This window comes from Paenibacillus sp. V4I9, assembly GCF_030817295.1.
Lineage (GTDB): Bacteria > Bacillota > Bacilli > Paenibacillales > NBRC-103111 > Paenibacillus_E.
In genome coordinates this window covers 2247414-2305084 of sequence record NZ_JAUSZE010000001.1, presented here as the reverse complement: position 1 = coordinate 2305084, position 57671 = coordinate 2247414, and the positions used below count along the sequence as shown (strand labels likewise).

Annotated in this window: 51 protein-coding genes and 1 pseudogene (2 of these 52 cut by a window edge); 18 read left to right on the top strand and 34 right to left on the bottom strand. The window is 44.2% G+C overall.

All coding sequences use genetic code 11. The features are described 5' to 3' along the window. The 5 genes from QFZ81_RS10510 to QFZ81_RS10490 form a co-directional block, all read right to left on the bottom strand. Window positions 1–2566: the 5' portion of a beta-galactosidase gene (locus QFZ81_RS10510; protein ID WP_307602653.1), read on the bottom strand. The gene continues 227 nt to the left of window position 1, outside the view; 2566 of the gene's 2793 nt are visible here — the first part of the coding sequence; the start codon lies at window positions 2564–2566; the stop codon falls past the left edge of the window. A 274-nt stretch (window positions 2567–2840) separates the two neighbouring features. Beyond that, window positions 2841–4379, bottom strand: coding sequence for a response regulator (locus QFZ81_RS10505; RefSeq protein WP_307602651.1), 1539 nt, complete (start codon window positions 4377–4379; stop codon window positions 2841–2843). Further along, window positions 4357–6192: a sensor histidine kinase gene (locus QFZ81_RS10500; RefSeq protein WP_307444734.1), complete on the bottom strand. Its 1836-nt coding sequence runs from the start codon at window positions 6190–6192 to the stop codon at window positions 4357–4359. Before QFZ81_RS10500 ends, QFZ81_RS10505 begins: the two co-directional genes overlap by 23 nt. Before the next feature lie 18 nt (window positions 6193–6210). Beyond that, window positions 6211–7506, bottom strand: a complete 1296-nt coding sequence (locus QFZ81_RS10495; protein ID WP_307444736.1) for an ABC transporter substrate-binding protein — start codon at window positions 7504–7506, stop codon at window positions 6211–6213. A gap of 144 nt (window positions 7507–7650) precedes the next feature. Next, window positions 7651–7821 (bottom strand): hypothetical protein, encoded by a 171-nt coding sequence (locus QFZ81_RS10490; RefSeq protein ID WP_307444737.1) that lies wholly within the window; start codon window positions 7819–7821, stop codon window positions 7651–7653. A 281-nt stretch (window positions 7822–8102) separates the two neighbouring features. Here QFZ81_RS10490 and QFZ81_RS10485 point away from each other — a divergent pair, with 281 nt between their 5' ends. Then, the gene (locus tag QFZ81_RS10485) at window positions 8103–8753 is read left to right on the top strand and encodes a response regulator transcription factor (RefSeq protein WP_307444739.1); all 651 of its coding nucleotides are present in this window, start codon (window positions 8103–8105) and stop codon (window positions 8751–8753) included. 74 nt (window positions 8754–8827) lie between these two features. On the opposite strand, the gene QFZ81_RS10480 is transcribed toward QFZ81_RS10485, so the two are convergent. Together QFZ81_RS10480 and QFZ81_RS10475 are read right to left on the bottom strand one after the other, a co-directional pair. Further along, a complete protein-coding gene (locus QFZ81_RS10480; RefSeq protein WP_307444740.1) occupies window positions 8828–9109 on the bottom strand; it encodes a late competence development ComFB family protein in 282 nt (93 codons plus the stop codon). 118 nt (window positions 9110–9227) lie between these two features. After that, window positions 9228–11903: a family 78 glycoside hydrolase catalytic domain gene (locus QFZ81_RS10475; RefSeq protein WP_307602650.1), complete on the bottom strand. Its 2676-nt coding sequence runs from the start codon at window positions 11901–11903 to the stop codon at window positions 9228–9230. Between the two features lie 229 nt (window positions 11904–12132). Here QFZ81_RS10475 and QFZ81_RS10470 point away from each other — a divergent pair, with 229 nt between their 5' ends. Then, window positions 12133–12657, top strand: a complete 525-nt coding sequence (locus tag QFZ81_RS10470) for a metal-dependent hydrolase (RefSeq protein ID WP_307444743.1) — start codon at window positions 12133–12135, stop codon at window positions 12655–12657. Here QFZ81_RS10470 and QFZ81_RS10465 read toward each other — a convergent pair. Then, complete coding sequence (locus QFZ81_RS10465; RefSeq protein WP_307602643.1) at window positions 12654–13139, bottom strand: hypothetical protein; 486 nt, start codon at window positions 13137–13139, stop codon at window positions 12654–12656. The two genes, QFZ81_RS10470 and QFZ81_RS10465, sit on opposite strands and share 4 nt — an antisense overlap. 566 nt (window positions 13140–13705) lie before the next feature. Here QFZ81_RS10465 and QFZ81_RS37310 point away from each other — a divergent pair. Then, on the top strand, window positions 13706–14416 hold the full coding sequence (locus QFZ81_RS37310) for an aminotransferase-like domain-containing protein (protein ID WP_373463771.1): 711 nt from the start codon (window positions 13706–13708) through the stop codon (window positions 14414–14416). 111 nt (window positions 14417–14527) lie between these two features. On the opposite strand, the gene QFZ81_RS10455 is transcribed toward QFZ81_RS37310, so the two are convergent. Then, window positions 14528–16273, bottom strand: coding sequence for a sensor histidine kinase (locus QFZ81_RS10455; protein ID WP_307602639.1), 1746 nt, complete (start codon window positions 16271–16273; stop codon window positions 14528–14530). 346 nt (window positions 16274–16619) lie between these two features. Between QFZ81_RS10455 and QFZ81_RS10450 the strand changes: the two genes are divergently transcribed. Both QFZ81_RS10450 and greA read left to right on the top strand, forming a co-directional pair. Further along, on the top strand, window positions 16620–19877 hold the full coding sequence (locus QFZ81_RS10450; protein WP_307602637.1) for a DEAD/DEAH box helicase: 3258 nt from the start codon (window positions 16620–16622) through the stop codon (window positions 19875–19877). A 196-nt stretch (window positions 19878–20073) separates the two neighbouring features. Next, window positions 20074–20544 carry a transcription elongation factor GreA gene (gene greA, locus QFZ81_RS10445; protein WP_171647486.1) on the top strand — a complete coding sequence of 157 codons (471 nt, stop codon included), beginning with the start codon at window positions 20074–20076 and terminating at the stop codon, window positions 20542–20544. A gap of 93 nt (window positions 20545–20637) precedes the next feature. Here the strand turns inward: greA and murI are convergent, their stop codons facing one another. From murI to QFZ81_RS10390, 11 genes are all read right to left on the bottom strand, one after another. Further along, the gene (gene murI / locus QFZ81_RS10440) at window positions 20638–21411 is read right to left on the bottom strand and encodes a glutamate racemase (RefSeq protein WP_307444752.1); all 774 of its coding nucleotides are present in this window, start codon (window positions 21409–21411) and stop codon (window positions 20638–20640) included. A gap of 30 nt (window positions 21412–21441) precedes the next feature. After that, window positions 21442–22224 carry a Cof-type HAD-IIB family hydrolase gene (locus tag QFZ81_RS10435; RefSeq protein WP_307606871.1) on the bottom strand — a complete coding sequence of 261 codons (783 nt, stop codon included), beginning with the start codon at window positions 22222–22224 and terminating at the stop codon, window positions 21442–21444. A gap of 117 nt (window positions 22225–22341) precedes the next feature. Continuing rightward, window positions 22342–22872 carry an ATP-dependent Clp protease proteolytic subunit gene (locus QFZ81_RS10430; RefSeq protein WP_307444754.1) on the bottom strand — a complete coding sequence of 177 codons (531 nt, stop codon included), beginning with the start codon at window positions 22870–22872 and terminating at the stop codon, window positions 22342–22344. Window positions 22873–23043: 171 nt separating this feature from the next. Then, window positions 23044–25071 carry a methyl-accepting chemotaxis protein gene (locus QFZ81_RS10425; RefSeq protein ID WP_307602635.1) on the bottom strand — a complete coding sequence of 676 codons (2028 nt, stop codon included), beginning with the start codon at window positions 25069–25071 and terminating at the stop codon, window positions 23044–23046. Between the two features lie 216 nt (window positions 25072–25287). Continuing rightward, window positions 25288–26283 (bottom strand): ATP-binding protein, encoded by a 996-nt coding sequence (locus QFZ81_RS10420; protein WP_307602633.1) that lies wholly within the window; start codon window positions 26281–26283, stop codon window positions 25288–25290. Then, on the bottom strand, window positions 26276–27244 hold the full coding sequence (locus QFZ81_RS10415) for an MASE4 domain-containing protein (protein ID WP_307602631.1): 969 nt from the start codon (window positions 27242–27244) through the stop codon (window positions 26276–26278). Before QFZ81_RS10415 ends, QFZ81_RS10420 begins: the two co-directional genes overlap by 8 nt. 73 nt (window positions 27245–27317) lie before the next feature. Next, window positions 27318–27635, bottom strand: a complete 318-nt coding sequence (locus QFZ81_RS10410; RefSeq protein ID WP_307444759.1) for an MGMT family protein — start codon at window positions 27633–27635, stop codon at window positions 27318–27320. Continuing rightward, window positions 27632–28711 carry a lactonase family protein gene (locus QFZ81_RS10405; RefSeq protein WP_307602629.1) on the bottom strand — a complete coding sequence of 360 codons (1080 nt, stop codon included), beginning with the start codon at window positions 28709–28711 and terminating at the stop codon, window positions 27632–27634. The genes QFZ81_RS10410 and QFZ81_RS10405 overlap by 4 nt, the downstream gene beginning before the upstream one ends. A 77-nt stretch (window positions 28712–28788) precedes the next feature. After that, window positions 28789–29151, bottom strand: coding sequence for a hypothetical protein (locus tag QFZ81_RS10400; RefSeq protein WP_307602627.1), 363 nt, complete (start codon window positions 29149–29151; stop codon window positions 28789–28791). Between the two features lie 64 nt (window positions 29152–29215). Further along, complete coding sequence (gene pruA / locus QFZ81_RS10395; protein WP_307444768.1) at window positions 29216–30784, bottom strand: L-glutamate gamma-semialdehyde dehydrogenase; 1569 nt, start codon at window positions 30782–30784, stop codon at window positions 29216–29218. A 34-nt stretch (window positions 30785–30818) separates the two neighbouring features. Further along, window positions 30819–31733, bottom strand: a complete 915-nt coding sequence (locus QFZ81_RS10390) for a proline dehydrogenase family protein (RefSeq protein WP_307444770.1) — start codon at window positions 31731–31733, stop codon at window positions 30819–30821. A 226-nt stretch (window positions 31734–31959) separates the two neighbouring features. Here QFZ81_RS10390 and QFZ81_RS10385 point away from each other — a divergent pair, with 226 nt between their 5' ends. Both QFZ81_RS10385 and chrA read left to right on the top strand, forming a co-directional pair. Further along, window positions 31960–33681: a sigma-54 interaction domain-containing protein gene (locus tag QFZ81_RS10385; RefSeq protein WP_307602625.1), complete on the top strand. Its 1722-nt coding sequence runs from the start codon at window positions 31960–31962 to the stop codon at window positions 33679–33681. 218 nt (window positions 33682–33899) lie between these two features. Then, window positions 33900–35099: a chromate efflux transporter gene (gene chrA / locus QFZ81_RS10380; RefSeq protein WP_307444774.1), complete on the top strand. Its 1200-nt coding sequence runs from the start codon at window positions 33900–33902 to the stop codon at window positions 35097–35099. Window positions 35100–35249: 150 nt separating this feature from the next. Here chrA and QFZ81_RS10375 read toward each other — a convergent pair whose 3' ends face one another. The 3 genes from QFZ81_RS10375 to QFZ81_RS10365 all read right to left on the bottom strand — a co-directional run bounded on the left by QFZ81_RS10375 (window position 35250) and on the right by QFZ81_RS10365 (window position 37619). Further along, complete coding sequence (locus tag QFZ81_RS10375) at window positions 35250–36056, bottom strand: MBL fold metallo-hydrolase (protein ID WP_307444776.1); 807 nt, start codon at window positions 36054–36056, stop codon at window positions 35250–35252. Window positions 36057–36061: 5 nt separating this feature from the next. Continuing rightward, window positions 36062–36964 (bottom strand): SMP-30/gluconolactonase/LRE family protein, encoded by a 903-nt coding sequence (locus QFZ81_RS10370; RefSeq protein ID WP_307602623.1) that lies wholly within the window; start codon window positions 36962–36964, stop codon window positions 36062–36064. Between the two features lie 124 nt (window positions 36965–37088). Next, entirely contained in the window at window positions 37089–37619 is a 531-nt protein-coding gene (locus tag QFZ81_RS10365) for a phytanoyl-CoA dioxygenase family protein (RefSeq protein ID WP_307444780.1), read from the bottom strand. Here QFZ81_RS10365 and QFZ81_RS10360 point away from each other — a divergent pair. The 3 genes from QFZ81_RS10360 (at window position 37602) to QFZ81_RS10350 (ending at window position 40131) form a co-directional block, all read left to right on the top strand. Beyond that, window positions 37602–38051: a helix-turn-helix transcriptional regulator gene (locus QFZ81_RS10360; RefSeq protein WP_307444783.1), complete on the top strand. Its 450-nt coding sequence runs from the start codon at window positions 37602–37604 to the stop codon at window positions 38049–38051. The genes QFZ81_RS10365 and QFZ81_RS10360 overlap by 18 nt on opposite strands. A gap of 100 nt (window positions 38052–38151) precedes the next feature. Next, entirely contained in the window at window positions 38152–39303 is a 1152-nt protein-coding gene (locus QFZ81_RS10355) for an MFS transporter (protein ID WP_307602621.1), read from the top strand. A 48-nt stretch (window positions 39304–39351) separates the two neighbouring features. After that, window positions 39352–40131, top strand: a complete 780-nt coding sequence (locus QFZ81_RS10350) for a 3'-5' exonuclease (protein WP_307602619.1) — start codon at window positions 39352–39354, stop codon at window positions 40129–40131. A gap of 86 nt (window positions 40132–40217) precedes the next feature. Here QFZ81_RS10350 and QFZ81_RS10345 read toward each other — a convergent pair whose 3' ends face one another. From QFZ81_RS10345 to QFZ81_RS10325, 5 genes are all read right to left on the bottom strand, one after another. Further along, window positions 40218–40589, bottom strand: coding sequence for an IDEAL domain-containing protein (locus tag QFZ81_RS10345; protein ID WP_307444789.1), 372 nt, complete (start codon window positions 40587–40589; stop codon window positions 40218–40220). 455 nt (window positions 40590–41044) lie between these two features. Continuing rightward, the gene (locus tag QFZ81_RS10340) at window positions 41045–41194 is read right to left on the bottom strand and encodes a hypothetical protein (protein WP_307444790.1); all 150 of its coding nucleotides are present in this window, start codon (window positions 41192–41194) and stop codon (window positions 41045–41047) included. A 91-nt stretch (window positions 41195–41285) separates the two neighbouring features. Further along, the gene (locus tag QFZ81_RS10335; RefSeq protein ID WP_307606869.1) at window positions 41286–42071 is read right to left on the bottom strand and encodes an SDR family oxidoreductase; all 786 of its coding nucleotides are present in this window, start codon (window positions 42069–42071) and stop codon (window positions 41286–41288) included. 589 nt (window positions 42072–42660) lie between these two features. Continuing rightward, complete coding sequence (locus QFZ81_RS10330) at window positions 42661–44310, bottom strand: immunoglobulin-like domain-containing protein (protein WP_307444792.1); 1650 nt, start codon at window positions 44308–44310, stop codon at window positions 42661–42663. Window positions 44311–44533: 223 nt separating this feature from the next. Further along, window positions 44534–45364: an MBL fold metallo-hydrolase gene (locus tag QFZ81_RS10325; protein ID WP_307444794.1), complete on the bottom strand. Its 831-nt coding sequence runs from the start codon at window positions 45362–45364 to the stop codon at window positions 44534–44536. A gap of 233 nt (window positions 45365–45597) precedes the next feature. Between QFZ81_RS10325 and QFZ81_RS10320 the strand changes: the two genes are divergently transcribed. Beyond that, the gene (locus QFZ81_RS10320) at window positions 45598–46737 is read left to right on the top strand and encodes a PQQ-dependent sugar dehydrogenase (RefSeq protein WP_307444796.1); all 1140 of its coding nucleotides are present in this window, start codon (window positions 45598–45600) and stop codon (window positions 46735–46737) included. Window positions 46738–46756: 19 nt separating this feature from the next. Here QFZ81_RS10320 and QFZ81_RS10315 read toward each other — a convergent pair whose 3' ends face one another. Further along, window positions 46757–47716 (bottom strand): NAD-dependent epimerase/dehydratase family protein, encoded by a 960-nt coding sequence (locus QFZ81_RS10315; protein ID WP_307606868.1) that lies wholly within the window; start codon window positions 47714–47716, stop codon window positions 46757–46759. A 25-nt stretch (window positions 47717–47741) separates the two neighbouring features. On the opposite strand from QFZ81_RS10315, the gene QFZ81_RS10310 reads away from it, so the two are divergent. Next, the gene (locus QFZ81_RS10310; RefSeq protein WP_307444798.1) at window positions 47742–48065 is read left to right on the top strand and encodes a GerAB/ArcD/ProY family transporter; all 324 of its coding nucleotides are present in this window, start codon (window positions 47742–47744) and stop codon (window positions 48063–48065) included. Then, a pseudogene (locus QFZ81_RS37305) lies at window positions 48062–48837 on the top strand (GerAB/ArcD/ProY family transporter). The gene QFZ81_RS10310 and the pseudogene QFZ81_RS37305 overlap by 4 nt, the downstream one beginning before the upstream one ends. A 9-nt stretch (window positions 48838–48846) precedes the next feature. Here QFZ81_RS37305 and QFZ81_RS10300 read toward each other — a convergent pair. Continuing rightward, entirely contained in the window at window positions 48847–49236 is a 390-nt protein-coding gene (locus QFZ81_RS10300; RefSeq protein WP_307444802.1) for a ribosomal maturation YjgA family protein, read from the bottom strand. Between the two features lie 142 nt (window positions 49237–49378). On the opposite strand from QFZ81_RS10300, the gene QFZ81_RS10295 reads away from it, so the two are divergent. The 4 genes from QFZ81_RS10295 to QFZ81_RS10280 all read left to right on the top strand — a co-directional run bounded on the left by QFZ81_RS10295 (window position 49379) and on the right by QFZ81_RS10280 (window position 55114). Beyond that, the gene (locus QFZ81_RS10295) at window positions 49379–50941 is read left to right on the top strand and encodes an SWIM zinc finger family protein (protein WP_307444804.1); all 1563 of its coding nucleotides are present in this window, start codon (window positions 49379–49381) and stop codon (window positions 50939–50941) included. Next, complete coding sequence (locus QFZ81_RS10290) at window positions 50938–53868, top strand: DEAD/DEAH box helicase (protein WP_307602617.1); 2931 nt, start codon at window positions 50938–50940, stop codon at window positions 53866–53868. The genes QFZ81_RS10295 and QFZ81_RS10290 overlap by 4 nt, the downstream gene beginning before the upstream one ends. A gap of 192 nt (window positions 53869–54060) precedes the next feature. Beyond that, complete coding sequence (locus QFZ81_RS10285) at window positions 54061–54645, top strand: CBO0543 family protein (protein WP_307444808.1); 585 nt, start codon at window positions 54061–54063, stop codon at window positions 54643–54645. Continuing rightward, window positions 54632–55114 (top strand): CBO0543 family protein, encoded by a 483-nt coding sequence (locus QFZ81_RS10280; RefSeq protein ID WP_307444810.1) that lies wholly within the window; start codon window positions 54632–54634, stop codon window positions 55112–55114. Before QFZ81_RS10285 ends, QFZ81_RS10280 begins: the two co-directional genes overlap by 14 nt. Before the next feature lie 100 nt (window positions 55115–55214). On the opposite strand, the gene QFZ81_RS10275 is transcribed toward QFZ81_RS10280, so the two are convergent. The 3 genes from QFZ81_RS10275 to QFZ81_RS37300 are packed head-to-tail and all read right to left on the bottom strand — an operon-like array spanning window position 55215 to window position 56588. Beyond that, window positions 55215–55772 (bottom strand): SRPBCC family protein, encoded by a 558-nt coding sequence (locus tag QFZ81_RS10275; RefSeq protein ID WP_307444812.1) that lies wholly within the window; start codon window positions 55770–55772, stop codon window positions 55215–55217. Window positions 55773–55813: 41 nt separating this feature from the next. Next, window positions 55814–56275 (bottom strand): SRPBCC domain-containing protein, encoded by a 462-nt coding sequence (locus QFZ81_RS10270; RefSeq protein ID WP_307444815.1) that lies wholly within the window; start codon window positions 56273–56275, stop codon window positions 55814–55816. Continuing rightward, window positions 56241–56588, bottom strand: a complete 348-nt coding sequence (locus tag QFZ81_RS37300) for an ArsR/SmtB family transcription factor (RefSeq protein WP_373462664.1) — start codon at window positions 56586–56588, stop codon at window positions 56241–56243. The genes QFZ81_RS10270 and QFZ81_RS37300 overlap by 35 nt, the downstream gene beginning before the upstream one ends. Window positions 56589–56932: 344 nt before the next feature. On the opposite strand from QFZ81_RS37300, the gene QFZ81_RS10265 reads away from it, so the two are divergent. Next, window positions 56933–57319: a TfoX/Sxy family protein gene (locus QFZ81_RS10265; RefSeq protein ID WP_307444816.1), complete on the top strand. Its 387-nt coding sequence runs from the start codon at window positions 56933–56935 to the stop codon at window positions 57317–57319. A gap of 126 nt (window positions 57320–57445) precedes the next feature. Here QFZ81_RS10265 and QFZ81_RS10260 read toward each other — a convergent pair whose 3' ends face one another. Next, a protein-coding gene (locus QFZ81_RS10260) for a DUF3231 family protein (RefSeq protein ID WP_307444818.1) crosses the window boundary here: on the bottom strand, window positions 57446–57671 show its 3' end. The gene runs 803 nt beyond the window's last position; 226 of the gene's 1029 nt are visible here — the last part of the coding sequence; its start codon lies off the right edge, out of view; it ends in the stop codon at window positions 57446–57448.

The window sequence follows — 57671 nt, the reverse complement described above, 5'->3', positions numbered from 1 at the left end:
TCATATTGCTGCCTTTGACATAGACCCTCCAGCCTAATCCTTGGTTATCATCACGAAGGTCACCATACAGCCATGACAGGGTACCCAGTTTCAAGGAGATATCTCCTTCTACGGGGAGTGCCCCAACGCTTGAAGCTTTGGCATGCTGCAGTAAGCCATCCTCCTGACAAGAGGATAATGTCCACTGTTTAGCGGCGGTTCCTTCATATAGACGTATATTTCCGCTAAGGGAACCATACGTTTTATCCAGAAATAGCGTTAACGTTGCCGTATCTCCCGCCTTTACATAAGGCGTAAGATCAAGATAAGGATTGAGCGGATTCACTTGACCGAGTGCGTGCCCGTTCACGTAAGCATAGGCGTGAGAGAAATTACCAGGCGTGTACAGAATCCACGTATCCGCTTCTTTCGTCAGCTCTACTTGTTTGCGGTAGCATTGATGGGCGGGCTGCTCTGCGGAGAGCCATCCTCCAACACTCACAATCGGCCATTGTCGATCGTCATAGTCTGATACTGCGTAATCGTCCTTGTCTTCTCCGTATTGCATAAGCTTGAATCGCCAGTTTTGGTTTATTTCCCTAACCGACGTTACCCCAACAATGCCCGTTAGCCCTTTCAGAGCATTTAAGTGCAGACCCGGCAAATTCGTATCATGGAAATTGGTATGTCCCCAAATCTCGACACGAGCAACCAGATTTGGCTCTATACGTGCGCCGGAAGGAATCGGAAGGAAGTGACTTCCTCCACCCGGTGTTGCTGTACCAAGGTACGTTTCACCGGTATAGACGGAAACGACATCACTTGCCTGCTGAACGATAATACCTAGACAGGTGCTCTCCAGCGGTAGTGATAATTGCGAGGTGTACCAGGCGAAACCTCGGTAAACACCATGCTTCTCCAGATAATCGGCGGTATCTCCGATCGATAAGCATTCATCCCCAAGTGTATCCAAGGGATTCACTAAGCTTTGTGACCAGCTGAGTTCAACTTCGCGGCTTTCCGAGATTCGTTTTACCCATTCGCCAACATGCAGCCCGCCTTCATCATCCATATTTTCTAGCAGCAAAGCACGTGAACGACTCATCCCGATCAATTCGATAACGTGACCGCTTAACAAGTGAATCCGAGCTGTTCTCTCTTGCTCGCTCGATTGAAAAGATACCGTTACCTGATCTTCTGCTTCGGCATCGTGTAACCTCATCGTGCCAGCCTCCGTCTGCACCTCCGTGTTAAAGCAGAGACGAATTTCGCCTTCACCATCCGTATGAAACACGAACATTGTGTGCTGTTCAAGCTGCTTCACCAGCAGCAGTTCTGCAGTTGCATAGGCAAGTGTCCCTTCAGCGATGCCCCAAGTCTGCAAGGGCACTTGCACGGGAAGAATGGGGCAGCGGTTTGCTTTGGCGACAAGTGTCGTATAACGGGGTATGACCTCTTCTGCCCCGTGAAAGTAAGCGCCTTCATCTTGCTCGTTTACTTGGCATAGGAAGAGCAGCTCGCCACCTTGCTTTAACGCTAACCGATAAGGGGATGAGGCACTTCTCGTGAGCTCAGGCTTCGCCTCCGCCAAGGAAGCGCCATATGTTTGAATCACACGATGCAGCATTCTTCCTTCATAAGCTTCCTCTCGAATGTGTCCTTCAGGAGTTATCATCCCATGGAAATCATAATCCGAGGTAAGAAAAGAAAGAGGATTTCCCCAATTGTTAGCCGCATTAGTAAAGCCAAAATTCGTTCCTGAAGCCTGCAAGTAGGGACCGAGCAGCTTCGCTCCTGCCGATAACAATCTGCGAAGCAGGAAGTGTGAGCGATTCGTCTCCGTGACGAGTAAGGGCAGCCCCCGACGAGCCAATTCCTCTCTGTAGAAGAGCACCTTTTCTTCGAAAGCAGGGTCTTGGTCATTTGGATAGAAGTTACATGTTGGTACCACGCCTTCAGCAAAACCAGAAGCCTCATACAAGCCGCCTTGTCCAGCGCAAGCAATAAGCGGGACAGTTATCCCATGCTGCAAAGCTAAATCTCTTAGCGCCGAGATATACCCTTTGGGATCAGAGCAAGGATAGAAATCAAGCTCGTTGTCTAATTGGACAGCAATGATGGTGCCACCCTGACCCGCTTCATATTTCTTCAAGATGGGAAGAATCTGTTCATACCACCTGGCCACATGCCGCAAGAAGGCAGGATCGTTATCCCTTATGCGAAGATTTTCTTTCACGAAAAGATAAGCAGGGAGTGCTCCCCCATCCCATTCCGAGCAAATATACGGACCTGGCCGTGCAATCACCCATAGACCTGCATCTGCGACATCCTGTAAAAACTGAGCCACATCCTTCTCTCCGGCAAAATCCCAAGTTCCCTCCTCGGTCTCATGATGATTCCAAGGAAAGTACACATCAATAGCGTTATATCCAAAGGCTTTAACTTTATTTAGTCTCTCTTTCCATAAACCGCGTGGTAATCGAAAATAAAATAAGGAGGCACAAAGTATAATTTCTGATTTTCCATCTAACCGCAGTGCTTCCGACGATAATTGAATCACAGCTTCTTCACTTTTTGATAAATACAATGACTGACCTCCTTGATCTACCCTCATTCATTTATGAAACCCGTTTCATCCGCTAGGAATGTCTAGCAGCGTTCTTCATGAAGTTAGTATAAGTTGTTTTAAAAGCGCTTACATTGAAAGAAACATCAAGTTATATAACAAAACTACGAAGATGCAGCCTCACACAAAACAAAAAAAAGCTACGAATTTTATCCAAATTCGCAGCCCCTTGCATTCGATATAACACTGATTTCTTATATAATTCACAGAATTTACGATCATTCATCTTGAACAATTAGCCATTGCGCCTAAACTCCTTGACTGTTTTCCCTTCCAGCTCTTTAAATACTTTGCAAAAGTAGGAAGTTTCTTGAAATCCTGTTTTCTCAGCGACTTCATATACTTTCCATGCAGGGTCTTGAAGCAGCTGTTTCGCTTTCTGAATCCGGCATCGATTCATATATTCGACAATCCTCATCCCCGTCTCGCTTTTAAATAGATTAGATAGGTAATTCGCGCTCAAATGGAGAACATCTGCCAGCCTTGCCACCGTGATGTCTTCGGCATAGTGCTCTTCCATATAGGAGATTGCTCCTTGGATTTCCTTCCGCATCATCGTATGCTCTGCCTTATTCCCAGCGATTTGCTTATTCAAATTTAGAAATAACGGCTTCACTTGCTGCAGAGGCTGAAGAGCTTCTATCGCCTGACTAACCTGTTTATAATCATGTTCAAACTGTTCAGAGAACCTGTTCCTCTCCTTAGCCAATGTTTTCAGCTGCATCATTAACTCTGCCAGCAGATTGCGTAGCTCTGATATAGGCGGCTTCCTTTGAATGAGGCTTTGAACCAAAAGCTCAGTTTGCATTTCAACATCCGTCAATAGAGCACTTTTCATCGCTGCAACCAAAGGCTGAATCGTGATTCCAGCCAGTGTGTCAACCTTGTCATTAATCTGAAGGGACTTATAAGCATAGAGTTGACCCGTTCCTTCATAAATATATTGATCTAAGGCAGTTTCAGCTTGCTTATATAGCACTGCCCAATCCTTCAATCCATAGCCGATCGAGCTAATTCCCATTGTTACAGTGTCTACCTTTTTCATCCGAGTGTACAGCTGCGACGCTTGCCGGAGTGTCTCCTCCATACATTTGTGTTCACTCTTCTCATGCGGAAAATAGATAATAACCGCAGTTCTGCGCTCCGAAATCGGGATAACCATGTTTGAGTACGCTGTCTGTTCTTCCTTGGAACCATCCGTAAGGACTTTAAAGCTAGCATCGATCACAACGACTGCCGTGGGACCTCCATGAATGGGAAAATGAACGGCGCTCGCTTGATCTTCGATGTCCTCCGCTCGTTTCAACTCGCCTAAGAGAAGTTTACGCCCCAATAGGCAGCGCACCTCTTCAAAGCTGGCATCACGAATACTAGCTTGTTTTTTTCGCCTATGATCCTCCATAATCTTGCCACTCATTTGTTGTAATAGCTGTTGTAACGCATTAGGTTCGAGGTCATGCTTTAACAAATAATCCTCTGCCCCAAGCTTGAGGGCTTCCTTCACGAATCGGAAATCATCGAAAGAACTGAGTGCCACAATTTTGATGGATTCATCCTTTTGTTTTACCTGTTGGATAAGATCAATGCCGTTCATTTCGGGCATCGAAATGTCCGTCACAATGAGATCAACCTGCTGATGCTGCAGAAGATCAAGTGCATGCACGCCATTGAGAGCTTCGCATACAATTTGGAAACCATAATCTTCCCACCGAATGATCGTTTTAATTGCATACCGATATATCGCATTATCTTCAACGATCATGGCGTTCAACATGCTCATTCCTCCTTTGACGATGCGTTCTATGCGGAATTCGAACAATAGCTTTCGTACCTAATCCGGGTGCACTTTCGTAGCTAAGGCCATATTTCTCCCCATAATACAGCTGAATGCGTTCATTCACATTGTGAATCCCAATACTCGTCACTCCGGGAACCGATTCTTTACGTGTTGCTGTGTTCAATAGATTAAGCGCTTGTTTAGCTTCCATCCCTATTCCGTTATCTTCGACAATGAGTAGGAGCTGCTTCTCTTCTATGCGTGCATAAAGTACAATACGTCCACTCCCCTTGGACATTTCGATGCCGTGAAGAATCGCATTCTCGACAAGCGGCTGAAGAATGAAATAAGGCACCTCGCTTTCCATCAACCATTCATCCACTTCATAGTCCATGTGAAAGGCATCGCCATAACCAATTTTTTGAATATAAATATAGTTTTTTAATTGGTTAATCTCTTGCTCCAAGCTGTGAAATTCGCCAACACGTCGTACCGAGGATTTCAATAATTCAATAACTGAGGTGACCATTCGCTCAATCTCGGCTTGATGGTTCATGCGAGCGTACCATTTCACAGTGCCTAACGTGTTATAAAGGAAATGAGGATTAATCTGACTCATGAGGACGGTAAATTCAGCCTGTTGTTTGGCAATTTGCTCTTTATACACCGTGTTTATTAAATCATTAATCCGAGACAGCATAAAATTGAACCGTATCGATAAGCTCCCGATCTCATCTCGCCCAAGCGGAATAATTCGAACATCGAAATTGCCATCTTCGACTCGGCGCATCGTTTGCTCCAAGATTTTGATATTTCGTGTCGTAGAGTTCGAAAGTAATACAGCAATTCCGGTAGATATCAGAACGGCAAACAGCGAAACGAGAGCAATCACAAAAACTAACACGCGTGTATTGGACAGAAGCTCAGACATCGGAATAAAACAAAGCACCCGCCAGCCCAGCGTTGAGGTTCGTTCTTGGACGAATAAATGACTCCCTCCCCCAGCATTATCGACAATGGCCATAGAGGAATCATTCTCCATAAGCGTATAACTTAAGCTCCTTGAGATGAGATTATCCATGCCAGGAGTTCCGCCACCAGCTAGCAGTTCGTTCAAAGGATTGAGAATCGCAACATTATTTTGCTTAATGATTGAGCTATTGCTCCCCAGGGATAAGAAATAATCCGAATCGATACTGATTACAATCGTGCCAAGACTACGATCTATTTGACTCAGATCAACGAAATCTCTGATAAGGAACACTTCTTTTTGCTTTCTCAGAGAAGGCGACCAGCTGATGCTTAGTTCATGATTTTTCAAATAATCAGAAGATTTGCTTGTCATCACGGTTACTTCTTCATGATTTAGTGTATGATCCAAGCCTTTTTTATTTTCCCACCAGTACACCTGTCCCTTATGTGTTTGAATCATGATGGCATTCATATAGGGATTTCCATTTCCGTACTGAGCCAGCAGGAACTCCATACGGCTGCGGAAAGCTGGATAATTGTCACCAGTAACTTGTTCACCTTGTTCAGCAGCAATTTGCCGAATATTACTGTCACTAAGGACGTAAACGGAGGAAGTGAATGCTTCCTTCGCTCTAATTTCAATATTGTCGGAAACTTGATGAATGACCTGCATCGAAAGGTCTCTTGTATTCGATTCAATGAATTTCGTAGAGGCATAGATGGCAGCTCCACCAATCGCCGATGAAATGAACAAAATAAGAATCATATTAGATAGAAATATTTTCGTACGGATGCGAAAGTCCTTGACCCGATTTAAGTTCCACGGGGTGGCTGTCATACGCAGATCTCCTTGCTGTCATTTGGATGGTTTGCGAATCCGATCGAATGCTTGATCCAGCTCTTGAATACAGTTATCCACATTGTGGTTACGATCAATAACGAATTTCGTGAGTGCATTTACAAACACTTTTTGCAGATCCTGATTCACAAAATCTGTCGGCAGACTCGACCAGTCATACGTTTTGCCTGTTTGGATATAAGTTTCATCCAGCTCTACATAAGTGGGATCAAAGTCATTTGGCAAGCCTTTAATCACAGACAAAGCCTTCTTTTTCGTCTGAAAAATGGTCCCCATTTCCTTCGAGGCAAACAGTTCTAGCATTTGAAGCGCCGCTTCCTTATGAGGTGATTGGGGATTGACCACAATCCCTCCTGTTGATTTTAGTCCAAACTTGGCATCTTGGGGATTATTTGAATAAGGGAAAGCGAATAGTCCTAGATTACTCGCAGGATTCTTGGATTTAACACCGTCAACCGTCCACGTGCCATTAATAATCATGCCGGCTTTCCCCTCAGCTAGGAGCCCTTGGGCTTGGTTCCAATCGGTTTCGAACGGCTTGATGTTCACATAACGCAAGCGTTCTCCATATCGTTTCAAGATGTCTTTGAAGTGAATTTGATCCTCAGCGAACGAAGTTCGACCTGCTTCTATATCAGCAAACCAGTTGCGTCCAGCGGCATACTGATTAGCCAGAAGGTCCGCTGCAATGTCCCAAGTCAGAGTCCAACTATCCTTGTAGCCTGCTGCAATAGGAATAATTCCTGCCTGCTGCAGCGCCTCACAGGCAACCAAGAATTGCGGCCATGTTGTTGGCGGACTTTGGATGCCTGCGTGGGCGAAAGCTTCTTTATTGTAAATGACACCCGCTCCATTTACATCTATCGGAAGCGCCCATATTTTCCCATCGGCTGTCTTCACACCATTCAGGAACCTCTCGTCGATTTGCGATAAAAAGGGTTGACCCGTTAAGTCCATCGCATATCCTTTATGAATAAGATCCTGAGCAGCCTCCATATTATCCAGCATATAGATATCAGGCATGTTATTCGAAATCACGCGAGTGCGAAGCAAGCTCATATAATTGCCTCCATCCACGCCCGTTAACGTAAACGCATAAGAAGGATGTTGTTTAGTAAATAACTGTGTCCCCGCCTCCAGCCATTTCCGTGCACCCTCCTCATCGAAGTGATGTATCCACGAAAGCGTCTGCTCCTGGACCTGCTGTTTAGGAACGACCGTTACTGTCTTGGGTTGACAAGCAGTAAGCATCAGAGATACAGTCATGCCTAGGACTAACAAACGAATCTTCATTCATCCCCCTCATTCCTTGATAGCGTTTACAATAGTATAACGGACCTGGCCAATTAAAAAAACAGCCTATTTCCTCTTCAGAGAAAATTGACTGTTGTAGTTGTATATACAAGCGAATCATCGCTAATCGAATTCTAGTTATTCCTATCTTTCATTCGTTGAATTCCAACCGTCATTGGCTTCGATGATATCCATCATTTTCTTCATCGAAAGCTGGATTTGTTCAGCGGAGGGCAAGGTTAAGTTGCCATACGTTTGCTTCACAACATCCGTTAACACAGAATCAAACATGCAATCAAATTGCTCGTTTTTCAATATGAATTCCCTCCTTATTTACTTAATTTTGGAAGATTACCTATACTTATCATATATAGAAACGACTCCGATAACAGCGCAATATTTTCTTTCGCAAATCCACATTTTTTTCCATAAGTACGCATTTTTTTTTGCGTATAACGAAAAAAGGCGCAAAAATCAGATAAATAAAATCTAATTTGCAATCTTTTTGTGAAATTTGGTAAAATTAAGGAAAGAGATGAACAGCGGCGTGAATTCACCATTCGGATCCCCTTACCAAATCAGGAAGGAAGTATCAGATGATTAAGAAATCGAAGATTCTGATCGTAGATGATCATCCCTTAATGGCGGAAGCGACATCGAATACACTGAAGCAAATCGAGGGCATACAGATTGTAGGGATAGCTGGAACTGGCAAACGATGCTTGGAACTCGTAGATTTGCATGTACCGAATATTGTTTTTTTGGATTATAATCTTCCGGATCAATACGGCGATGAGATTGCCAAAATCATTAAGGGGAAATATCCCGCCATCCACCTTGTTATTTTTTCGGGCATAGAATTATCCCATCTTTACAATTATTTGATCGGACTTGAGGTTAGTGCTGTTATATCTAAGGAATCTAGCGGTACGCTTATTAAAAGCTTAGTTACTCTTTTGTTAGAGAATTTCACAATAATACCCGTTCCTGTTTTTCACAAAATGAGAGTGGACAGCGGTAATTTGCATCAGACTGATTCATTGGACGACGATGAAGTACATATGATGACCATGATTGTCCAAGGCCTAACCAATGAGCAAATGGCCGAGGAAGTGCATATGAGTAAGCGTACCGTAGATAATTATATACGCAAGATTTATGAGAAATTAGGCGTGAAATCAAGGGCGCAAGCCGTAGATAAGTTTAATCAATTCAAGCATATTTATGAAGTTAACCGGCGACCATGAATGGTTGATGCGATTATGATGAAAAAAAGACTGGCCTCTTCGTGAAGAGACCAGTCTTTTTCATGGCAATTCTCTTATGATTGGGATTCTTCTCGGTGATGTTGATGATGTTCCACAATATTCGCCGCTTCCATTAATTCTCGCATGACATCGGACTGCAGCTGTGGATTGATATATAGACCTTTCACAAATAACTGCCCCTTTTCACTAGAGGTATATCGCGGAGGGATTTTATTTAAAACCAAAGCAAGCACGTCTTCTTTGCAAGTATTGCAATCGCATTTCATTTCATAGTTTTTTTGAAACTCTTCAAACAAATTCATCACTATCGTTTCCATTGCATTGAAGACTGCCATTATGGGTACCCCTTCTTCATTCAACTATATCTCTATTATAACTCATTTCCTCCTAAATCAAAAAGTTATCAAAAAGAAGAGGCCACACGGATGCGTGCAGCCTCTTATATCCTCTTTCTTAACAAGTAATGGCGTATGTGCCTGATCCAAGTTTTAACCGCAGCTCTCCATCACTTTCCACTGCTGATAAGACTCCTGATGCGGACTGGGCTGCTTGACCATTAACGGATGCCAATGCTAATGTCGCCCCTCTCAAGGTTGCATGGCCTGTCGTATTCGAAGGTAGTTGGAACTCATAAACGACTCTGCCATCGGCCTCTTTCTTCCATTCACTGCGTATCTTACCGTAGCTGGAATAGAGCGATGCTTTCGCGTATTCAAGGCCGGAATCGGGTCGCGGACGGAAATGAATCCGTTTGTATCCGGGCTGCTGATCATCGGAATCGAGACCCGCCACTACGCGGTACAGCCAATCCCCAATGGACCCATACGCATAATGGTTATAGGAGTTCATATCATCACTCCAAAATGATCCATCCGGCTTGATGCCATCCCAGTGCTCCCAGATGGTGGTTGCTCCCTTGTGAATGGCGTACAGCCATGATGGATAATCTTCTTGTTGAACTAACTTAACGGCCAGATCATGGTAGCCATTTTCGGATAATACATGACACAGATACGGCGTACCTACGAAACCGGTCGTCAGGTGATTCTTCTGCTCCACGACATATTCCGCTAACGTCTTTGCTAATCGATCACGCGTACTTCCTTTCACGAGTCCGAACATCAGTGGGAGTATGTGTGCTGTCTGTGTATGCGCGGCCAAACGTCCGCTTGGTGTAAGAAATTCTTGTGTGAAAGCTTCAACAATACGCTCATAAAGCTCACTGTACGTAGCCACATCCTCGATGCGTCCCAGCACTTCCGCAGCTTTCACGAAGAGCGAAGTCGAATAGGCATAGTAGCATGTCGCGATTAAATCCCTAGGGGTCGCTCCTACATAGCTGCCTTCTTTGGCATCAAGCCCCAGCCAATCACCAAAGTGAAAGCCTGTATTCCACAGATACTCATTCTCTCCTTGGCTTCGCATGTACGTAATCCACGCTTTCATGCTGTCATACTGCTGCTCCAGAACACGCTTATCGCCATAAACTTGGTATATCGTCCATGGGCATATGACTGCTGCATCCCCCCATGCAGAGGAAGAGTGGTCATTCGAATCAAGTACGTCCGGGATTACGAATGGAACACCACCATTCTCATGCTGATCTGCTTTTAAGTCACGCAGCCATTTTGTGAAAAATAAAGCCACATCATAATTAAATGCTGCCGTGCGAATAAATACTTGCGCATCTCCGGTCCAACCCAGCCGCTCATCCCGCTGCGGGCAATCCGTCGGTACATCCAGGAAGTTGCCTCTTTGTCCCCATACAATATTTTGCTGAAGTTTATTCAGTAAGGGATGGGAACACTCAAAAGTGCCGCTAGCTGCCATGTCCGTATGAATAACATGTCCCGTGAATCGCTCTGCATCGAATGCTACATCCTTGGGCCAGCCTACCACTTTGACATATCGAAAGCCTTGAAACGAGAAATGGGGTTCATATTGTTCTTCCCCGCCACCTTTGCATATATAAGTAACCGTCTGCTTCGCATGACGCAAGTTCCCAATATAGAAGTTCCCTTCTTGATCCAACACCTCTGCATGCAGCAGCTGAAGACGAGTTCCAACGGGCAGCTCCAATCGCATGCGCACTTTTCCGACCATATTTTGCCCAAAATCAAGAACGGTTTCACCAGAAGGAGTTTCAATAACCGTTATCGGCTTCAAATGTTGGGTAATACGTGATGGCTCATTCTCTTGCATGACTAGGATGTCTTTGGAATGATCAAGAACCGTTACCGGGGACCAATTATCGTCCTGATACGTCGACATGCTCCACCCACTAAGCTCCAAGTTAGCATCATAGGTTTCTCCATGGTACAGCTCAGACATCCGAATCGGTCCTAATGAAGCGCGCCAAGAATCATCACTAACGATAATTTCTGAGGTTCCATCTATGTATTCAATATATAATTGAAGGAAAAGAGCTCTAACGTCACCAAAAATATTTCGTTGATTCTTCCAAGCCAAATTACCTTTGTACCAACCGTTTGCCAGCACGGCGCCAATGGTATGGTTTTCACCTTGCTGCAGCAGGCTAGTTACCTCATACGTCTGAACCTGCAGTCGGTGGCGGTAGCTGGTCCAGCCGGGTGTAAACTCCCAATCCCCCACACGAGTTCCGTTGACTTCAAGCTCATAAATGCCTAGACTCGTTGCATAAATAGTCGCTTTACGAATTCCCTTACGTGCTGAGAATGTCTTCCTCAAATAGAATGCTTCATCTGCGTTCGAATCAATGGAAGCTGCATCAGGTGTAATCCACTTTGCAGTCCAATCAGCTGAGCTTAGCTGCCCCATTTCCCAGAAAGCGATTTCACTCCAAGGCGATTGCAAACCAGACTGATCCCACACTTTGACACGATAAAAGTAACGGTTTCGCGGCAGCAGCTGTTGACCCTCAAAAACAACAAGCACAGATTGTTCCGATTGTATGTGACCGGAATCCCAAACCAAACGACTCGGTTCGAAAGAATTTTCATCCCTACTAACCTGGATGTGATAAGCTGATTGGATCGTATGATTGAAGTCCGAATCTAGTTGCCAAGTAAAGCGAGGCTGGGTCGTATCCAATCCAATCGGGTTGACGCGGTATTCGCATGTTAAGTTAGAAATATTGAGTGTCGTCATTCAAAACTCCTCCTACTTTTATCAAAATGTCTTTGTGTCCAATTCATAAAGTAAGCATCAATAAGTCCTATTGTAGAGCATCATATGACGCAATATGAAGGTGGATTCAGACAATCTTATAGGTAGAATACGACATGGAACATTTATTTTTTCGGCTTCCCCTCAATTTAGGAATCGCATGCGAATAGTATACAGTTATCGTCAATTCATGTAAGGGCAGGAGCTTAAGATGTTACAAAAAACACACAGTATTGCCGGATTCATTTCCGCGGAAATCGTTCTCACGTATCAAGATATTAGTTTCTTCACATGGGATGCCGCTGGGGCTCTTTTACTTGGATGTTTGGCAGGCACGTTAGCGGATGTCGATAAGCCAGGTTCTACCATGGCGAAGGTTCTTTTTCCTTTATCTGCTCTGCTGAGTCTGCTGAAGGTAAAGCATAGAACTGTCACCCATTCCATGCTTTTTCTACTACTCTTAGTCGTAATTGCAATGCCCTTATCTCCTTTATATTTCTGGGTATTCATCCTCTCTTACGCGTCGCACTCGTTTATCGATTTATTCAATGATAGAGGGGTTCAGCTCTTCTGGCCTATTCCCTTTAAGATTCGTCTACTCCCAAAATGGATAGCCATTGACACGGGTTCAGTGAGCGAGACCGTTTTCCGTTGGTTACTTCTGGCTTTGAGTCTAATCATCCCTTTTTGGACTTATGTACTACCGCAAATCTTGCGTCATAGCGCTTTGTTTTAATGTGTTGCAACAATATAATCCCCATTGGCATTGAGCAGAAATTGCGCATGATAAGCTCCTTGAGCGTCGGGCTCAGCTAAACTCTGAACGATCTCGCCAACTGCAGGAACACCTAAGAAGTCGTTCAAATCCTTCTTCATCGTCGATTGGAAAAGGATCTCGACTTCTTTTCCCCGATTTCTCGGAGAAATAACAGGATGGCTCAAAGGAATTGGATTATTCTCATCCAATAATTCAGAGTGCTGCAGCAGATGACTCGGAACTTCCAAATTGTCAGGAACGGAGACCAATAAAATCGTTTCTGTATCATTGGTTTTTACTTGCATAACCATTCCTGCCACATAAGCTGGACCTGGTTGAATTTCTTCCATCGACATCATACTTTTCTCAGGAGAAATGAATGCAAACAGCACAAACAGAGGAAATAAATGAATGAGACTCTTCTTGAACTCTTCCTTGTAGCGGCACTTTGACATATTCATTGTATGCTCCCCCTTTCGATTAAATTAAAATATCACGATTCATTACATTCGTTAGTTATCCTTACCCCGTTTATAAGTTTTTGAAAACTAAATGTAACGATTTTATGGAAAAAGAAAATAGATTGTCCAAAAGTCATTTTGGGATGTTATTCCTCTCTCCCCTTCCTGCAAAATACTATGCTATGGTGGTAACCAGAATTTACTGAGGGAACGTCAATGCGCTATTTGGACGAAAAACACCCAAAATCAGTTCCTCTCATTCGATTTCAAGCGCCATTTCCCAAAATAACGAATCGACGTTCTGCTTACTAGTGGCTGGGTGGTTTTTATCGGCAGAAAAAACAAAAAAATGAGAAGGCAATTAACCTTGCCACCTCATTTTTTTGTTTTTCTGCCCCTAAAAGACAGCCCCTTTGTTTGTTACCCCTGAGAGGTAATCTCAAAAATAGTATCAACGACAAGAGGCAGATTATCTCGTAATGAATTTGCTCCTAGAACCGATCGAGCATGAGCCCCCTTCTCGCCGAATACCTCCTGCATAAGATCAGAGAGCTGCCTCGAAACTAATTGGACAATCCGCACGAGTCGCTTTTGAAAAGAATGCCATTGCTCAGGTCGATGATATATTTACACAGAACGGGTATACGGTTGTCCCATTTCCGCTAAGTGAAAATGATCCGTCTATTGCTGAGATCATTCCCACAAATATAGACGCGGTATACGTTACTCCTTCCCACCGGCCCTCAGGAAACCCTTTATCCTATGCGATTAGGCAGGAACTGATTCACTGGGCATATCACAATCAAAGCCATATTATTGAAGATGATTATGATGGGGAATTCCGTCATGCTGGCAAAACTATTCCTTCCCTTCAAGGCCTTGATCAGCATGGTGTGGTCATTTATATCGGAACATTCTCCAAAGCTTTCACGCCTGCATTACGAATGAATTATATGGTGCTGCCTCATCAACTATTGCCTAATCTTCAATCTATGGAACGCACGCTCTCAAGCCCATCACGTATAGATCAACTCGCCATGGCTCTGTTCATGGAACGTGGACATTGGTACCGTCATATCAGGCGTATGCGCAATACGTATCGGAAAAAAAATGAGAAAATGCTCAAGCTAATACACGCTCATCTAGGCTCTCTTGTTCAAATAGAAGGCGAGGGAGCTGGACTGCACATTGAATTGACGGTCAATCGTTCATGTTCAGCAGAAAAGTTAAAAGACCTTGCCCTTGCTAAAGGGGTTCGTGTTTACAGCTCTCAATAAGATGAGATACCCAATAACAAAAAGCCCAAGATTTACTTGGGCTTTGGTAGTATAACCATAACGAATATGGAGATCGGGATTCAATTACTAAAAGCAGCTTGGATACGATGATTATTGCATCGGAACCGATATTTGGAAACAGATGCAGCCGTCTGCTACAGACACTTCGATGGTCCCTTTGTAATACTCGATTCGTTCTTTCACAACTGATAGACCAAGCCCCTGGTGCTCACCGTCACCTTTAGTGCTGTAGCCAATCGTGAACATTTTGTTATAATCATCAAGTTGGAACTCGGGATGAACCGGGTTGGTGACGGATATGGTTAAATGGTTTGACTCCGACCATCCGTTAACCATGACTTCACGTTCGTCTGGTGGGAATTTATTGACCTCATCAAATGCATTATCAATCAAGTTCCCAATAATTTTCACGATATCAACGGATTTCACACCTAATGACAAGCCTTCTAAGCCGGTAAAATGGTAATCGAAATCGATTTTGGTTCTCATGGCAAGCGCAATCTTTGCTTGGATAAGAGCCGCGATAGCTGGATGCCCGATTCGAATGATATCGTTCACTTCGTTGATTTCTTCAATTAATTCCTTCATGTATTTCATTTGGTCTTCTTTTTTCCCTTTAGACAGCAGAGCATACATGGTTTGTACATGGTTTAGAAAGTCATGCCGTTGACTGCGTATCGTAGCAAACATGAGATCCACGTTTTGAATGTACATTTCTTGTGTGGACTGGACAGCTGTTTCTCGGCTTTTCGTAATAAATCGGAAAACCAAATATATTAATACACAGCTAAAAATCGTAAATAGAACAATGAGAACTGTAAGCTGAACGAGCTGCTTGTTTAAAGTGCGTTGAATCGTTTGATAATCCGAGACGATGGTAATCACATAAGGAACTTCCCTTTGAACTTCGGTCATTTTTTTCTTAACAGGTACATACATGAACGTTTTCAGAATGGGCTTCCCATTCCAACTCTCCACAACGCTAACTGGTTTATTTTCCAGTATGGACTCCTTGTAATTATCCAAATCTTTCGAACTCGTTATGTTATATGTACCAAATAAAACCGGGCGGTCATAGACGGAAATGAATGGAACCCCACTACTGTCTTTATACTCAATCGGCTTTGTACCAAAAGTTACTCCGTTTAGTCCCGATATTTCCAAAATATCTGGATTCGAAGCGAGCGTTTTCTTCACGATCGTATCCGCGCCTACGATTTGCTTGAATTTCTGAATTTTATCCGCATTGACGAACACACATATTAAATAATTAGTGCTTCCATCATAAAAGTACCCAAACTTACTAACATTGCTTGAACCTGAAGCTGGAACATCATAGATACCCGACCAGAAATTAGGCAGCTTTTGCCCCTCAGCAATCGTAACTTGATGGTTATCCAGAAGCTGGTTAAAAGCCGTAAACCAATAACCGAATGATTTGGTACTTGTAATCTGAAGCTCTTTGGGCTCGGATGACTTACTTATCATAATATCATCACCATTTCGCTTCATCAGCGAGAAACCATCGACACCTGCTTGCCTGGCAAGCTGAACTAATTGTTCATTCGTAACTTTATCAATATCCGGATCTAGCTGACTCTTGGCGAAAAGCGCGACAGAACGAAGATTCTCACCGATTAAATCTTCTACAAAAAATGAACCTTCCTCTGATTGCTCAATGGATGTGCGGATTTGACTCGCAGTCGATTCCATGCGTTCAGATAACGCTTGCGTTAAGAGCGATTTCGTGAACCAATAATAAGAGGTGTTATTCGTTACAAGCAATAAAATAACAATAGCAAAGGTGACATAAATGACTTTGGTGTTGATTCTCATGAAGTTTCACACTTTCTTTTTAATGTAAACTCAATATTACAGCTTAGACGTGAAATAAAGTTCGTTTTTTTTTCGACACAAACCGAGGGAATATCCCTCTTTCAGTAGTATAGTTGGATACGAAAGCGTTGTCTATCTATTAATATACACACACTAAAACGTTTGGTAATATAGGGAAGAAATTTATAGAATTAAGATCATGCAGTCCATTCTCCTTTCGGAAATAGGCTGCATTTTTTTCTTGATTAGAATGCTTGTTTTTCCTGAGAACGAATGTTTGGTATAATGAATTCAACAAATAACAATTCCGGAACATATCTATTTTTCAAAAGGAAGGATCAAGGTAATGAGCTTTCAGTTGACAGATGGGGTCATTAAGTTGTTGTGTGGCCGGTTTTCTTATGAAAAAGGAGAAGCCTACTACCATGAAGGACAAGTGACTTTCCTAAATGAAAATCCTAAAATGCCATTCTATGAAGCAACAGTCGAAGGATATAACGGCACCTGCCTAGTGACCGTTGAAAATAATATAAACGGGGATGTTATTGCCCATTGTACCTGTCCTGCGTATGATCCGGACGATAAATACTGCGAACATATCGCTGCCGTACTGCTGAATATTCATGCAATTCAGCAAGTATCTCGAGTTGGCGGTACAACAACCCGACCTTCTGGAAATTCAGAGGGAGATCGTAGATTGACGAGCAATATCCTGGATTTGTTCGGGAACAAACCGCTGCGTCCAAGCCGTTCACAACCTCTTTTCGATACAAGAGAAGTTCTAGAACTGGAGTTTACCTGCAAACCATTCCAATACGGCTATCGGAAGCTCATGTTCGGGATTGAGATGAAGGTCGGCCCTAAACGACTGTATATCGTCCAAAGGTTAAGAGAATTTCTTGATCATATTGAGCGGAGAGAAGCCTATGTATTCTCAAAGCATTTTACCTACGACCCTAAGCTCCATAGTTTTCAAAAAGAAGATGATGCAGTCATTCGGCAGCTTATCGAAATCTATCACAATGAGCAGATGTACCATGAGACTTCAACTATATACTCCGTTCATGTCAATCATTTGAGTGGCGATCGGATGCTTCTGGTTCCTCCTTTCTCATGGAGAACCTTTCTTCCTGCGCTTAACCAGGCTAAGTCCGTTAAACTTGAGCAGAATGACCGTACATTCGATGGAATCCGTGTATCCGATGAACCCATCCCGCTCCTCTTTGAGTTCGACCAAACAGAGGCCGAAGGCTTCCAATTGGATGTCCAAGGTCTGGATAAGATTACAGTTATGGAATCGTATGGGGTTGTCCTTTCCGAAGGAAAGCTGATGCACATGCAAGCTGAACCGTGCAAGCGTCTTTCGGAGCTAAAGCAAATGCTCGAATACTCCAGCAAGCACCAAATTCAAATTCCGTCCGAGCAAATGGAACCTTTTATGGAAAAAGTGATTCCTGGCCTGATGAAGTTAGGCAGTGTCCATATCGCTGGGGCCATTTCCGACCGCATTATGCGAACGCCGTTAAAGGCTAAGTTGTATTTGGACCGAGTGAAAGATCGACTGCTTGCCGGTCTGGAGTTTCAATACGGCGATATTGTCATTAACCCGCTAGAAGGCAATGAGCAGAGGCGCGGAACCGACCGCATTCTAATGCGAGACGGAGATCAGGAGCGACGAATTCTGGAACTTATGGAGCAAAGTCCCTTCGCTAAGACGGAGGAGGGATATTTCATGGATAGTGAAGACGAGGAATACGAATTTCTGTACCACGTCGTTCCGCAGTTGGAGAAGCTGGTGACTGTTTATGCCACCTCTGCCGTGAAAACAAGACTTCTAACCGGACATGGCCCGCCGAAGGTCAAGGTTGATGTGGATGAACGAACGGATTGGCTGGAATTCAAATTCGATATGGAAGGTATTCCTGAATCGGAAATCCGCAATCTGTTGAAATCCCTTGGGGAGAAACGCAAATACCACCGGCTGCCGGATGGGGCGTTACTACCGCTCGAAAGCGTGGAGTTTCAGGAAATTGTTCGCATCATGAACGAAATGGGCATTACCAAGGAGGACGTGAAAGCAGCAGAGATCCGCCTCCCCTTAGTCCGCGGGCTCTATTTGATGGATTCCGAGAGGCAAGGAAATACCGTTAAGCTGGGCAGAACATTCCGCCAGTTGCTGGAAAACATGCGGAATCCGGATAATCTGGATTTCACGGTGCCGGCCAGTCTGGAACCTGTACTTCGGGATTACCAGAAGTATGGCTTCCAATGGTTGAAGACGCTGGCCCAGTACAATTTCGGCGGCATCTTGGCAGACGATATGGGCCTTGGAAAAACCATACAAAGCATCGCTTTTATTGTCTCTGTACTGCCCGAGATTAGAAAGCAGGCGCTGCCGGCGATAATCGTTGCTCCCGCTTCTCTCGTCTACAATTGGCTCAATGAGCTGAAGAAATTCGCGCCAGAGATTCGGGCCGTCATCGCAGATGGGAGCAGAGAAGAGCGCAGCAAGATTCTGAAACATGCGTCACATGTGGATGTCCTCATAACCTCATACCCGCTTTTGCGTAGGGATATCGACCTGTATATGAAGCCATCGTTCCATACGCTTATTTTGGATGAGGCCCAGGTGTTCAAGAACCACACCACACAGACGGCCCAGGCGGTGAAGGAGATTCAAGCCCAATACCGTTTTGCCCTTACTGGAACTCCAGTCGAGAACAGGCTTGAAGAACTATGGTCCATCTTTGACGCGGTGTTCCCTCAATTGTTCCGCGGGAGAAAAGCTTTCAATGACTTATCCCGTGAAAGTGTGGCCAAGCGGGTCCGGCCGTTTCTGCTGCGCAGGCTGAAGACCGACGTTCTGAAGGAACTGCCGGCGAAGATCGAGTCGTTACAAGCTTCCGAGCTGCTGCCGGAGCAGAAGAAGCTGTATGTCGCCTATTTGGCCGAACTACAACAAGAAACACTGAAGCATCTGAACAAAGACAGCTTTAATAAACATCGGATCAAAATTCTGGCCGGCTTGACCCGACTTCGCCAGTTGTGCTGCCACCCATCTCTGTTCGTCGAAGATTATGCCGGAAGCTCGGCCAAGTTCGAGCAGCTCATGCAGATTATCGAAGAATGCAGAAGTGCCGGCAAGCGGGTGCTGATATTCTCGCAATTTACAGCGATGCTGGGAATGATTGGACGAGACCTAGGTTATCAAGGAGTGCCGTATTTCTACTTAGACGGTAAAACCCCAACTGCAGAGCGTGTAGGGCTGTGCAACAAATTTAATGAAGGCGAGCGAGACCTGTTCCTCATCTCATTAAAAGCCGGCGGTACTGGACTAAACCTTACCGGTGCCGACACCGTTATCCTCTACGACTTATGGTGGAACCCTGCTGTGGAACAGCAAGCAGCCGACCGTGCACATCGTATCGGACAGAAGAAGGTCGTGCAGGTGATCCGTCTTGTTGCGCAAGGCACCGTTGAAGATAAAATGTACGAGCTCCAACAGAAAAAGAAGAACCTGATTGATGAAGTGATCCAGCCGGGCCAGGAGGCATTGTCCGTCTTGACGGAGCAAGAGATTCGGGAGATTTTGATGATAGGATGATTGAATGGCAAAAAGAAGGGCTATCCTCCAGATCATTGTAAGGCGAAGCCAGTCATAGCTATAAAGTTGCTTACATCAAGCCCAGCTTATGAAAAAAAGATCAAGTTAGACAGTTCTCCTTGTCTTACTTACTTTACTTGCCTCAGTTACTTTAGTAGTATATCTAGTATCGAATGAATGAGGAGCTGCAAAAAATATGTCCAATGATGAAATTATTCTAACTCCAGAAGGATTACGTAGTTTAGAATTAGAGCTTGAAGATCTCAAAACCGTCAAACGCAAAGAACTAGCCAGCCGTATTAAAACAGCAATTAGCTATGGTGATCTCAAGGAAAACAGTGAGTACCATTCCGCCAAAAATGACCAATCTTTCATGGAAACCAGAATATTGACGATTGAAAGAATGCTGAAGAAAGCTAAAGTTGTTAAGAATATCGGCACATCCAAAGTTCAAGTTGGCTCTACCGTTATTCTCAATGATGTGGAATTTGCTGAGAAAATTGAGTATAAAATCGTCGGTACTCAGGAAGCCGATGTGAATGAAAATAAAATTTCCTATGAAAGTCCACTTGGCGTTTCCCTCATGGGCAAATCAGTTGGTGATGTGATTAGTGTGAATGCACCAATGGGTGTCATTAGCTATGAGCTGCTTGAAATCAGAGCGTAACCTAACGCAATCCTTCTACTAAACATAATAAAAGGCATTGTCATGCAGCGGCGGCTGCACGGCAATGCCTTTTTGACTTGTTCTCAAACCTTACTATCCAATAGCTTGAATGATTTCCAAGGCCTTTTCCATCTTCTGAATATAGGCTGTCTCATTGCTGGAACACATGAATTTGATGTTGGATTGTCCCTCGCCAAGTAATTGGTTCCGGTCCCTGAGCAGCTGTATCAACCGATTCACAGTACCCGCGCTTCCATCAACAATTTGGATGTGACTTGGCAGCATCTTTCTTAGAACGCCCCTATAAAAAGGGTAATGCGTGCATCCTAAAACGACTGTCCCATACATCCTAAGGTCAAAGGGCTCCAGCTTGGCATGAAAATAATCAGTGATTTGTTGACCCTCCACATTTAATTGTTCACAGAATTCAACCAATTCCGGCAGCGGCACCGAATCCACCATACCCATATCATCCATACGAGAAACTAGCTCTCTATATTTCGATTGCTTGAGCGTTAAAGGCGTAGCGAAAACGAGCACTCTTTTACCTGATGAACGATTCATTTCGAGGGCTGGCTTTACCGCGGGTTCCATGCCGATAATCGGCATCTCATAGGTTTTTCTTAATTCTGCAATGGCTATACTAGTTGCTGTGTTGCAAGCAATGACGAGGGCTTTGACCTCTTCTTTGATAATCATGTCTACGGATTTTTTGACAAAAGCAAGAACCTCCTCCTTCGATTTCGTCCCGTATGGAACATGAAGGGTATCCGCAAAATACAGAAAATCTTCATGAGGCAGTTGCTTCATGGCTTCGTGTAAGACAGTAATACCGCCTATCCCTGAATCAAAAAAAGCTATTCTCATTATCTTCACCCTGTATGTATTGTTTCTTTTCTATAGCAATCCTGCCGTAATAAGTCCGTTTCGAATGCCATCTTCATCTACATGTGTCGTTACATGATCGGCATATGGTAGTAAGTCTTTGTGAGAGTTCCCCATCGCGATACCGAATCCGACATACGAAAGCATCTCCATATCATTTAAGCCGTCCCCAAAAGCTACAGCATCTTCCGGCTTCAATCCAACAAGCTCCAAAAGCGCGGCGATCCCTTGGGCTTTCGAACCACCTGCAGGTAATACGTCTATCGCATGCTGATGCCAGCGAATCAACTTAAATTCCGATTGCAGTTCCTCGTACAAATGCTCATCCGTGTCTTCAATATGCAAGAAGATTTGATAAATATCGTTGGTTTTCCAGAAATCCGGGTCATACGCCGGCAAATCAACCTTCAATGAGGAAATAGATCCTACAACAAAAGGATGGTCGTCATCAGTATCCGTGAAGTAGTTGTGCTCCCCTTCGAATACGAGGGAATGCTTATGCTTTGCCGCCAATTTAACCAGCGCTTCTATGCTGCTCTTGGCGATAATCCGTCTGTAGAGCGGTTCACCTCGATAAACGGCATAGCCGCCGTTCAAGCATACATAGGAATCGATCCCAAGCTGCTCAGCCAAGGGCTTGATGAAGTAGGGAGCTCGTCCTGTTGCGATAACCGGTTCGATCCCCTGCCGCTTTAATTGTTGAATTGCAATTATCGTACTTGCAGGAACTTGTTTTTCTTCGTTAACTAATGTGCCGTCAATATCAAAAAATACAATTTTATACACGGTATGGATCTCCTTTTCATTAGGGGGCAGCACGGCTGCTCCTCTTCTCTCTATCTCTCAATTAAACACCAAAAGCAAAGAAAAAACAAAGAAAAAGAGAATCCCTCAGGCTTCTCTCCGCCATACCTATACAATTTCATCAATAATCCCAAATGATAAGGCCTCATCTGGACTCAGATACCAATTACGTTGATGCTCCTGAACACGATGCAGCTCGTCTGTATGCAGCTTCGTTTTCGATAAGATGTACTCATCATAAATGTTTTGCAGCCTCTGCGTTTCATCCACACGATTTTTCAAGTGTTCCAAATGACCGTCGATATGTGTAGATACAGAATGATACATGAATGTACTAAGTCGGCCGGCGTACCTCTTATGACCACTAACAGCGATTAGTAAACTCATGCTAGCAGCAAGTCCATACACGTATGTATGTACCGGCGTCTTACTGTTATCAATCACATTGATCAATCCTAGACCATCATAGACACTCCCACCATTACTGTTAATAATTAAGTCGATAGGCAGTCGCTTGAAGTCTTTTTCTTTCTTATCTTTGTCATCATCATATTGATTAATTCTCATGATTTGCTCGACTATGGTTTTCACAGAGCTTTTATTAATGCCATCGAATAGATATAAGGTCCTGTCATTCATAGCATGCCTCCTGTCCGTATGGCCTACTTATACGTTAGTCTATTCTCGTTTTATAGACTTTGTAACTCTTTTCCCTTTCTTTTCTGGATTTTTGGGCAAAACAAAAAGGCCAACCAGTTTCTGGTTGACCTCTCTATACCCTTTGCCAAGCTTGTATAAACGTTTGAAATATTAACGAGTTTTAAATCTAGCAAGCGATTCTTGCAGTTCTTGCGCCATATTGCTTAAATCTTCTGCTGAGGCAGATATTTCCTCCATGGTCGCATGCTGCTTCTTCGACCCTTCAGAAATGCCTTGTCCGTGGTCATAAGAGGCTTTGGTCATGTGCACAATTTCGCTCATGGACGCCGTTACTTCCTGAGTTCCAGCCGACATTTCCTGAGATGCGGCCGAGACTTCCTGGATTTGGTCGGAAATTTCTTGGAATGTCGAGGTAACACGGTTAAAGACCTGACCTGCCGCATCAATAAGCTCAGAACCTTTCTCTACGTCCAGTACACCTTTATTCATTGCTTGTACGGCTCTTGACGTCGAAGACTGCACTTCCCGAATCAAACTCGAAATATCGGCTGCAGAGGATGATGACTGTTCCGCCAGCTTCTTGACTTCGTTCGCTACCACCGCAAACCCGCGTCCTTGTTCGCCAGCGCGTGCGGCCTCAATAGAAGCATTGAGGGATAGCAGTTGGGTTTGGTTTGTAATTTCAGTAATGACCGACACAATTTCACCGATTTTTTGTGAGTACGATTCAAGTGCTCTTATATCATCTGCCGATTTCCCGACGGAATCATTAATGAACTTCATCTGTTCGACAGCCTGATTGATCGCAACGCGTCCTTGCTGAACTTCCTGCAGCGAAGCATGCGATGCTTCTGTCACGACCGATGAAGACTCTGCAATCCGTTGTACCCCAATAGCCATTTCCCCCATCGCGGTAGATGTCTGCTCCGCACCTTGCAGTTGGCCTTTACTCGCATTGAACACTTCTTGAATCGATTGGGCGATTGTAGTTGAAATGTCGACCGATTCCGCAGCGCAAGCCGTAAGCTCTTCCGATGAAGCGCCTAGCTGTTCCGCGGTGTATCTAGCCTTTCCGACAATGTCTGAGAAAGAATCGAGCATATGATTCATGTTATCGGCAAGTTGTCCGAGCTCGTCACTTCGCTTGATAGCAAGACGTGGAGTTAGGTCGCCCTCAGCCATCTTCTTCACTGCTTCCGTAATCGCAATAACTGGTTTTGTTGTTTTCGTCGAGACAATCAGTGCGAAAGCCGCTACTACGATAGTCGTAATCACAGTCAGCCATATCGATACTTGATTTGCTGTTTTTACCGAGCTATATACTTCCGCATTGACTAAATTCGTAACCAAGCGCCAGCCTGTTGATGGGATTGTATCAAAGCTAATTTCTGTAGCTACCCCATCCTCGCCAGTAAATTGAAACGTTCCTTTCGCTTCTTTCAAAACAGTCTCTTTAAACTTAGCTGCTTCCGACGGCGTAAATACATCCTCCATTTTTTTGCCTACTTTAGCTGCATCAGGATGGGTTAAGAGCATTCCGGAAGGAGACATTAAGTAACCGTAGCCTGTCTCTCCTATTTTTATCGTCTTTGTGTAGACGGTAAGATTATCCGTTGTTAATGGACAGAATAATCCACCAATATAGTTTTGCTTATCATCAAGCAGCGGGACAAATACAATGATGACATTTTTACCCGAAGCTTTGCTGACGAGCAAATCACTGCTGACAGGCAGCTTCGTCTGCTTGGCTTGCTTAACGTAATCGCGTTCACCTATAGGAATCTTTTGACCAGCTGAAGTAAGCGCAGTATCGTCTTTATTTGCATAAACATACTGTTCAACTTCTTTGTTGGCTTGTTCAAATTTCTTAAGCGTCTTCATAATTTCCTGTTCATTGCCACTCTTGAATTCGTCGAACTTTTGCATTTCTTTCAAAATCGCTATGTGCCGCTGAATGGAATAGTCAATTGCTGATACATTGGCTTTAACGATACTCTCTTCCTTGGAGTGAACCTCACCTGTCACTACATTCTTCAAATAGTAAGAAGAAAAAATAATACTAAACAGCATCGGTACTAACGCAATAACAAGAAACATGGCCGTCATTCTTGCTTTAAACGACTTAAATGAAAACTTTCTTACCCATCCTTTTACATTTGCTGTTCTCTGTGGCTTCATTCCTTATGACTCCTCCAATTGATCATTAATCTTTCAAGGGAATTCGATGTGCTTTGACAAATTCCTCTATATTTCGACATTAACGAAATGAGAGCACCTCTTGCCTTAAGGTATTAAAATAGATGGGTAGAAGCAACATTCAGGTACTACTAGAATGAAAAAAACATGCCAATCCGCGAGGTTTTCACGGTTTGAACATGCTCTTTTTTTACCCGACTATTCGGCATCTATTTCAACTAACTGCACTATAAAGATTGAGCCTTTGCCCAACTCCGTATCAACTACCACTTTCCCATGATGTGCTTCAATGATCTCCTTGACAATTGATAACCCTAGACCCGTTCCTCCGATTTTCCTGCGATCCGAATTATCGACACGATAAAATCTCGTAAACAGTTTATCCAAGGAATCCGCCGGAATGCCAAGACCATAATCTTGTATCTTGATTAACACTTTTCCGTTATCGGTTTCAACATAAATATCAATTTTCGTCGCACCCGGCGAATACTTAATCGCATTGGAGATCAAATTATGGAACACTTGCTTTAAACGGTCTTCGTCCCCTTGGACAAATATTCGCTCGGTTGCTGCATGCAGCTCAGCTTCATGATTGTCTTTCCCCTGCCACTGCTCAACGATTTCGCGGAGTAATAGAACCGCATCCAGAGATTGGAAGTGAAACTCTTGCCGGCCCGAATCCAGGCGCTGCAAATCAAGAAAATCGTTAATCAAATTCGATAACCGTAAAGATTCCTTATGAATCGTCTCGATATATTTGGCGCGCTTCTCTTCCGTCACTGCACGTGTTGCCAGGATTTCAATAAAACCCACAATCGAGGATAGTGGCGTCCGAATTTCATGAGAAATAATGCTAACGAACTCATTTTTCAGCTCATCAATTCGCTCTTCTTCAGTACGATCTCTGAATCCGACTAGATGTCCCCTGAGTGACCCTTCCATTTCACCTGAAATAGGATTGACATAGCATTCGTAGTGCCTTGTTTCGCCTTTCAACGTCAATCTAGATACACGCTTACGAAAAGGCGGGATGGTTTGTCCGAAATAAGCGTCGATGAACTCATCAAAAGCAGCTTCTGAGGTTTTCATTCCTAGACAATAACTAGATATCCGTTCTCCGCTTTCGAGTTGACGTTCAAAAAAATGTTCCACTCGGCGATTCGTAAAGATAACCCGTCCTTCTGTATCACACATGGAGCACCTTATATTTATCTTTACTATCCTTCACCTGCTGGAAGAGCTCTGTCATACTCAGATACATTTTGGTAAACTCATAAATCATTCCCGCAAGCACAATATTTGCACATACAAAGCTGTTCCACCTAGCCACATACCATCCCACACTGAAGCGCCCGCCGCCACAAAGAATAATCGCCACATCAAGCATTGAAGCCAGTATGGCTACACATAGCCAGGTCGAAGTAACCGTACTCGCTTTGGATCTTTTGTAATAGACAATTAATGTAAGTAAAGTAATGAAGACAATTGGCAGCCCAAGACCATATAGAAACAAGGGTGTTAGCTTACCTTGAGACAACACAATTGGCAGTTCATTTTTGAAATGCGTCGTGATATAAGTCAATCCTGTGATTAGTATAACGACACCAAGCAAGGTGTACAGACCTAATCTCTTAGCCTTACCAGCACTATAATTAACATTCGCATATTTCGATTCAATCATCATATAGAGGGCAATCGCTAGGGGAAATCCTGCGTGCAAGAACACGTATAGCCAAGCCGAAGTTTGCGTTCCTGCATGGAACAAGCCATTTTCAGCGAAAACACGAGGGAACGTGAGGATATAGACCAAACTCATACCACCGGAAAACAGATACAATGCAAACAGGACCAGTACCGCCGGTGAGCGATTGATTTTGAATTGACTATAAATCACGTAAGCCGTAATTAATTCAAAACAAATAACCGTGGAAAAAATGGCCGGCTGATAGGCCTGCAGCTCAACCAACTGTATCCTTACAAACGGCACAGAAAGCAGTGAAATCAAAGCCACTATAGCCCCAATAATAAAAGCAAACCGCCGCTGTGAAGGATTTGAATGCATCGTTATTAAATTATATATCTTTGCTGATGAAGCTTGCTCTTGACTCATAACAACCTCCGTGAATTGATCTTCCTTTTTCACAAGATTCGACAAAGCTTAACTCCCTTCCTTCTTACAAAAAGCCTCACTTCTTCCAGTTGCAAGAAGTGAGGCTGCCTATGTAAACTCATGCTTCTTCTTTCATTTGAACCTGATAGTGCTCAAGGGAAATATACCGCTGATCCGTAATTATGACACCTTCAGCTTGCAGCAAAAAACTTTGCATATGGGATCCTTCATCATCCATGATGGCAATCTCTCCCTTTGCGTTAATGACTCTGTGCCAAGGAAGGCGATGCTTCTTGCTCATTGCATGCAAAATTCGTACGACTTGTCGAGCCGCCCTTGGGCTTCCAGCGAGCCTTGCAATCTGACCATAGGTCATGACTTTGCCCTCGGGGATACTCCGAATGATGTGAATAACTCGCTCCGTGAAAGGTGTCATTCTACACTAGCAAACTTGATACATACCGGTTTAGACACATTTAGTACACTTCCGGTTGGAACGAGCTTCCCGGATTGAGAGTCCCGTGAGAACGATACAATGTTATCCGAATCTTTGTTAGCTACGAGTAGAAATTGTCCATCCGGCGATATCGCAAAATTACGTGGATGCTTCCCTAACGTAGGCGCGTACTCCACCACTGTAAGCTTACCGGTTACTGGATCGATGGCGTACACGACAATGCTCTCGTGACCACGGTTAGATCCATATAAGAACTTTCCATCTGGAGAAACATGAATATCCGCGCAGGCATTTTCCCCTTCATAAGACTCCGGGAGTGTGGAAATCGTCTGGATTTCAGTCAGCTCTCCTCGTTCTTCCTCATAGCTGAATGCCGTAACTGTGGAGCCAAGTTCATTAATAACATAGCCAAAGGCATAGGACGGGTGGAACGCAAAATGCCGCGGACCTGAACCAGGGGCTACCTGCACTTCATTATGAGGAATAAGCCGTTTGGCAGGGATATCGAGCTTGTAAATCAGGATTTTATCCAAACCTAAATCACATACCCCGGCAAAACGATTCGTTCGATCTATGAAAACAGAATGAGCACGTGGTCTATCCTGCACCGATAGGACGCTTGCCCCCTGGTGCTGCTGGATATCAGCCGTTGTACCTAAACGGCCATCCGCTAACACAGGAGACAAACCTACCATACCCCCGTGATAACTGGCCACCATCACCACTTGGTTCGTATGATCCAATGTAATGTGGCACGTAGTTGAAGGTAGTGTGATCTCATTGTTCAGAAACGTTAATTCTCCTGTAGCTGAATTAATTTCATAAGAAGTTGCCGCTCCGCAGCGCTGCTGATTCACGTCAACACTCTCCGTTAACGCATATAATTTCCAATTGCTCGCATCCACAGTCAAGAAAGTCGGATTTTGCAAACCATTTACTTGATGAGTGACTTCCAAGCTTCCATTCTCTTCATCGTATTGGCAGGTGTATACCCCAGGATTATTCGAATCCGCATATGAACCTATAAAAGCTAACGTTTTTTTCTTCTTTTCCAAAAATGCCACTCCCATTCTTCTGTTATTGATATCAGCATTATCTCAAATCCTCTTCTAAGGAGCAACAAAACTTAAACTTACGTATGATATATCGGTTGAGGCGTGCTGCCGATCCCATAGAAAAACAAATGCACCATTTCCTCGATCAGCGTGTCTATATTCCCATGTATTTCGGCATAATCCAGCATAGTGTCAGCCTGGCTCGTCAACATTTGCATATACATCATGATGGTGGATGTAGAAAGCGCCCCGGTGATTTCCCCATTTTTCTTGCCGTCTTCAATAAGCTGGATCACAAGCGGAACACCCTTGGTCATATATTCCTCTTTGAGAAAGTGCGCCATTTCCGGATCGTCGTGCCAGATTTGCTTCATGACCTGAAGACTGAACGTTCTGCGACCGATCTTAAAGGCACATCGTACTCCCCTGTGTTTGCGCACCTCAGCTGTCGATCCTATAAAAAAAAGAAGGCCAGACTCATCGTCCGCCCTCTTCTTCTATTCATTATATTTTACGTGAAGTCAGCTTCGCTTGTGTGAGAAGCATGAGGTAGTCGTAACCGCCTGCTTTGGAATCCGTTCCTGACATATTGAAACCGCCGAAAGGATGTACACCCACCAATGCGCCTGTGCATTTGCGATTAATGTACAAGTTGCCGCAGTGAACAGTGTCTAATGCCTCAGAAATCCGCTCCTCATTCGTGGAGAAGTATGAGCCCGTTAAACCAAATTCCGTATCGTTGTACATCGCGATGGCTTCTTTCCAATCTTTCGCTTTAGCAATGGCCAAGACAGGTCCGAAAATCTCTTCCTGCATAACGCGCGCTTTGCCGCTTACATCACCGAACACAGTTGGCTGAATGTAGTAGCCATTCCCTTCAGCCTTATCGCCACCTGCAAGAAGCGTTCCTTCTGTTTTCCCAATTTCAATGTAATCTAAAATTTTATCATAGGAACCTTTATCAATGACAGGACCCGCTGCGAAATTGTGTTCAGGCAAGCCGCTTTGCAGCTGGTTCGTTAGAGTAACTACTTTATCTACAACTATGTCGTAAACTGATTCAACAATGATAGCACGTGAACCAGCCGAGCATTTCTGCCCTTGAAAACCGAAGGCTGAAGCCACTATCGCAGCTGCAGCCGCGTCAAGATCCGCTGTTTCGTCCACGACAATACCGTCTTTGCCGCCCATTTCCGCAATCACACGCTTGATCCAAATTTGACCAGGCGCCACGTCCGCGGCCAGCTTATTGATGCGCAAACCAATCTCCTTGGAGCCGGTAAAGCTAATGAAACGAGTCTTCGGATGTGTCGTTAAATAGTCTCCAACTTCCGCACCGCTTCCTGGAATGAAATTAATTACTCCAGCAGGAAGTCCAACTTCCTCCATAAGAGCCACGAATTTGTGAGCAATAACAGGCGTGGTTGAAGCTGGCTTCAGCAAAACGGTATTCCCAGAAACAACCGCCGCAATGGTCATACCTACACAAATCGCTAGTGGAAAATTCCATGGCGGGATAATAACGCCGACGCCTAAGGGGATATAACTAATTTGGTTGTTTTCACCGGGAATTTTAACTAATGGCTGCGTCTCGTTGATTTGGCTCAAACGAATCATTTCGCGCGCGTAGAACTCGATGAAGTCAATCGCTTCTGCGGTATCTACATCCGCTTCTACGTAGTTTTTACCTGACTCCAGAATCATCAACGCTGAGAATTCATGCTTACGATCACGCATTAGCGCAGCAGCTTTAAATAAATACTCCGCGCGCTCTCTTGCAGGAACCTTTTTCCAAGTTTCGAATGTTTCGAGGGCAACGTTCATCGCTTTTTCAGCAAGCTTCTGATCCGCTTTACTAACGTATCCAATGATTTCATCTACATTCCCTGGGTTAATCGATGTGATTTTAGCCTCTGTTACTACTTTCTCATTACCGATATATAGCGGGTATTCGCGCCCCAGCTCATTTTTCACTTTGGCAATAGCAGCTTGCATCGCCTTCACATTTTCCTCTAGACCAAAATTAGTAAATGGCTCATTAGCATACGCACTAACCTTCGTAAATGTATTCATCTTATTGCTCCTCTCCGAATGGAAAACTTGGGTGTTATTTAAACATATTTTTCAGAACAAACCAGACATTCGCTGGGCGCTCTGCTAACCTTCTCATGAAATATCCGAACCAATCTACACCGTAAGGGACATAGACACGAACCCGATATCCTTCTTTTACTAATTGCTTTTGCAAATCTTCACAAATCCCGTAAAGCATTTGGAATTCAAATTGTTCTATGGAGATACGATTTGAGCTTACAAATTCTTTCGTAAAATGAATAATCGCCTCATCATGACTTGCAATAGCTGTATAATGACCGTTCAGAAGATGTTTTTGAATGATTTTTTTGTAATTTTCATCTACCGCGCTTTTTTCTGGAAAAGCAACTTGCGGAGATTCCTTATAAGCACCTTTCACCAGGCGCAAATTGGCTCCGAATGCATGTAAATCATCGATATCCTGCATGGTCCGGAACAAATAAGCTTGAATGACGATTCCTACGTTGTCATATTCTTGTCGAAGCTCTCGATAAATATCGAGTGAGATTTGACAATGCGCATAATCCTCCATATCAATTCGCACGAAATTTCCATGCTGACGAGCGCGATCAAGAATTCGTTTCATGTTGTTTACACAAAGCTCTCTGCTGATATCTAGCCCAAGTGAAGTCATTTTAAGCGAAAGATTGGATTTGACGCCTGAACTAGCAATCGCATCTAGCGTTTGAATACACATGGCTGCTGATTCCAACGCTTCTTCTTCACTAAAGACGAACTCACCCAAATGATCCAGAGTCGCTACACGGCCATCTTGATTAAGCCCGCGCACAGCTTCGATGGATTGCTGGGTGGTCTCTCCTGCTACAAAACGCGCTGCACCAAAGCGTAAACCATACTTTTTGGCTAATCGATTAGCAGTTCGGCTTTTGCCTAATGATTGAAACATATTTTTCATGATGTGTTCCATCTGTTGTTCCTCCAAAGGAATTATACAATAGTGTAAAATTAATAATCTTATTATACACTTTAATTTAAAATTTGAACACTATTTGTTTATTTTCATATTTTTCTTATTGTTGAACAGTTTTTATTTCTATACCTTTATCATACTCACCAACTCGGCTTCCTGTGTTGAATGTCCCTCGCTTTCATGGTAAATTTAAACCAAATAAATGGTACAAATGAGGTCAATTATGTTCATTAATGAACACTTTCCATTGAACAGCTCTATTATCACACTCCCTGTTGAAACAACGCTTGAAGAGCTTTCTTCCTATTTAAACAATGGAACGGCTGTTATCTCCCATTGTTATGATGAAATTTGTTTATTTACACCGGAAGATTTAGGCCTTATGACGGCCTTTTCCGCTAAAAACATCCAGGAATTAGTAGAGAGCAGCAAGCACTTTGTATCCGCGAATATCACTGTGGACGAAAACATCCCTTTGCCGCTTGTGCCTCAACGAACAAATCGACCGTTACTTTTTAAAGATAAGGATGGGACCATCGGGGGATATTCCGTTTTATCCACGTATCTCAATTTCGCCCTTTCCGAGCTGCAAAAGTGGTCTGCCTATTTCAATACACTCGCGGATACCGTCACCGATGCTGTCACGGTCGTTGATCGAGCCGGCGCTGTGATTTGCTGGAATTCCGTCGCTGAGGAGCTCTATCATCTTCCGGCAGCAGATATTTTGGGCAAACGCATTGGCGAGCATTTTGATATCGAAACACTGATGGTCCTGAAAATTTTGGACGAAGGCCGGATGATTCGTAATACCTACCACCGTCCTCGGCTTGACACCCACGTCCTTATTAATGCGTCACCGATCAGAGATGCTCATGGGCATATTATTGGAGGCATTGCGACCGAGCAGGATATCACTCAATTGGTACGATTGAACGAACAATTAACAACAGTTGATTCCTTCGGATTACCACAAAAAGATCAAGCTGAAGACCTCTTTACCTTAATCAAAGGAAAAGGACCTGCTATCGGTAAAGTCATCCAGTGGGCCAAGAAGGTGGCAGCAACAGAAACACCCGTCCTCCTGATTGGAGAATCGGGTGTTGGCAAAGAGCAGCTTGCTCATATTATCCATCAGTCGAGTTCAAGATCCGAGCAGCCTTACTTGACAATCAATTGCGGCATCGTTCCTGCAGGTTTATTAGAAGCCGAATTATTTGGCTATCAAGGGGGGGCCTTCTCTGGAAGTGATAGTGGACAAGCTGGTAAGTTGGAGCTAGCCAAAGACGGCACCTTGTTTATTAATGAAATCGAGAAGCTTCCATTAGAGCTTCAAGCTAAGCTTTATCATTACATTACACAGCAAACGATCGTTCGCTCTGGAGGAAGTCAACCTATTAGCGTGCGTACCCGAATCATTATCGCAACTACACAAGATTTAGCCAGTAAGCTAGTCAATCAAGAATTCCGCTCGGATCTTTACTATGCACTTAATGTGATTTCCATTCGGATTCCGCCTTTACGGGATAGAACCGAAGACATTCCTGCGATGGTCCAAATGTATCTCAAGCAATTTTCACTGCAATACCAGAAGCCCGTTCCAACACTTTCGCCAGAGGTCATCTTGGCTTTGACCAATTATTCATGGCCAGGGAACATCCAAGAATTGAAAAATGTCATCGAGCGATGCATCATTCTTAATGATGAAGACCTGATCACCTTGGAGCATTTGCCAATCACTTTACAGGAGCAGCAACCTAGTCTGACTTCTTCAGAAGCAGATTCTACAGCGATTTCATTAAAAGCGAAGGTGTCTGATGTGGAAGAAATCCATCTGATTGAAGAAGCTCTGTCCAAAACAGCAGGCAATAAAAGCGCAGCAGCTAAACTACTTGGCATCTCCCGCGGTACACTTTACAACAAGATGAAGGAATATCAGCTGGAGTGACATGATTTGAAGAACGTCCCTTCCGAGTATTAGAGGACACCGAAAAAGGATCATGAATTCTACCCAAGTAGAATTCATGATCCTTTTATATGTGTAAGGAGTAATCGGATGGTCCTCATTACTGTATTATTTGTGTTAAACGGTAGAATCGCGTTGCAATTTCCGATACACTTAAATGACTTAGATGTTCATCAAGCGTTATTGAGGAGGAAATGGGTTTGGACACCGCTGCAAAACCACAGCAAAGTAAACGAAAAGCATTGCTTGAAGTATTTCTTGTATCAACAAAATTAGGATTGACATCCTTCGGTGGACCCATTGCCCATCTGGGCTATTTTCACAATGAGTATATCCAGAAACGTAAATGGATGGATGAGAAAAGTTACGCCGATCTCGTTGCTCTATGCCAGTTTCTCCCTGGCCCCGCCAGCAGTCAAGTAGGTGTTGGTATCGGTACAATCCGTGCCGGATTGTTGGGAGGCACAGCTGCTTGGCTAGGATTTACATTACCTTCTATTATCCTCTTACTACTCTTTTCCCTGCTAATGAGAGCCATGGATGTTAGCAGCACCGGCTGGATTCACGGTCTCAAAATCGTCGCTGTTGCCATCGTCGCACAAGCTGTTCTCAGTATGGGAAAAAAATTGGCATCAGATAAAAGCACGGCCTCCATAGCTATTGCGGCAGCTTCGGTAACGTTGCTATGGCAAACGGTATATAGCCAAGTTGTTATTATTGTACTCGCCGGACTCATCGGCCTATTTGCCTTCAAAACCGTTCCCAACCAAGATAACAGCGCCATTCAAGTACGTGTTCATCGCTCTATTGCGATCTTTTGCTTGCTCCTGTATGCGCTGTTGCTCCTGCTTCTTCCAATTTTCAGCGGTCTATGGCACTCGCAGCTTTTATCCCTTTTCGATTCGTTTTATCGGGTGGGTTCATTGGTCTTCGGCGGCGGCCATGTCATTCTTCCCCTTTTGGAACGCGAAGTTGTCCCGCAAGGTTGGGTAAGTAAAGAAGTCTTCCTAGCTGGATATGGGGCTACGCAGGCAGTTCCGGGTCCGCTTTTTACATTTGGCACGTATTTGGGCGCTATGTTTGACGGATTCAGAGGGGCAATCGTTGGAACCTTGGCTATTTTCCTGCCTGCTTATCTTCTGATTATTGGTGCTTTGCCTTTTTGGAATTCATTACGAACAAACGTCAAAATTCAAAGTGCTTTCGTAGGCATTAATGCGGCCGTTGTCGGTATCCTACTCGCGGCACTTTATAACCCGCTTTGGACAACAGCCATTATTCGTCCTTATGATTTTGCATTTGTTATCGTGTTATTTGGCCTGCTAGTGTTCTGGAAATTACCGCCTTGGTGCATTGTCCTCTTAGGGGCTGTTGCGGGTGAAGCTTTGTATTATTTATAAAAAAGGAAGAAGTTCGGCCTTGAGCCTCTGAAAATATCTGCTGAGACGATGATTTTCATCGTTAAAGTGTGAGGAGTGCGTGATTGTGACTCCGTAACGATGTAGATCATGCTTAAAGTCCATAACTTCCCCCTATGAACAGTACCTCCACTACTTCATATATACCAGTGTCTCACCCGGCTGGAAAATATGAAATTTCTGTCCTGGATGCTTCTGATACAAACGGTCAACGAAGGGAGCGATCCCTTCACTATTGTTTGCATACATATCGAAGTGTACAGGCACAACGATGTCGAACTTCAGGTGAGCCGTTAGGTCTGCCGCCTCCAAAGCGTTCATGTTGCCGACGACACCTAGGCGATTGCGGAAAATATCCCTTCCGTTAATCGGCAGAAAACCTATATCGATGATGAAGCCAGACAACGCCTCGACTAATTCCTCCGTCAGAAGAGTATCCCCTGCATGATAAATGCATAAGCCTTCCCACTGTAATATGTAGCCTAAGTAGTGATCCCATCCTTCAACATCTCGCACTCGCTCTTCGTGCCAAGCGGGAATAGGGTGAATAATCAGATCTGCGCCGTATTGAAATGCCTCCTGCGTCCCAAGCGCATGCAGCCGCTCTGCTGAAATGCCGATCGCCTCCAACGCAGGCAAACACGGTTTAGGAGCACCAAATTGACATTTGGGAGATGCCAAGGCGATAGATAGCAGTGTGTCTGGATCCATGTGGTCCATGTGCTCATGTGTACAAAGCACGAGATCCAAATTCGTTAGTGTCTCTGGTTTCACAGGAGGCTCATACCGCCGTTGCCAAAAACCCTCCGGAAACCCAGGAAGATGATCAACAGAATCGGTCAAATAAGGGTCGATTGCTATAGCGGTATCGTTTTTACGCAGAATAACACCGACCTGACCGATATACTGAATCTTTAAATGACTATTCTCATTTGACATAGAACCTACCCTTTCCGTTCCTCATGCTGTACTCCGAATGAATGCGTCTTGGTGCCTTTTACACCTGACTTTACCGCAAAAACCCCTCCAGCATGTGGCTGATCCCCCATTTGATCCTCCTGAAGACCCTTGCGGGCGGTCGTAACATACAAGGTATCAAGTTCGTCTCCACCAAAAACACAGGAGGTCACTTTAGCTGCTGGTATGGAAATACTGTCTATCTTTTGACCTGTATGGGGATTCCAACGGGATACCTGCCAGCCATCCCAATGGGCGATCCACAACATCCCTTCTTCATCGATCGTCATCCCGTCAGGGAACCCTTGTTCATTCTGAAAATCGATCAGCGTTCTCGGGTTTTTAATTTCCCCTTTATCCGCCTCATACTCAAATGCGAGCACTAGCTTTTTCATAGAATCGATATAGTACATTTCTTTCCCGTCTAGACTCCATGCGATCCCGTTGGAAACGCCCACTCCCTCGTAAACCTTTCGATAACTGTGATCCGTTTCTAGCACATAGAGTGCGCCTGTTGCCTCTTTTTCAATAATTTCCATGGTTCCCGCCCAAAATCGCCCGTTAGCATCACATTTCCCATCGTTAAACCGATTTCCCTGTAAATGAGATTCTGGATCAACAATAGGCGTGAGCTTACGCTCCTGCATCTGGTACGTTTGGAATCCAGATTGTGTCGCTAACACAACCTCATTTTCACCGGCACAGACAACTGCACCAACATATTCCCCAATGGAAAAATCCTCGTTAAGCCCTGTTTCAGGATCAAACCTCCCAAATTTCTTTCCTATAATATCAACCCAATACAGCAAACGCTGTTCCGCATTCCAGCTCGGACCTTCAGCCAATGTGGCTTTGGCATCTAGTACCAGTCGCACGATTTGTGATCCCATTATGCATCAACTCCTCTCTCTAATTGTAAACCGTCCTCACAGAGATTGGAAGATGCAGGAATTTGCTACCGAGTTCACATCTTCTTTATTAGTCAGAAAATGTATTGACCATATGCTAGTAGAATTAACACTCGGCCCCGCTCATTTCATTGGTGAAGAAACGTTTATACTCTTTTGGCGTTAGTTTAGAAACGGACATACCAACATAATGAAACTGCAGCGCGTGACGTTTCTTCGAAGAAAGATTATAAGGTGTCCCATGTTTAAGTAAACCGTGGAACATTAGGATTCCGCCTGGCAAAAAGGGCACTGCTACATCCTTCTCAACAGCAACCTGCGAATCGCAAATTTGCCAATCTCGAATTGCGTAATGCGGCGTTGCGCCATCCATGTGTGAACCAGGAATAACATGCATGCAGCCATTATCCAGCGCAGCTTCATCCAAAGCAATCCATACGCCTACCACTGCTTTCTCATAAGCAAGGTTTCCATAAGCCATGTCTTGATGCCATGGTTTTTCACCCCCTCCGTGTGGAGGCTTTAGTAAGGCCATATCCTGGATAAGCTGTGGCTCCTCACCAAGTATATCTCGCAACGCGGCAAGTATAGCAGGATGGTAGGCAATCTGTTTAAGCCCTTGGACCGATTCGTTCATGTTCGGCTGACAGGCGCTTATGGACATGACGAAGAAGCCTTGATGCTGCTTCGTTTGTTATTACTTATGTTTGAACGCCAAACCCCAGGTAACCAAGCACAAGGTGATCCTGCTCGCCGGTCTATGAATCGGGTGATGATGGACATCGCGGCCCATATCATTCAAGATCCGGGGCGCCAACATAGCATCCATGACTTAGCCAAACAAGCGCACCTTTCGCCACGCTACTTTTCACTTAAATTCAAAGAAATCATGGGGCAAACGATTGAGTCCTATATCATTCAAAAAAGAATCGAACGTGCTGCTTATCTTCTTAGACTTGGAATGAATGTTGGGGAAGTTTCGGAAGCCCTAGGCTATCGGAGCATTTATTTCTTTAGTCGGCAGTTCAAAAAAGTAACGGGTACGAACCCCTCAGAGGTACGTCTCTGAAAGAATCGCTTTCATCTACTTTGGATTCTTTACCGTCACATGTTAGAATGTAGTTTTACAACAGCATTGTGCTAATTTATCTGGGAAGGTTAAGGTCATCATGAATTCTTCAAATTTATTGCGTTCGTTTAACTTTTTGTATTTTGCACTTCTGGCAATGTTTGTTTCATTTCTTCCCGTCTATTTAGATGCGCAAGGGCTTCCAGCAACGAAGATTGGTCTCATTATAGGAACGGGAGGCTTCATTGCAATCTTCTCGCAGCCTTTATGGGGGATGATCAGTGATCGAACGAAGACAATTAAGAAGGTTATGTTACTCCTCTTAGGATGTTCAACCATTGTGGGGTACTTCTTATACGCCTCATCCAGCTTTATTGTGCTGCTTCTTTTTACGATGCTTATGTACTTTTTCTTAATGCCTCTCGATCCCCTGACAGAAAGTCTAAATTTCCAAACAGCGGAGGCTAACGGAGTAAGCTACGGTTCCATCCGAACCTTCGGAGCTGTCGGTTATGCGGTCATGTCTTTGGCCGTTGGTTATACCACACAATATTTCGGAATCAATAGTTTGGCGTTCTTGTTCGCTGGAATAGGCATCATAAGCATTCTAATTTGCTTGCCATTGCCTGATGCGCCTGTAACTGGGAAACCGATCTCTCTAAAAAGTCTACGCATTTTCTTAAGCAATAAAGAAACCATTTGGTTTATGTTACTTATCTTTATTGTTGCGGTGCCACAGCGGATCAACGATACTTTTCTTGGCGTCTATATCCGAAAATTAGGCGGCACCCCCGACATGGTCGGTTTGGCCTGGTTTCTTGCAGCAGGAAGCGAAATTCTTGTATTCGCTCTAAGCTTTTGGTGGCTTCGCAAAGGAAAAGAATTAGCGATCATTTCTTTCGCTGCTGTGTTTTACTTCATTCGCTTTTTTCTATCTGCCTGGGTGACTGATCCTCATATTCTCGTGTATCTTCAGCTGCTGCAAACCTTCACATTCCCGATATTTTATTCAGCTGCTATCCAATATTTATACCGTATTGTTCCTGAGGAATGGCGTGCAACGGGACAGACTGTGCTTGCGATCCTTTTTTTTGGCGTTTCGGGTATCGTCGCTTCCTATTTGGGTGGTTGGTTCTACGAAAGCTTTGGCGGGAAACAATTATATCTATGGATTTCAGGGATGTCCTTTGCAGGACTACTGTTTAGTTTTGTTCTAAATGCGGTCTATGGAAAACGGAAGCTGGTATCCTAGGCATTTTCTGATAGAATGGAAGCACAGAGACAGAACGGGGGCCACATCATGGACTACATTATTTTGGACATTGAATTCAACGGTCGCAAGTTTGCGAGCGATTTACCTATGGAAGTTATTGAAATTGGAGCAGTCCGTTTAGATTCCTCCCTGAAGGCTATTGATGAGTTTTCATCTCTAGTCAAACCTGTTTATTTTTCCAAATTAAATGGGTTTATCAAGAAAAAAACGGGCATTCCCCAAGAAGATATCGATCAAGCCGACGGCTTTCGTAAAGTCATTACGGATTTCATGGACTGGCTAAATAAAAGTGAAGCTTTCCTGCTAGTCACCTGGGGTGGCGAGGATTTGAAACGCATCGTGTTTGATACGCGGATGCATAAGTTGGATGATGCTTACTGGATGGCTGCCAGCTATTTTGATCTATTGAAAGGGTTTATCCGTTATAAAAATGTGACGAATGATGTCAGTGTCGAGGCTGCTTTGCTCGATCTTAACATTGCTGCTGAAGGCTCCGCTCACAGAGCATTGGACGACGCGCGTATGACAGCCGAGGTATTTCGAGCTATTTTTACGGAGTTAGATTTCGAACGCAAACAGCAGTACGTTGACGTGTACGCTAACGCCAAGGAACGAAGACTGGTTAAGACCGCTATTCGAGCCATGACGGCTCAAAAGGTAACTCCTACATGGGAGCTGCTGGTTGAACATTATTTCGCTGACAAAGTGACACTTACCGATCCCAGAAAAGTCACAGAACTACAGACTCTTTTTGCCGCGGAAGTCACGAAAGAAAAACAAGTCTCAAACAAGGCACCTATTCAATAAGCGGGAAAATATAACTAAAAAACCAACCCATTAGACAACATGCACAACATGTTTTCTTGGATTGGCTTTTTCTTTTATTCGACCCATTAAAACTGATCAACACCTAAGCGGTTATGATAGTAGGATGGAAATACATCGCGCTCGCCGCGTTTCGTACCATTTTGTTGAATAGCGAATAATTTCGCTGACAATTCATTGAACCATTGCTCATCTCTCGTTGTTAGCGCCACATCAATTAAGCTCTTTACTTGATCTTCTATATCAAACTCGCTTACCGGTAATTTCTTTACGTCTTGACTGCTTACTTCCATTATTCTTCCGATGGCAGTTTCACGATCAGATGCAATAACGTGCACCCGTACAATACCTTGCAGCACATTTATAGACTCAATATAACCATGCAGCAATTCATCTTCATTTGTAGTTGCCACAACCCAATCACTGATTACAAAGTTCATGATTATCACCGCCATTAGATTTATTTTTTGTAAGGACTTTATACTGTAATTATAAATATTACAGTATGGTTTGTCAAGACCTACAAATTCCTCTCTCGAAGGCCAATGGCAGTGGTTTCCTAAAACGAATATGGACGTATCCATTTATAATGCCAACGAATAAATCCCTTATAAAAGAAGCATATTAGCCTATACAATTGAAAGGGTGAGAAAAATAGATAACTTAACTAATAACAAAGACACAAAATTTGAATCTACGGTTACTGCTGAAGGTAAATCGGATGATTCTAATGAAGACGGGCTAGATAATACGCTTATCAGAAGCTCCGAACACACTAGTCCTGAAACATGTCGAGCAGGCTTTGACGATTAATAATAGAGAAATTAAATAAGCGCATGTTGGTTACGGGAGAATCCCCTAAGTCAACATACGCTTTTTAACTTTTTATAAGCGGCTAATCATCATTTTTCTTGTTATCTTTCTCTACATCTTCGATTGTATATTTCATGCCCCCACTACGAGCATGATCCAAGACGACATTGACCTCCTTGGATTGTCCGCTTTTCGGATCGTATGAAGTGACTGTTTCTTTTTGCTCATCCATGGTTTCTTTCACCTCCGAATATAGACTGCTCATTTCCTTGGATAATCATGCGTATCCCTCAACCACCAGCAAGTAGGTTTACAAGCTATCGTTAAAGCAGCGATTCTGCGCCGTCAATGAAAAGCTCCGTGCCGGTAATATGGCTCGAAGCTTCGGAGGCTAGGAAAGCTACCAGATTAGCAACCTGCTCCGGTTGTCCTGGTGCGTGTTCCAACGGCTGGCTGCCTTGCGGATATTTGACTGGGATTTTGATTTTCTCGAGCTCAGGCGTCGGCTGCGTATTTTCTCCAATGTTGGTCTTGATTGACCCTGGACAGATGGCGTTGACGCGTATTTTATAACGAGCCAATTCCAATGCGGCCATCTTGGCGAATGCCACTTGTCCCGCCTTAGAAGTGCTATAGGCTGTCATCCCAAATCCCGAGAAGGAGCGGCTGCCGTTAATGGAGCTAGTGATAACTATGCTGCCGCCGTTCTCTTTCATATGCGGAATCGCATGTTTGACACAAAGGAATGTACCCTTCAGATTAACGAACAGCGTACGATCCCAGTCCTCAGGCTTCATATCTTCGATCGGCGCCAAAACCCCGTTAATGCCTGCATTAGCAAAGACGACGTCTAGTCGTCCCCAGGTTTTTACGGTTTGCTCGAACGCCTGAGCAACACGGTCCGGATCTGAGACGTCGACATCAACTGTGATCGCTTGACCGCCTGCAGCTACAATATCCTGTTTCGTCTGCTCTAGCCGGTCGTCCTTCAAATCCACAAGGCATACCTTCATCCCTTGTTGTGCAAGCATCTCGGCGGCAGACTGACCAATTCCTGATCCCGCTCCCGTGATCAACGCGACCTTATCCTTCAAATCCGGCAGTCCCATGCGCGGTTTTTGTATCGTTTGCACGCTAATGAGCTATCACCCCTAACCCAAATAAGTAGTGGATTGAATAATAATCCATGCTTGGTTTTCCCGATAGGGGTCGAAAATATGTGGTTAGTTGGACAATAAATCTGAAATGAACCTTAGCCAATTTGAACAAACTCCAGCTAGTCTGAAAGTGTTCACCTCCGTGAAAGGGACTAAAACAATGTTGTACATTGTACAACAATCAGAGAGCATATCCGCGATATTTCAGCAATTGTTGTACAACATACAACTTTTTCTCCCAAAAGGAGCCCAATTGGTGGAAATAAGGCAAAATTGTTGTACAACATACAACATCTTTAGCATAGTGAGAAGAAACAGCCGGTTATTGTTGCACGATGTACAACATTCACTCATATAACCGAAAAGATAGACACTAAGTAACAATTCACTAATCCACAATCTCAATTAGCAAAATCTATAGCTAACCATGCTAAATAAGGGGTAAGCTTCGCTTATCCCCAAACCCGAAAAGAATCCCCACCTTGGAAAGATGGGGACTCATTCTGACTGTATTTTGCTTTTTACAGTTTTAAAAGTATTACTACGGAAGCTGCTTTACCGTCAAAACAAATGCTTTTGTTTCGGCATATCCGCCGCTCGTAATAACAGCCGTCATGATAACCGCGGTTTCTCCGCTGGCAGCAGTCGGTCGAGTGACGATACCGCTATTAGAGATAACTGCCGTATTGCTCGAAACCCAAATGACATTGGAACCATTCGGCCCACTTACAGGCAGGCCAATATTGTTCTTTACACTGGAGGCAGAATCGGAAGTTCCAAAAGTGATGGCCACCGCTGCCTTATCTGCTGTTACACGCTGCGCGTCCGTCAATTGCTGTTTTACCGTTACTGTAAAGACCTTAGTGTCGGAATAACCTCCGGCTGAGATAATTGCACTAAGAACTACCGTTATATCCCCTTGTCCGGCAGCTGGACGATTTATCGTTTTGCCGTCGTTCGAAATAATGGATGGATTGCCCGAAACCCAGATGACGGATGATCCGTTAACGCCTACAGCCGGAAGTGTAAATGCTTGAGTAATACTGGATACCGTATCCGTCCCTCCATAAACGATGGCCAAGGCCGCTTTATCTGCAGCAACTCGCTGCACGTCCGTCAATTGCTGTTTTACCGTCAAAGTAAAGGTTTTGACATCCGATGAGCTGCCCTTCGTTAAGATCGCCGTTAGTACAACCGATGCGTCGCCACTGCCAGCGAAAGGTCGCTGCACGGTTTTACCATCATTCGAAATGACGGATGCATTGCTAGACACCCAAGTGATCGTGGAACCGTTTGTCCCGCTAAGCGGCAATGTCAACGGTTGTGTTACACTGCTTGTTGTATCTGTTCCACCGAATGTGATAGTAAGCAGCGCTTTATCTGCAGCTACTTTCTGAGCATCGGTCAACACCGATTTAACTGTCAACGAGAAAGATTTGGTATCCGAAACAGCGCCATAGGTTATTGTAGCTGTGAAAGTAACTACGGCATCCCCTTGCGCTGCTGTTGGACGGTTTACCGTTTTGCCGTCATTCGAAATTATCGCAGCATTGCTGGATACCCAAGTAATCGTGGAACCGTTTGTTCCGCTAAGCGGCAAGGCTAACGGTTGAGTAACAGCGCTAGCCGTATCCGTCCCACCGAATGTAATCGCCAACGCCGCTTTATCTGCAGCAACTCTTTGGGTTTCCGAGTTCTGCTGCTTAACTGTTAGGGTAAACGTTTTGGTTTTTGATACGTCACCGTAACTGACAGTGGCTGTAAGCGTTGCCTCAACATCCCCTTGCCCTGCGGAAGGTCGAATTACGGTTTGTCCGTCATTGGAAATAACCGAAGGCGTACTCGATTCCCAACTGATAGTGGAACCATGAGTTCCTGCAAGCGGCAGCGCCATAGCCTGAGTGACTTGATTTTTCGAGTCAGTACCACCGAATGTAATCTCCAATTCTTTCAAGTCCGCGGCAACTCGCTGCTCTATCGTCCACTTATTCTGATCTTGCTTTCCTTGTTTCCGCTCCATTGCTCTGCGTATAGCTTCACGGGCTGTTTCATTCTTGTTCCCTCGTTCAAGAGCATTTTCTAAGCCAGTTTTCTTCTCCGCATGTTTGTTCGGGTGCTCATCATTAGCGAATGCGGCTCCCGTTACCATCAGGCTTAGGATCGCTGTGCAAAATAAGACTTTTGACTTCATTCAGTTGCTCCTCCTCACATTCTTTCTTCCCCTAAATATACTTTCGTGCAATTTACAATTTTTAGGGGGTGCTGCCTATTTTAGAAAAAAGAATAGTTAAGGTATATAGATGGCCCTGCCCAGCTGTTATAGCAGCTTGTTTGTCACGCAAATATGTTATCCCTTGATTAAGAACGAACATTTCCACAAATCCAGAGGTGGATTATTGACATGGCGGAACCATTCAGCCAGGTAAATTGAACAAATATTCTTGCTTAATGATTCTAATATTTTCTTCGTGGCATTCTTCTGTAAAAGAAGATTTATAAGCATGCTCATCGCCAAGCGCCGCGATAGCACTCTCATCTTTTGCAATGACCGCCTTAACAAGCCGTTCCAAATGATCAGAAGACATATCCAAACGCCTTTTCATCTCCACAGTATCGGTGGTAACTTGTCCATGTCCAGGAACTAGCAGTTCAATTCTGTGTTGATTTAAAATCTGACTTGCCGTTTTCAACGTTTCCTTATATGCTTTGGCACTATGATAAATAAACGGTAATTCGAAATCTGATAAATAATCGCCCGTAATCCAAATACCCAACGGCTCAATGATAGTAAATAATCCGTCCGGCGTGTGTCCTGGGGATTTATAAAAAGTCAATAAAGTATCACCTATCCTTAATTCCTCGGCATCTTCCGAGATGATAATATCAAGGATTGGAAATTCGACGGGATAATTTCGATTAATATAATGTTTACTATCGAATTCATGAATCAATGAAATCTTATATTCTTTCTTCGGATGACAGCTTAGTGCGTAACTCCCAATTGTTTTTGCGCCCGGAAATGCTTTGTACCCAATAATGTGATCAAAATCGCCATGCGTAAATAACAGGTATAGCTCGCGATCACCTTTTACCGAATCAACATAGTTCCGAATGTCATCAACTTCATTTGGAAGCCAGTTCGGATCAACAATTAATACCAGATCCTTCGTTAGCACAACGGTTGATGTCGTTTGATACAATGCGCTTTGAAAAACGGTTATATGTTCATTTTGATATATAATCATGAGATTTTGGCTCCTTATATAAAACCTTTTCTTGCTAATTAACCTAACAATGATCTCTCCTATACTACCACGAGTATTTCGCCTATTTTTATTGATTTAATAAATCCTCTTCTAATATCCATATTATAACATTTTACATGATGCAGTTTATATTTTTCTTCCACAAAATGGTATAATGATTTATACCAAAAGCTTTACACATGTTCATCCTAATCATTGAGGAGGAAATGTTAATGAGAAAGATCCTTGTTATTCTATTAGCTTTAACACTTGGGATAACCGCTGGGTGTACGCCGGATAAGGAAGTTAATGAACTATCACCAGGTCAGACTTCAACTACACAATTGGATATTCCCTATAAAATGGAAACCGTCGCCGATGGACTTAATGTCCCTTGGGAGATGGATATTGCGAAGGATGGCCGGATTTTTTTCACTGAAAGACCTGGTACTCTGCGTGTTATTGAGAAAGGTCTTCTGAACCCTGAGCCGCTTATCTCTTTCGAAGCCCCCTTCATCAGCGAAGGTGAGGGAGGATTGTTAGGACTTGCGCTTGATCCCTCTTTTATGGAAAACCATTATATCTATGTTTATCACACCTATCGGGAGAAGGATCAAATCAACAATCGTGTGTTGAGGCTTATCGAAAAAAATAACAAAGCACAGCTGGATAAAGTGTTAATTTCCAGATTACCAGGAGCGGAAAACCATAACGGCGGAAGGATTAAAATTGGTGCAGATAAGCTGCTATATATCACCTCCGGCGATCGGTATGATCCCCCTTTAGCACAGGACCCAAATAGTACAGGAGGCAAAATATTACGAATTGCCCTAGACGGGTCTATTCCTGCCTCTAATCCTTTTAAGAATTCACCCATCTACAGCATGGGACACCGTAACCCTCAAGGGCTCGCTTGGCATCCAGATACAGGGCAATTGTACAGCTCCGAACATGGTCAATCCGCACATGATGAGATTAACCTTATTGAACCTGGGGGCAATTATGGTTGGCCATTAATTGAAGGTGAAACATCCTCAAGTCCAGAAAAAGCTAATCTAAAAACACCAATCCTCCAAAGCGGAAAAGAAACGTGGGCACCATCAGGCGCAGCGTTCGTAAGCAAAGGACCTTGGAAAGGCAGCCTTCTGGTGGCAGGATTACGGGGAGAACGGCTTTTAAAAGTAAACCTAAAAGGTCCAAAGTACGATACAGTCGCCAACGTGGAGCATTTATTTCAAGGGAAATTCGGCAGGCTTCGCAATGTTTATGAAGGACCTGACGGATCTCTATATCTCATGACGAACAACCGTGACGGTCGCGGCAAGCCAAATAAAGGCGATGATAAGATTATTCGTTTGAAGCCGAACTTTTGACTCTATGAGAATAACTGAATTAACTTTTCTCGCTTTGACGGTTCTTGATAGCCCCAATCGTCGCTTTCATGCCTTCCTCGAATGAGGTGGCCGGAACAGGTCCGACTAATCGTTCATATTTCTTGCCGCTGAGAACCAGTGGATCCTTCGTTAAATACAACATCTCAACCACCTCTTTGATAACTGGACTAAATAACGCAATAAGAGACAAGCTTGCTTTGCCAAGAGGAAATATAGCTTTGTTCGTCCCGCTTGCTTCTTGGGCCAATTTGACTAAAGCCCGCCCCGAAATCAGGCCCGAACCAGGAATATTCCAATTCTGCCCGTACGCCTCTTTTCGACTTGCTAGTTCCACAATCATTTTAGCTGCATCCGGTAAGTACACGAATTCACAGGAAACCTTCATATTTCCAATGAAAATGGTCGGCTTGCCAGCCGCGATATCTTGTAAGGTTGAACACAGATATGAAGAATCAGTTGCGGAAGGACCATAATAATCAGGCAATCTGACGATGAGGCCCTGAACCTGATTCCAGCGGCGGCTGAAAAACATTTTTTCAAATTCAAGCTTCGTTTTTCCTTTCACCGTGTGAGGATTTTTGGGATACTCTTCGTCGATGGGCTCCAATGTCGTTCTTCTTCCATAAGGATAAATGCCGTCCACAGCCACAACCTTGACTCCAAGCCTGTTAGCAGCCATCATAACCGACTCCCCCATCGGCAGCAGTTTGGACTTCATTTCGTTATAAGGGATGGAAGCACTGTGGAAAATAACATCGGCTCCCTTGGAAGCTTCGTAGACATCGTCCGAATTAAACACGTCTCCAGTTATTAATGTTAAGTTAACAGGTCCGTTTAAATCCTTCTTTAATCGTTCGAGCTTTGAAAGCGTACGTCCGAAGGCAACCGTATCTATCCCCCTCTTAACCAATTCGGCGACAATCGCCACTCCTGTTTCTCCTGTTGCACCTAACACAATAGCCTTTCACAAGGGGCGTGTATATATGGGTACAGATCAAATTTTCCCGCGACAATTCATGATTATCGTCATCCTATACGCCATTGGAACGGCAATCTTGGTTATTCCGGCATCAGTAGCAGCAGAAGTAAAGCAGGATGCATGGATGCCACAAATGGTAAGCATTGCAATGGGGGTTGTTCTCATTTGGCTATATATATTTATTTCTAAGAAGTTCCCACAGTGTTCAATTTTTGAAATTAATGAGAAAGTTTTTGGCAAGTGGTTGGGAAAGTTCATCACGCTCGGTCTTGCACTATTACACTCATTTTTTGCTCACAAGTTCTTTTTTATGTGGGCCATTTTATGATCACTCAAATCATGCCGACTACGCCAATTCAAGCTATTCACATCTTATTCATGCTAGTTGTCGTAATGGGAGCAAAGCTAGGGATGGTTGTCATGTTAAGAACTGCAGAGATCTTCTTCCCATGGATCATGCTATTATTTATCTTATTCATGGTCATTAGTATTCCTAATATGGAAATTAACAATATTTTACCGGTTGGGGAAATAACAACCCTTCCAGTCGTTCGATCTGCAATAAGAATCACTAGTTATACTTATATCTCTTTGTTTATTACGATTGGTCCCATCATTCATCAAGTTACTAGTATGCAAAAGGCTAAGAAAGCTTATTTAATCGGCGTAATCGTAAGTGGCATGATGATGCTTCTACTTATCGTAACAATGTTCTGGTATTAGGGGCAGATAATATATCTAAGCAAGTTTATCCTAGTTACGCCCTGGCGCAAAGAATTAATATTGCGAATTTTTTACAACGAATTGAAGTGATTGCGGCATTTTTGTGGCTTGTTTCGATTTATTTCAAACTATCTATGTTTTTTTACACAACGATAAAAGGCATTGCGCATGTTTTCCATTTTCGTGATTACAAAATACTTTGTTTTCCATTAGGACTGATTATTACGGTCTTATCTCTTGTTGTCTATCCAAATACAGCCTATGAAGATAAATGGGATAACTTAACGTTTATTCCCCTTGCTCTCCTTATAGGTATTGTTTATCCTCTCTTGATTGTATGGATAAGTTGGATGCGAAAATCGTCCATCCGTGGGTAAATGGCATGACTAAATGCGCTTATCGCGCTGCAGCCATAACTTGTCTATCCAAAAAGCAATTGTAATCCCTATGACATATCTAAATAAATCAACCGTTACATATCCTCTTCCAAGTATGAGCGATCCAATGACCGTATTTCTTATATCGATTATCCATTCTGCTTTATATAACTGACTGATTTCAATAGCAAAGCTAAATATGACGCTGATCCTTACCGACCATGTTAAACTTCTCAGTATAAAAATAAATCGAAAACCAAAATAGACCATACTTGCCCAAAGCACGTCCCCAGCATGTTTAGCAATAAATAATGGGATTACACCGGAGAACGTTCTTGAGCTTAAGCCTAAAACGACGGTAGTTATGATGGCTGCAAAATACTTTATTCGAGTATTCAAATAGTAACCTACTTCCTATTAAATAGACTCACTAACTGGTGTATCCTTCTCATTTGTTAAGGATTAAATTTACATTATCAGCTACACTATTTATACTAAAAGATGATTTTGATTATTGAAAGTGGAAAAAAGGAGTTATTCTATGAGTTCTCCCATTTTAAACGATGACCAATGGTTGACGCTGCTGGAGTACGTAGCCGAAACTTATAATGACGTTACCCTTAGTCGAGGGTTTACTTACTTTAAACAACAGCGGGTAGCTTCCCTGATCATTTCAGAGACTCGAGTCGTTCAGGCAAGGGTATCAGAGGAAGAATCAGGCGACTACCGAGTCACTCTGAACTTAGACAAGCCCCGCTCCAGTCAATGTAGTTGTCCAGTACCAGCCTCTTGCAAGCATATGGCCGCAGTTTGGATGGAGCTCGGGGATCGTCTGGGTTACCCCGCTTCCCAAATTATGAATGCCAAACTGCATCTAAAGCGGGCTACTTCCATGACCTCCTTGGAGTCTACGCTCATACAATTGCCCAAAATGGATGTATCCGGCTGGCAGAAGTTTCTGAATCAATACACGTCGCTCATTAAGGCGACATATGATTTAGGAAATTATGTTGACATGCTGCGGCAACAGTTGCAAAACATGAAGAAGATCTCTATTCCTTTTTCTGATACCGATCAGATTTTTTTTGACATGCATCAGGAATTATTTATCCTAAGAAAAACAAAAGAGCAGAACGCACAAGGTGGCGTAAATTATTACACCTCTTCCACCCTTTACCGGGTTTACGATGAGATTCATACTTGGCTGAAGCACAAATCGCCCCTTGTCAACTTCTCGCTCTCCGGAGAACGCCTTGAACAAACGTTAAGTTATATCAGACTGCAGATGGCTGCAGAATTGGGTCATAATTATCATGATTATGGCGTCTACACCGTGCTTTGGAAATATTGGGTTACCCCAGATCCCGAGGCAAGCCAATATGTAACTAAGGAAATAGAAGCTCTTGAGACGATGACAATGGACAGTCCCTCACCTTCTCTCTCAGCCGCAAAGGCTTTCTTATATTTGCAGCAATCTAGGAGCAAAGAAGCCTGGAAGGCTTTAGAAGCGAATGATATTTTCAAAGAAGCCCCTGCCAAACTATTTATTCCTTTCCTAGACTATCTATATGACACCCAGAACTGGGAAGAGTTAGTGAGTTGGTTGAGAAGATCAGCATCTTTTTTCAATAGGAAAAGGACCAAAGAACTTGATGTTTATGCCGATTTTTGGACAAAAGCCATCGTGCATCTCCCCCAAGCAGAAGAATACATGTGGAGCGTTCTAGAAGAGCTATTGCCTTATTCTTTTCGGATTATTGAGGAAATGCTGTACGAACAAAGAAAATGGAAGCCTTGGTTGGAAATGCAGATCCTTCAGGGGCATGACCCTCTTTACCATCGCGTCAATGTTCTGCAGCCGATTGAGAAGGATACACCAAAACTCCTTCTACCTTATTACCATCAAGCGGTAGATCACTATGTCAGTTTGAAAAATCGGCATGATTACAAATTAGCGGTAAGACTCCTCAAGAGGCTCGATAAAGTGTACAAGAAAATGAAACAAACCGAGCGATGGGAACATTTCTTTTCCGGTTTCGTGGAACGGCACAGCAGGCTGAGGGCGCTGCAAGAGGAACTTAGGAAAGGAAAGCTACTCGGATGAGCACAAAATTGCATGATATGACATTGAACGTGACCTTAACGGACAGTGGAGATGCCTTACTCTGGGGGCTGCAGGACGGACGTGATGTGCCCGGAGATAAATTTCGAAAACTGCTGTTCACGTGGCACGAGCCCTCTTACTATGGGACCCTTCTGGACCAACAGCTATTGGGAGAGTTGACACTAACAGTCCTGCCTGTGGAGATGGTCCTCCCTTTCTTCGCAGAACCCTATTTCATGGATGTTCTCCGGTGGGATGGGGGAAACGAAACCACGAAGGGACTGCTAGAAGTGGCGCCGGTTCTATACCGAGAAGCTAAAGCAGGTCACTATGTACCCAGTTACAGCGCATTCCGGAATGGGAATCTGGCTTGGACTTGGGATGTCGAGACGGAGTCACTGAAAGAACTTGATTGGCATTCAATACAAAGCTTAGATGGCTTAGGTGACGGAATGTCTGGCTTGCGTGCTGCCTTCTCCGCCGTGGTTTCGGCTGAGCACTATCCTAATGAAGCTGCCCTATCCGATCTTCGGCGGGATTATCCAGCCCTTTTCCGAGCACAGAAATCTGCCCCAATCTCGGCTGATGCGTTCACGGACGAAGAATGGCTTGCCTCTTTGGGCTGGAGACCGGACACCGCTCCCTTCCGCCCTGCCCTGCAACTGCTGGAACCGGACGAGAACGATGACACTTGGCGTCTCCGCTTGGTCCTGCAAGATAAAAGTGAAGGATCTGTGTTGACGCCAATTCGTCTTTATGCAGACGGACGTGCTTCAGGCACGTGGGCAAGTGATTGGAGCCCGTATATCCTAGAGCGTTCTCTTGGCTGGGCTACTAGACTAACAGAAGCATTGCCTGGGCGCATTAGCGGCGGCGAGCTATTTGCAGAGCCTTTAAGCGACGAAGCGGCTTGGTCTTTTCTAACAACGGACAGCCGCCTTTTGTTGGATGATGGCTGGAATGTCATGCTCCCCGGTTGGTGGGAGGCCGCCTCGAAACGCAAGCCTCGGCTGCGCGCAAAGGTTTCCTCAGAAGCTGGCGGCAGAGGCGAGTCGCTCTTCGGGCTGAACTCGCTGGTAAACTTCGATTGGCGAATTGCCATTGGCAATTCTGACCTGAGCGAAGCAGAATTCGCTGGTCTTCTTAGCCGTAATGAACGTCTTATCCGCTTCCGTGGACAATGGGTGTACTTGGACCCTGCTTTATTGGAGCAAATCAAGAGACTCATGGAAAGCGTGAACCCGGAAGAAGGTCTGTCCCTGCAGGATATCTTTCAGCTTCACCTGTTAAGTGAATCAGAAAAGGAAAGAACCCAAAAGGAAAGTCTTACGGCGGAGGAAGAAGCGGATAATGAAGAACGGCTGAAGCTGGAAGTCGAGCTGAATGCGCATCTCTTGGCGCTGCTGCGTCAGCTTGGACAGCCTTCGGAATTAAAGGAAATTGCTGTGCCGGAGGGGTTGCGTGCTGAGCTTCGCGGATATCAACGCGAGGGCTTCACGTGGCTGAGCTTCCTTAGGAAATTCGGGCTTGGCGCCTGTTTGGCCGATGACATGGGACTCGGCAAGACCGTTCAATTCATCACGTATTTACTCCATCATAGAGAGGAGTCCGAGCACCCTGCCCTACTTATCTGCCCTACTTCTGTGCTTGGCAACTGGCAGAAGGAGCTTGTCCGCTTTGCTCCAGATTTAACGGTTTTTCTTCATTACGGGAAGGGACGACTAAGCGGCGAGGCACTTTCTACGGTTTTGAAAGAAACTGATATTGTGCTTACCTCTTATACGACGGCTTTAATGGATCAAGAGACTCTGCAGGAAACCATGTGGAGTTCCCTTTGCTTGGATGAAGCCCAGAATATCAAGAATGCCCACAATAAACAATCCGCAGCAATCCGTACGCTCAAAGCTCGGCACCGCATTGCACTGACAGGAACACCTATTGAGAATCGATTGTCCGAGTTGTGGTCGATCTACGACTTTCTTAATCCGGGTTATCTCGGGAATCAACGCGGGTTTCAACATCGTTTTGCGAATCCGATAGAGAAGCACCACGACGAGGAGCGAACAGCACAGCTGCAGAAACTCGTCAAACCTTTCATGCTGCGCCGTAAAAAGAAAGATCCTGCGATCCAGCTCGATTTGCCCGATAAGCTTGAAACGAAAGTCTATATCAATCTGACCGCCGAGCAAGGAGCACTCTATGAGCGATCCGTCAAGGATCTCATGGAACGCATGCAAAAGCTGGAAGGCATGGAACGCAAAGGAGCGATTCTAGCAGCCTTAACGCAGTTAAAGCAGCTATGCGACCACCCTAATCTGCTAACGAAGGAAGCTGATCTATCGGAGGAAACTCTGCTTTCCGAGGAAAACCGCGAAGCCTTCGTGATGCGATCCGCGAAGCTTGAGCGGTTGGTTGCCATGGTCGGTGAACTCAGGGACGAAGGCGACTCCTGCCTAATTTTCACTCAGTATATAAGCATGGGGCGGATATTGGCAGACGTGCTGCGGGCTGAGCGGAATGAACCGGTATTGTATCTGAACGGAAGCACACCCAAGTTGGAGCGCGATAAGATGATCGATACGTTCCAAGCCGCAGATGGATCGGGGCCAGGCATCTTTGTACTGTCGCTGAAGGCTGGCGGAGTCGGACTCAACTTGACCGCAGCGAACCATGTGTTCCACTTCGACCGTTGGTGGAACCCTGCCGTAGAGAACCAGGCCACGGACCGCGCCTACCGGATGGGACAGACGCGCAATGTTCAAGTACACAAGTTCATCTCCCTCGGCACATTGGAGGAACGAATCGACGAGATGCTCGAGAGCAAGATGAGTCTGAGTGAGAACGTGATTTCCACCTCTGAAGGCTGGATTACGGAACTCTCAAACGAAGATTTGAGAGATTTGTTTGCACTTCGTAAGGAGTGGTGAAATCTGCTAATAAAGAATGATAGCCTCCTCAAATATGAGGAGGTTTTTTTATTTCATATTATTTCTGCGCTTGGCTGGGCTGGGAGATAATTCTTCCTGTTTCCCTTTTAGTTTCTCTACAATCACCATTGGAGATAATATACATTTATTTACATGATATCTGTTAAATAATGCGCCAATTGGGAGGTAGTATTGTCGGTTCTGAGGGAAGGCATACTAACTTTGGTTGGCAAACGGTATGAAGATGAGGGTGGATCTGTCATTATGATTCTGGAAAGAAAAATTATTATCCTTGTTTGGATATTGGGGCTTGCAATGGTCATTTTATTCGTTCAACGATCGAATGCACGCCGATTTATTCTCGCCTATTTTACCTCCCAGGCTATCGTTTGGTTTTCCGTAATCCTGCTTATCAAGCTGAGGATCATTTCTTTCCCAGTTCGTGAGTTCCCGAGAGCAACAGATATCGGATTTACGATGACGTATGTACTGTATCCAATATTATGTGGTATCTACATTATCCTTGAGCCGCGGCGCTCGAGGGCGATAAATACCCTCTATTTGCTGCTATGGTGCGCAGCTCTTGCCTTGTTAAATGATATGTTAGCTAAGTACACTCAACTGTTAGATTATAAGTTCCTCGACTGGTTCATGGGCAGCATGTTCTTTATTTTCTTACTGGTATTAACGAATATGATTGTTCGCTGGTTTTATCGAAATGGAGAACCAGAAGCAACTGAAGCTGAATTAGAGGAGGTAAATCATGAGCATGGATAGATGGGTGCTAACTGCCGTGTGGGCTCTATCGTTTGGGCTCATCTTCACCATCCCCCGTCGCAAAGTCCGGCTAGCAGTCGTCTCCTTCCTATTCAAGCAGATGCTCACTTGTCCGATTGGCCTGATGGTTGTAGAGTACAACTTACTGGCTTATCCTGTGGTAGAGCTGCCCGATGTGAGCCGAACCAGCATGACTTATGAGTACTTAGCTTATCCAATTATCTGCATGGTGTTTAACTGCTATTATCCAACTGGCCGGAGCCGTTGGCTGCAGTTTAGTTATTACATTACTTTCTGCATTCCACTCACGATTACGGAAGTCATCCTGGAACACTATACGAATCTCGTACGTTATGTTCACTGGAGCTGGTTCTGTACATGGCTCTCTCTAATGATTACATTCTTATTAAGCCGAATGTTTTGTGTGTGGTTCTTCACTAGGAGGAAGGCGTCTTCATCTAACTTGTAAATCTCGTTAATACTTCATGCCCTTTGGAAGTAATGAGAACAAATAAAAGGGGCTGTCCACAAAAGTAGATAAATCTACTTGAGGACAGCCCCTTAATATTTTAGGCTAGATACTTCTTGAGCGGTTCCCAATAGTTTGTATGCCAGCCTGGAGCCAGGTGAGCTTCTTGTCCTTCAGGAAAGCCTGTATGGCTAAAGATTAGGCGGGTTTCCGCGCCTTGCCCTTCCAATTCGAACTTCACCAGGGAATATACGCCTTCTTCCCAATTCGCGACACGCCACGCTTGAACGATTCGCTTGTTTGGCTCCAGCTCAATATTTTTCCCTACGATCATCCCTCCGAAGCAGGAGAAAGAACCACCAGCCTCCGGAGTTATTTCTGTAGGAGCTCCTCCTGAGACTTTGCTGAACTGTGCAGCATCAGTCAGCGCTTCATAGATGCGGTTCGGGCTTGCTGCGAAAACAACCTCCTGATGAATAGCTGAAGAATCGCCTAATTGCTTGTCTTTTCCCATCAACCATTGTGTAAGCTGCTCCACAGTCATGCTTTTTAACATATCAGCATGATCGTGAATCGCATGATGCCACATCTTCGCTTCTACTTCGTACCGGTTTTCCTCTTCTACTTTGAACCCACAATCGCAAGATAATGTCGTCATTGTCTTCCATCTCCCCATAAGCTTTTTTATTGAAACGTTATTTAATGCATGGCCTTAACCGACCAAGGATCTACACCAGGATCTCCACCCTCAGCCAACGTTTGGAGTCTAGTTGTATAGTGCATCCAGCCCTCTGTGTGGGCGGCGACTTCTTCGACCGGCAAATCGTAGTGAGTTAATAGGAGAACGGTACCTTTGTCTTTAGCTGTGAATTTAAATTCGAGCGTGCTTGAACCAGGTGGAACCACCTTGGACTTCTCCCAGCCCCACGTCATAACGATTTTCTCGTTAGGAATAATCTCTTTATACTCGCCCATCGCAATATCCGATCCATTAACATCGATTCGATATTTCCCTCCGATGCTTGGCTCCAACAGGATATGTCTGCCCATCCAACGAACCATCTTCTCCGGGTCGGTAAAAAAGGAGAATAAGATCTCCGGACGGCAATCGATGAACATCTCTTTCCTAATCGTGTCGCTTGTTTGATTCGTTTGATTCATGGTTACGCTGTCTCCTCTCTTCTTCTTCTGCGGCTTCCTTCAATAGCAGTAGACTATCATCCCAGAAACGGTCAATGTACGCTTTCAGATCAGCAAAACCTTCCCTCCTCATACGATAATACCGCTTGGTTCCCTCTCTCCGAACCACAAGTAGTCCGGATTCCTCAAGAACCTTAAGATGTTGTGATACTGCTGGCGCCGAAATGTCAAAATGGGACGCGATGGAGCTTGATGTAAGCTCTCCATCACGTACGAGATATAATATATCTCTGCGTCTTGGCTCTACTATGGCTTGGATCACTTTTTCGATCATAACGTTAATTTAGCATATACTTAATTAAGTGTCAACTTAACTAATGAAACTATTTAAGTTGACACTTACATAAGTGATTGCTAAAATACGAGTGTCAACAACGACTATTTTACGAATTACGATAAGAATAACTGAACGCCCCATTGGCTTGGGAACTCAGGTAAGACGAATTGCAAAATTCCTGGGTAAGGAAATTCATTATGTACTTAAAGTAGTTGAATATGTACCCGAGCATTCACGGATATCTTCTGTCTCCCCAAGTAAAAAGAAGCATTCAAGGAGATTTGAAGCGGCTTAAGGCTACAACGGAAAAATAACTATCAAATCGAAAGGGTGTTTTCTTTATGTCCATGCCTCGTCCAGATGAGGAGATGAAACAATTTTTCGCTGCCGTTATGCCCAGCGATCCTCATATTCATATTCGTCCAATGTTCGGTAATCTGGCCGGTTTTATTAATGGCAACATGTTCGTTGGACTTTACGGACAGCAAATCTTTATCCGCCTGCCGGAAGATGTGCGTTCTCGTCTTGTCGAGCAAGAAGGAGCATCGTTATTTTCCCCCATGCCAGGGAAACCTATGAAGGAATATGTCACCCTATCGGAGCTGTGGCGGGAAACGCCTGATATCATTACCGCGTGGATCGAGCAGTCTTTACAATGGGTTGCAGCAATGCCAGAGAAGATACCTGTGAAGAAAAAAACGAGCTCGAAAAAGAGTAAAGACGTATAGCAGTAGCCGTACTATCCTGACATACCAAAGACCATCCAGTACGTACATTGGATGGTTTTTTTATTGAAGAAAATAGAGCTGCATATGCCAACGTTGATCACTCTTTATGACCATTTGATTCAGCGCTTATATGGAAAGCAAAGCGTTACGTTCGATCGCACCTGGCATTTTTTCCATCCAATCATTCTTTATCATGAGTTCTGCACCATCGTCTGCATAAGTTCCGATTTCACCTGTAAGCCGAAGATAAACAGTTGTCAAATCCCTCCTCATGCTTGCTGCAAGAGAAGCTCCATAGTTCCCCATTCCTACCGCTGAAAGAAAGACCGTATGATAAAGCATTAGCTTATCG

Excerpts from the sequence above, each read along its gene's own strand:
- QFZ81_RS10505 (WP_307602651.1), bottom strand. The coding sequence starts at position 4,379 with ATGTTGAACGCCATGATCGTTGAAGATAATGCGATATATCGGTATGCA.
- QFZ81_RS10500 (WP_307444734.1), bottom strand. The coding sequence starts at position 6,192 with ATGACAGCCACCCCGTGGAACTTAAATCGGGTCAAGGACTTTCGCATC.
- QFZ81_RS10495 (WP_307444736.1), bottom strand. The coding sequence starts at position 7,506 with ATGAAGATTCGTTTGTTAGTCCTAGGCATGACTGTATCTCTGATGCTT.
- QFZ81_RS10485 (WP_307444739.1), top strand. The coding sequence starts at position 8,103 with ATGATTAAGAAATCGAAGATTCTGATCGTAGATGATCATCCCTTAATG.
- QFZ81_RS10480 (WP_307444740.1), bottom strand. The coding sequence starts at position 9,109 with ATGGCAGTCTTCAATGCAATGGAAACGATAGTGATGAATTTGTTTGAA.
- QFZ81_RS10475 (WP_307602650.1), bottom strand. The coding sequence starts at position 11,903 with ATGACGACACTCAATATTTCTAACTTAACATGCGAATACCGCGTCAAC.
- QFZ81_RS10470 (WP_307444743.1), top strand. The coding sequence starts at position 12,133 with ATGTTACAAAAAACACACAGTATTGCCGGATTCATTTCCGCGGAAATC.
- QFZ81_RS10465 (WP_307602643.1), bottom strand. The coding sequence starts at position 13,139 with ATGAATATGTCAAAGTGCCGCTACAAGGAAGAGTTCAAGAAGAGTCTC.
- QFZ81_RS10455 (WP_307602639.1), bottom strand. The coding sequence starts at position 16,273 with ATGAGAATCAACACCAAAGTCATTTATGTCACCTTTGCTATTGTTATT.
- QFZ81_RS10450 (WP_307602637.1), top strand. The coding sequence starts at position 16,620 with ATGAGCTTTCAGTTGACAGATGGGGTCATTAAGTTGTTGTGTGGCCGG.
- greA (WP_171647486.1), top strand. The coding sequence starts at position 20,074 with ATGTCCAATGATGAAATTATTCTAACTCCAGAAGGATTACGTAGTTTA.
- murI (WP_307444752.1), bottom strand. The coding sequence starts at position 21,411 with ATGAGAATAGCTTTTTTTGATTCAGGGATAGGCGGTATTACTGTCTTA.
- QFZ81_RS10430 (WP_307444754.1), bottom strand. The coding sequence starts at position 22,872 with ATGAATGACAGGACCTTATATCTATTCGATGGCATTAATAAAAGCTCT.
- QFZ81_RS10425 (WP_307602635.1), bottom strand. The coding sequence starts at position 25,071 with ATGAAGCCACAGAGAACAGCAAATGTAAAAGGATGGGTAAGAAAGTTT.
- QFZ81_RS10420 (WP_307602633.1), bottom strand. The coding sequence starts at position 26,283 with ATGTGTGATACAGAAGGACGGGTTATCTTTACGAATCGCCGAGTGGAA.
- QFZ81_RS10410 (WP_307444759.1), bottom strand. The coding sequence starts at position 27,635 with ATGACACCTTTCACGGAGCGAGTTATTCACATCATTCGGAGTATCCCC.
- pruA (WP_307444768.1), bottom strand. The coding sequence starts at position 30,784 with ATGAATACATTTACGAAGGTTAGTGCGTATGCTAATGAGCCATTTACT.
- QFZ81_RS10390 (WP_307444770.1), bottom strand. The coding sequence starts at position 31,733 with ATGGAACACATCATGAAAAATATGTTTCAATCATTAGGCAAAAGCCGA.
- QFZ81_RS10385 (WP_307602625.1), top strand. The coding sequence starts at position 31,960 with ATGTTCATTAATGAACACTTTCCATTGAACAGCTCTATTATCACACTC.
- QFZ81_RS10375 (WP_307444776.1), bottom strand. The coding sequence starts at position 36,056 with ATGTCAAATGAGAATAGTCATTTAAAGATTCAGTATATCGGTCAGGTC.
- QFZ81_RS10370 (WP_307602623.1), bottom strand. The coding sequence starts at position 36,964 with ATGGGATCACAAATCGTGCGACTGGTACTAGATGCCAAAGCCACATTG.
- QFZ81_RS10365 (WP_307444780.1), bottom strand. The coding sequence starts at position 37,619 with ATGAACGAATCGGTCCAAGGGCTTAAACAGATTGCCTACCATCCTGCT.
- QFZ81_RS10355 (WP_307602621.1), top strand. The coding sequence starts at position 38,152 with ATGAATTCTTCAAATTTATTGCGTTCGTTTAACTTTTTGTATTTTGCA.
- QFZ81_RS10350 (WP_307602619.1), top strand. The coding sequence starts at position 39,352 with ATGGACTACATTATTTTGGACATTGAATTCAACGGTCGCAAGTTTGCG.
- QFZ81_RS10345 (WP_307444789.1), bottom strand. The coding sequence starts at position 40,589 with ATGAACTTTGTAATCAGTGATTGGGTTGTGGCAACTACAAATGAAGAT.
- QFZ81_RS10340 (WP_307444790.1), bottom strand. The coding sequence starts at position 41,194 with ATGGATGAGCAAAAAGAAACAGTCACTTCATACGATCCGAAAAGCGGA.
- QFZ81_RS10335 (WP_307606869.1), bottom strand. The coding sequence starts at position 42,071 with ATGGGACTGCCGGATTTGAAGGATAAGGTCGCGTTGATCACGGGAGCG.
- QFZ81_RS10330 (WP_307444792.1), bottom strand. The coding sequence starts at position 44,310 with ATGAAGTCAAAAGTCTTATTTTGCACAGCGATCCTAAGCCTGATGGTA.
- QFZ81_RS10325 (WP_307444794.1), bottom strand. The coding sequence starts at position 45,364 with ATGATTATATATCAAAATGAACATATAACCGTTTTTCAAAGCGCATTG.
- QFZ81_RS10320 (WP_307444796.1), top strand. The coding sequence starts at position 45,598 with ATGAGAAAGATCCTTGTTATTCTATTAGCTTTAACACTTGGGATAACC.
- QFZ81_RS10310 (WP_307444798.1), top strand. The coding sequence starts at position 47,742 with ATGGGTACAGATCAAATTTTCCCGCGACAATTCATGATTATCGTCATC.
- QFZ81_RS10295 (WP_307444804.1), top strand. The coding sequence starts at position 49,379 with ATGAGTTCTCCCATTTTAAACGATGACCAATGGTTGACGCTGCTGGAG.
- QFZ81_RS10290 (WP_307602617.1), top strand. The coding sequence starts at position 50,938 with ATGAGCACAAAATTGCATGATATGACATTGAACGTGACCTTAACGGAC.
- QFZ81_RS10280 (WP_307444810.1), top strand. The coding sequence starts at position 54,632 with ATGAGCATGGATAGATGGGTGCTAACTGCCGTGTGGGCTCTATCGTTT.
- QFZ81_RS10275 (WP_307444812.1), bottom strand. The coding sequence starts at position 55,772 with ATGACGACATTATCTTGCGATTGTGGGTTCAAAGTAGAAGAGGAAAAC.
- QFZ81_RS10270 (WP_307444815.1), bottom strand. The coding sequence starts at position 56,275 with ATGAATCAAACGAATCAAACAAGCGACACGATTAGGAAAGAGATGTTC.
- QFZ81_RS37300 (WP_373462664.1), bottom strand. The coding sequence starts at position 56,588 with ATGATCGAAAAAGTGATCCAAGCCATAGTAGAGCCAAGACGCAGAGAT.
- QFZ81_RS10265 (WP_307444816.1), top strand. The coding sequence starts at position 56,933 with ATGTCCATGCCTCGTCCAGATGAGGAGATGAAACAATTTTTCGCTGCC.